The sequence below is a fragment of the Alteribacillus sp. YIM 98480 genome (assembly GCF_009765375.1).
Lineage (GTDB): Bacteria > Bacillota > Bacilli > Bacillales > Marinococcaceae > Alteribacillus.
Map to the genome: position 1 here is coordinate 346,029 of NZ_VTOK01000001.1, position 57,671 is coordinate 403,699.

General features: G+C 37.6%; 55 protein-coding genes and 2 pseudogenes (2 of these 57 cut by a window edge). 50 read left to right on the top strand and 7 right to left on the bottom strand.

Annotation, left to right across the window (positions count from 1 at the left end; translation table 11 throughout):
• The 6 genes and pseudogenes from FZF09_RS01500 to FZF09_RS01525 all read left to right on the top strand — a co-directional run.
• Positions 1-73, top strand: the 3' portion of a protein-coding gene (locus FZF09_RS01500; protein ID WP_199256740.1) for a hypothetical protein. 248 nt of this gene lie to the left of the window's left edge; the window shows 73 of its 321 coding nt (coding positions 249-321); its start codon lies off the left edge, out of view; its stop codon occupies positions 71-73.
• Between the two features lie 257 nt (positions 74-330).
• Positions 331-519: a hypothetical protein gene (locus tag FZF09_RS01505; RefSeq protein ID WP_158734788.1), complete on the top strand. Its 189-nt coding sequence runs from the start codon at positions 331-333 to the stop codon at positions 517-519.
• A 534-nt stretch (positions 520-1,053) separates the two neighbouring features.
• The gene (locus tag FZF09_RS01510) at positions 1,054-1,302 is read left to right on the top strand and encodes a hypothetical protein (RefSeq protein WP_158734789.1); all 249 of its coding nucleotides are present in this window, start codon (positions 1,054-1,056) and stop codon (positions 1,300-1,302) included.
• Positions 1,303-2,187: 885 nt separating this feature from the next.
• Positions 2,188-3,294: a carbohydrate kinase gene (locus FZF09_RS01515; protein ID WP_158734790.1), complete on the top strand. Its 1,107-nt coding sequence runs from the start codon at positions 2,188-2,190 to the stop codon at positions 3,292-3,294.
• Positions 3,291-4,214 carry a pseudouridine-5'-phosphate glycosidase gene (locus FZF09_RS01520; protein ID WP_158734791.1) on the top strand — a complete coding sequence of 308 codons (924 nt, stop codon included), beginning with the start codon at positions 3,291-3,293 and terminating at the stop codon, positions 4,212-4,214. The genes FZF09_RS01515 and FZF09_RS01520 overlap by 4 nt, the downstream gene beginning before the upstream one ends.
• Before the next feature lie 80 nt (positions 4,215-4,294).
• Positions 4,295-4,675 (top strand): annotated as a pseudogene (locus FZF09_RS01525) (IS3 family transposase); the annotation flags it as partial.
• Between the two features lie 441 nt (positions 4,676-5,116).
• On the opposite strand, the gene FZF09_RS22730 reads toward FZF09_RS01525, so the two are convergent.
• Positions 5,117-5,206 carry a helix-turn-helix domain-containing protein gene (locus FZF09_RS22730; RefSeq protein ID WP_158734792.1) on the bottom strand — a complete coding sequence of 30 codons (90 nt, stop codon included), beginning with the start codon at positions 5,204-5,206 and terminating at the stop codon, positions 5,117-5,119.
• A 479-nt stretch (positions 5,207-5,685) separates the two neighbouring features.
• Between FZF09_RS22730 and FZF09_RS01535 the strand changes: the two are divergent.
• From FZF09_RS01535 to FZF09_RS01630, 20 genes and pseudogenes are all read left to right on the top strand, one after another.
• Positions 5,686-7,042 (top strand): annotated as a pseudogene (locus FZF09_RS01535) (transposase).
• Positions 7,043-7,793: 751 nt separating this feature from the next.
• Positions 7,794-8,825, top strand: a complete 1,032-nt coding sequence (locus FZF09_RS01540; RefSeq protein ID WP_158734793.1) for a tripartite tricarboxylate transporter substrate binding protein — start codon at positions 7,794-7,796, stop codon at positions 8,823-8,825.
• Positions 8,826-8,827: 2 nt separating this feature from the next.
• Positions 8,828-9,301 carry a tripartite tricarboxylate transporter TctB family protein gene (locus tag FZF09_RS01545; RefSeq protein ID WP_158734794.1) on the top strand — a complete coding sequence of 158 codons (474 nt, stop codon included), beginning with the start codon at positions 8,828-8,830 and terminating at the stop codon, positions 9,299-9,301.
• 30 nt (positions 9,302-9,331) lie between these two features.
• Positions 9,332-10,828 (top strand): tripartite tricarboxylate transporter permease, encoded by a 1,497-nt coding sequence (locus tag FZF09_RS01550; RefSeq protein ID WP_158734795.1) that lies wholly within the window; start codon positions 9,332-9,334, stop codon positions 10,826-10,828.
• A gap of 188 nt (positions 10,829-11,016) precedes the next feature.
• Positions 11,017-11,973, top strand: coding sequence for a D-2-hydroxyacid dehydrogenase (locus FZF09_RS01555; RefSeq protein WP_158734796.1), 957 nt, complete (start codon positions 11,017-11,019; stop codon positions 11,971-11,973).
• 48 nt (positions 11,974-12,021) lie between these two features.
• On the top strand, positions 12,022-13,338 hold the full coding sequence (locus FZF09_RS01560; RefSeq protein WP_233269365.1) for an aminotransferase class V-fold PLP-dependent enzyme: 1,317 nt from the start codon (positions 12,022-12,024) through the stop codon (positions 13,336-13,338).
• 85 nt (positions 13,339-13,423) lie between these two features.
• On the top strand, positions 13,424-14,293 hold the full coding sequence (locus tag FZF09_RS01565; RefSeq protein ID WP_158734797.1) for a class II fructose-bisphosphate aldolase: 870 nt from the start codon (positions 13,424-13,426) through the stop codon (positions 14,291-14,293).
• A 58-nt stretch (positions 14,294-14,351) separates the two neighbouring features.
• Positions 14,352-15,452 carry a zinc-binding dehydrogenase gene (locus tag FZF09_RS01570; protein WP_158734798.1) on the top strand — a complete coding sequence of 367 codons (1,101 nt, stop codon included), beginning with the start codon at positions 14,352-14,354 and terminating at the stop codon, positions 15,450-15,452.
• A gap of 85 nt (positions 15,453-15,537) precedes the next feature.
• Positions 15,538-16,578 carry an NAD(P)-dependent alcohol dehydrogenase gene (locus FZF09_RS01575; RefSeq protein ID WP_158734799.1) on the top strand — a complete coding sequence of 347 codons (1,041 nt, stop codon included), beginning with the start codon at positions 15,538-15,540 and terminating at the stop codon, positions 16,576-16,578.
• 222 nt (positions 16,579-16,800) lie between these two features.
• Complete coding sequence (locus FZF09_RS01580) at positions 16,801-17,568, top strand: LamB/YcsF family protein (protein WP_158734800.1); 768 nt, start codon at positions 16,801-16,803, stop codon at positions 17,566-17,568.
• Positions 17,569-17,654: 86 nt separating this feature from the next.
• Positions 17,655-18,389 carry a 5-oxoprolinase subunit B family protein gene (locus FZF09_RS01585; protein ID WP_158734801.1) on the top strand — a complete coding sequence of 245 codons (735 nt, stop codon included), beginning with the start codon at positions 17,655-17,657 and terminating at the stop codon, positions 18,387-18,389.
• Positions 18,386-19,315 (top strand): 5-oxoprolinase subunit C family protein, encoded by a 930-nt coding sequence (locus FZF09_RS01590; RefSeq protein ID WP_158734802.1) that lies wholly within the window; start codon positions 18,386-18,388, stop codon positions 19,313-19,315. The genes FZF09_RS01585 and FZF09_RS01590 overlap by 4 nt, the downstream gene beginning before the upstream one ends.
• A gap of 11 nt (positions 19,316-19,326) precedes the next feature.
• Positions 19,327-20,682 (top strand): acetyl-CoA carboxylase biotin carboxylase subunit, encoded by a 1,356-nt coding sequence (locus FZF09_RS01595; RefSeq protein ID WP_158734803.1) that lies wholly within the window; start codon positions 19,327-19,329, stop codon positions 20,680-20,682.
• A 120-nt stretch (positions 20,683-20,802) separates the two neighbouring features.
• Positions 20,803-21,024: an acyl-CoA carboxylase biotin carboxyl carrier protein subunit gene (locus tag FZF09_RS01600; protein WP_158734804.1), complete on the top strand. Its 222-nt coding sequence runs from the start codon at positions 20,803-20,805 to the stop codon at positions 21,022-21,024.
• Between the two features lie 71 nt (positions 21,025-21,095).
• Entirely contained in the window at positions 21,096-21,317 is a 222-nt protein-coding gene (locus FZF09_RS01605; protein WP_158734805.1) for a biotin/lipoyl-containing protein, read from the top strand.
• A gap of 104 nt (positions 21,318-21,421) precedes the next feature.
• A complete protein-coding gene (locus FZF09_RS01610; protein WP_158734806.1) occupies positions 21,422-22,366 on the top strand; it encodes a carbohydrate kinase family protein in 945 nt (314 codons plus the stop codon).
• A gap of 98 nt (positions 22,367-22,464) precedes the next feature.
• The gene (locus FZF09_RS01615; RefSeq protein ID WP_233269382.1) at positions 22,465-23,448 is read left to right on the top strand and encodes an aldo/keto reductase; all 984 of its coding nucleotides are present in this window, start codon (positions 22,465-22,467) and stop codon (positions 23,446-23,448) included.
• A 433-nt stretch (positions 23,449-23,881) separates the two neighbouring features.
• Positions 23,882-24,550 (top strand): GntR family transcriptional regulator, encoded by a 669-nt coding sequence (locus FZF09_RS01620; RefSeq protein ID WP_158734808.1) that lies wholly within the window; start codon positions 23,882-23,884, stop codon positions 24,548-24,550.
• 311 nt (positions 24,551-24,861) lie between these two features.
• On the top strand, positions 24,862-26,001 hold the full coding sequence (locus tag FZF09_RS01625; protein WP_158734809.1) for a glycerate kinase: 1,140 nt from the start codon (positions 24,862-24,864) through the stop codon (positions 25,999-26,001).
• A gap of 316 nt (positions 26,002-26,317) precedes the next feature.
• Positions 26,318-26,878 carry a cupin domain-containing protein gene (locus FZF09_RS01630; RefSeq protein WP_158734810.1) on the top strand — a complete coding sequence of 187 codons (561 nt, stop codon included), beginning with the start codon at positions 26,318-26,320 and terminating at the stop codon, positions 26,876-26,878.
• A gap of 334 nt (positions 26,879-27,212) precedes the next feature.
• Here the strand turns inward: FZF09_RS01630 and FZF09_RS01635 are convergent, their stop codons facing one another.
• The gene (locus FZF09_RS01635) at positions 27,213-28,403 is read right to left on the bottom strand and encodes a chromate transporter (protein WP_158734811.1); all 1,191 of its coding nucleotides are present in this window, start codon (positions 28,401-28,403) and stop codon (positions 27,213-27,215) included.
• Between the two features lie 18 nt (positions 28,404-28,421).
• Positions 28,422-28,730 (bottom strand): PadR family transcriptional regulator, encoded by a 309-nt coding sequence (locus FZF09_RS01640; RefSeq protein WP_158734812.1) that lies wholly within the window; start codon positions 28,728-28,730, stop codon positions 28,422-28,424.
• Positions 28,731-29,050: 320 nt separating this feature from the next.
• Here FZF09_RS01640 and FZF09_RS01645 point away from each other — a divergent pair, with 320 nt between their 5' ends.
• Positions 29,051-29,818, top strand: a complete 768-nt coding sequence (locus FZF09_RS01645) for a YheC/YheD family protein (RefSeq protein ID WP_255450278.1) — start codon at positions 29,051-29,053, stop codon at positions 29,816-29,818.
• Positions 29,819-29,965: 147 nt separating this feature from the next.
• Here the strand turns inward: FZF09_RS01645 and FZF09_RS01650 are convergent, their stop codons facing one another.
• Together FZF09_RS01650 and FZF09_RS01655 are read right to left on the bottom strand one after the other, a co-directional pair.
• Complete coding sequence (locus FZF09_RS01650; RefSeq protein WP_158734814.1) at positions 29,966-30,511, bottom strand: DUF3231 family protein; 546 nt, start codon at positions 30,509-30,511, stop codon at positions 29,966-29,968.
• A gap of 212 nt (positions 30,512-30,723) precedes the next feature.
• On the bottom strand, positions 30,724-32,487 hold the full coding sequence (locus tag FZF09_RS01655; RefSeq protein ID WP_158734815.1) for an alkaline phosphatase D family protein: 1,764 nt from the start codon (positions 32,485-32,487) through the stop codon (positions 30,724-30,726).
• 484 nt (positions 32,488-32,971) lie between these two features.
• On the opposite strand from FZF09_RS01655, the gene FZF09_RS01660 reads away from it, so the two are divergent.
• From FZF09_RS01660 to FZF09_RS01670, 3 genes are all read left to right on the top strand, one after another.
• On the top strand, positions 32,972-34,060 hold the full coding sequence (locus FZF09_RS01660; RefSeq protein ID WP_158734816.1) for a YheC/YheD family protein: 1,089 nt from the start codon (positions 32,972-32,974) through the stop codon (positions 34,058-34,060).
• 33 nt (positions 34,061-34,093) lie between these two features.
• On the top strand, positions 34,094-35,179 hold the full coding sequence (locus tag FZF09_RS01665; RefSeq protein ID WP_158734817.1) for a YheC/YheD family protein: 1,086 nt from the start codon (positions 34,094-34,096) through the stop codon (positions 35,177-35,179).
• 215 nt (positions 35,180-35,394) lie between these two features.
• Complete coding sequence (locus FZF09_RS01670) at positions 35,395-36,657, top strand: L-lactate MFS transporter (protein ID WP_158734818.1); 1,263 nt, start codon at positions 35,395-35,397, stop codon at positions 36,655-36,657.
• 82 nt (positions 36,658-36,739) lie between these two features.
• Here the strand turns inward: FZF09_RS01670 and FZF09_RS01675 are convergent, their stop codons facing one another.
• Positions 36,740-37,402, bottom strand: coding sequence for a hypothetical protein (locus FZF09_RS01675; RefSeq protein ID WP_158734819.1), 663 nt, complete (start codon positions 37,400-37,402; stop codon positions 36,740-36,742).
• Between the two features lie 195 nt (positions 37,403-37,597).
• Between FZF09_RS01675 and FZF09_RS01680 the strand changes: the two genes are divergently transcribed.
• From FZF09_RS01680 to FZF09_RS01765, 18 genes are all read left to right on the top strand, one after another.
• Positions 37,598-39,019 carry an MDR family MFS transporter gene (locus tag FZF09_RS01680; RefSeq protein ID WP_158734820.1) on the top strand — a complete coding sequence of 474 codons (1,422 nt, stop codon included), beginning with the start codon at positions 37,598-37,600 and terminating at the stop codon, positions 39,017-39,019.
• Between the two features lie 122 nt (positions 39,020-39,141).
• Complete coding sequence (locus tag FZF09_RS01685) at positions 39,142-39,783, top strand: cysteine hydrolase family protein (protein WP_158734821.1); 642 nt, start codon at positions 39,142-39,144, stop codon at positions 39,781-39,783.
• Positions 39,784-40,296: 513 nt separating this feature from the next.
• Positions 40,297-41,772, top strand: a complete 1,476-nt coding sequence (hpaB, locus tag FZF09_RS01690) for a 4-hydroxyphenylacetate 3-monooxygenase, oxygenase component (protein ID WP_158734822.1) — start codon at positions 40,297-40,299, stop codon at positions 41,770-41,772.
• Between the two features lie 108 nt (positions 41,773-41,880).
• Positions 41,881-42,633, top strand: a complete 753-nt coding sequence (locus FZF09_RS01695; protein WP_158734823.1) for an IclR family transcriptional regulator — start codon at positions 41,881-41,883, stop codon at positions 42,631-42,633.
• Positions 42,634-42,652: 19 nt separating this feature from the next.
• Positions 42,653-43,207 carry a 3-hydroxyanthranilate 3,4-dioxygenase gene (locus tag FZF09_RS01700; RefSeq protein ID WP_158734824.1) on the top strand — a complete coding sequence of 185 codons (555 nt, stop codon included), beginning with the start codon at positions 42,653-42,655 and terminating at the stop codon, positions 43,205-43,207.
• Positions 43,204-44,259 carry an amidohydrolase family protein gene (locus FZF09_RS01705; RefSeq protein WP_158735024.1) on the top strand — a complete coding sequence of 352 codons (1,056 nt, stop codon included), beginning with the start codon at positions 43,204-43,206 and terminating at the stop codon, positions 44,257-44,259. The genes FZF09_RS01700 and FZF09_RS01705 overlap by 4 nt, the downstream gene beginning before the upstream one ends.
• Complete coding sequence (locus FZF09_RS01710) at positions 44,207-44,668, top strand: RidA family protein (RefSeq protein ID WP_158734825.1); 462 nt, start codon at positions 44,207-44,209, stop codon at positions 44,666-44,668. The genes FZF09_RS01705 and FZF09_RS01710 overlap by 53 nt, the downstream gene beginning before the upstream one ends.
• A gap of 42 nt (positions 44,669-44,710) precedes the next feature.
• Entirely contained in the window at positions 44,711-46,180 is a 1,470-nt protein-coding gene (locus FZF09_RS01715) for an aldehyde dehydrogenase (protein ID WP_158734826.1), read from the top strand.
• Positions 46,181-46,199: 19 nt separating this feature from the next.
• Positions 46,200-46,979: a 2-keto-4-pentenoate hydratase gene (locus FZF09_RS01720; RefSeq protein ID WP_158734827.1), complete on the top strand. Its 780-nt coding sequence runs from the start codon at positions 46,200-46,202 to the stop codon at positions 46,977-46,979.
• Between the two features lie 17 nt (positions 46,980-46,996).
• Complete coding sequence (locus tag FZF09_RS01725; RefSeq protein ID WP_158734828.1) at positions 46,997-47,884, top strand: acetaldehyde dehydrogenase (acetylating); 888 nt, start codon at positions 46,997-46,999, stop codon at positions 47,882-47,884.
• 40 nt (positions 47,885-47,924) lie between these two features.
• Positions 47,925-48,935 carry a 4-hydroxy-2-oxovalerate aldolase gene (gene dmpG, locus FZF09_RS01730; RefSeq protein WP_158735025.1) on the top strand — a complete coding sequence of 337 codons (1,011 nt, stop codon included), beginning with the start codon at positions 47,925-47,927 and terminating at the stop codon, positions 48,933-48,935.
• Positions 48,936-48,946: 11 nt separating this feature from the next.
• Positions 48,947-49,729, top strand: a complete 783-nt coding sequence (locus FZF09_RS01735; RefSeq protein WP_233269366.1) for a 2-keto-4-pentenoate hydratase — start codon at positions 48,947-48,949, stop codon at positions 49,727-49,729.
• Positions 49,730-49,745: 16 nt separating this feature from the next.
• Positions 49,746-49,943, top strand: coding sequence for a 2-hydroxymuconate tautomerase family protein (locus FZF09_RS01740; RefSeq protein ID WP_158734829.1), 198 nt, complete (start codon positions 49,746-49,748; stop codon positions 49,941-49,943).
• Between the two features lie 31 nt (positions 49,944-49,974).
• Positions 49,975-50,514 carry an FAD synthetase family protein gene (locus FZF09_RS01745; protein ID WP_158734830.1) on the top strand — a complete coding sequence of 180 codons (540 nt, stop codon included), beginning with the start codon at positions 49,975-49,977 and terminating at the stop codon, positions 50,512-50,514.
• Positions 50,514-51,578: a TRAP transporter substrate-binding protein gene (locus FZF09_RS01750; RefSeq protein WP_158734831.1), complete on the top strand. Its 1,065-nt coding sequence runs from the start codon at positions 50,514-50,516 to the stop codon at positions 51,576-51,578. The genes FZF09_RS01745 and FZF09_RS01750 overlap by 1 nt, the downstream gene beginning before the upstream one ends.
• Before the next feature lie 19 nt (positions 51,579-51,597).
• Positions 51,598-52,077 carry a TRAP transporter small permease gene (locus FZF09_RS01755; RefSeq protein WP_158734832.1) on the top strand — a complete coding sequence of 160 codons (480 nt, stop codon included), beginning with the start codon at positions 51,598-51,600 and terminating at the stop codon, positions 52,075-52,077.
• Entirely contained in the window at positions 52,074-53,354 is a 1,281-nt protein-coding gene (locus FZF09_RS01760) for a TRAP transporter large permease (RefSeq protein ID WP_158734833.1), read from the top strand. Before FZF09_RS01755 ends, FZF09_RS01760 begins: the two co-directional genes overlap by 4 nt.
• Positions 53,355-53,535: 181 nt before the next feature.
• A complete protein-coding gene (locus tag FZF09_RS01765; RefSeq protein ID WP_158734834.1) occupies positions 53,536-54,162 on the top strand; it encodes a Crp/Fnr family transcriptional regulator in 627 nt (208 codons plus the stop codon).
• A gap of 62 nt (positions 54,163-54,224) precedes the next feature.
• Here the strand turns inward: FZF09_RS01765 and FZF09_RS01770 are convergent, their stop codons facing one another.
• Positions 54,225-54,848: a Crp/Fnr family transcriptional regulator gene (locus FZF09_RS01770; RefSeq protein WP_158734835.1), complete on the bottom strand. Its 624-nt coding sequence runs from the start codon at positions 54,846-54,848 to the stop codon at positions 54,225-54,227.
• A 308-nt stretch (positions 54,849-55,156) separates the two neighbouring features.
• Here FZF09_RS01770 and FZF09_RS01775 point away from each other — a divergent pair, with 308 nt between their 5' ends.
• Positions 55,157-56,935, top strand: a complete 1,779-nt coding sequence (locus tag FZF09_RS01775) for a thiamine pyrophosphate-requiring protein (protein WP_158734836.1) — start codon at positions 55,157-55,159, stop codon at positions 56,933-56,935.
• Between the two features lie 28 nt (positions 56,936-56,963).
• Positions 56,964-57,671, top strand: partial view of a cyclase family protein gene (locus FZF09_RS01780; protein WP_158734837.1) — the 5' portion only. Its footprint extends 84 nt past the window's final position; 708 of the gene's 792 nt are visible here — the first part of the coding sequence; it begins with the start codon at positions 56,964-56,966; its stop codon lies beyond the right edge, outside the window.

A 57,671-nucleotide genomic window follows, 5' to 3' on the forward strand; every position in this document is an offset into this window, starting at 1 on the left:
TATCTTTCTAGTAAGTGTTATCCTTCCAATGATTGCTATGATATTGGCTGTTGTTCTTTACTCTGTATTTTAATTTTAAATAAGAAAGAGGGCAGGCTGTAAGAAGTGTTGATTTAAGGAAAGTGTGGGTTAGGGCGTTCTTCCTATTGGATAAATCTAAGACGTATGTAACAATTTATATAACTATTGTTTAAATTCCCTGTAAACAAGGGAAAAAGAAAAAAGGATATAAAGGGGAATTCTATCTTATGGGGAAATGAAAACGTGCTGCGAAAAACAAGTGAAGGGGGAGTCATTCACTAAGAATTTGGAAAGAAGGAGCGCATGTAAATGTCATCATCACTTCGAGAAGAACTCCACTCACTCATCGACAGCCTTCCCGAAGAAAGCCTGTTAGAAATCTATATCAGCTTATGGCAGTACAAAGAAGAAGAAGAAAAAGAATTGAACGAAGAAGCAAAAAAAGAAGTACAAGAGTCGAGATATGAGAGAAAAATACGTGCGGACAAAGGGGTGTGATCTCTTTGTCCTTTTTTATTTTTTAAGAGGGAAAAAAGGTTCATGAAATGGTAATTACACAGAGAGGTTTGGAAAGAAATATCTTAAAAAAAAACAGCTCCCGCCGGCAAATTTCTTTGTTATTTACCTAACTTATAACTAAAAAGGAGCCTTGCTTTTTTACTCCTGTCTATACTAAAAATTTACGTTTTGTGCATAAAAGACTCCACAGCTGCTGGAGTCTTTTTTTGAAAGGTAAGAAATTATAATGTTTAACTTAGTTAAAGGTTCAAAGTATAAGCTAATCTAGGGCTTCCGCCATAAGGAGTTGGCGGTATGTCTCTAATTTTACTAACGAAAAATATTCCTACAAATGATAAAGAGGCAACTAGAAGATTTGAGAGAAACACTTAACTTTTTGACCGTTATAACGGATCTGCAGTAGGTTATTTTTAATTTGTATTTAAAATCGAAAAATAGGTAAAAACGTTAAGATAATATCCCTTACCATATGAAACTATTAACATAATGTACTAAAGAAGGAGGTGATACTCTATGTCAAGTAAATATATTTTCATCTGCAAAAAGCACAAGAAGTTTAATAAAAAGAACAATGATATGAAAAAGAATAGGAAAAAGAAGAGGAAGAAAAATCATAAAAAGCCATGTTTTGTTAATTGCTGCAAAAAGCATAGGAAGTTTAATAAAAAGAAGAAAAAAAATAATAATATGAAGCATTTTAAGAAAAATAATTTCAAGAAAAGGAAGAAAAATAATAAAAAGAAAGTAGTTTGTTATATTTAGGAAAACCTTCTAACTGACAAGAGTGGCCACTCTTCAGTTCAATTGGTAAGTTTTTTGATGCCATCATAATTTAAATAAATGTTGAACAAGGGAATACTCTTCTATCTCCGTTTGATTGATAAGGGGGGTATTCCTTTAATATGTTTAAAACTTCGCTAAAACAGTTATTTTTATTCATGTAATCGATAACACGAAGATAGAGTAACACAGTCAGATCTATTACAGGCACCCATCAATTTCAATTAGAATATCCACATAAACTGATTGCCTAAAATCCATTTATTTAGAAAGACGAGGACCACTTGGGTAATCGTAGTAGGATAGAGCAGCAGTAATAGTGGAGATGCAAAATCTTATATGGTGTATAAACCAAAGTTAGTAATGATAAGACTCACTAATGCTAATATACCCAGGTGAAATAGGATACTTAAGAGTACGTGCTCGAAAATATTCAGAAACTGAAGCTGTGCAGGTTACTGTAGCTAATCCTGTTAACAGACAATAATCACTAAAATAATGGTTCCTGTTGATCCTAATAAAATAGTCGCTATATTTGTCATGTTTCTCCGATGTTTTCAGAAGTTAAAACCATAATCGATTTGTTTTTCAGTTTTTCTTCTAGTGAATAGCTGTGAATTACTTGCTATTTATTAATTAAATCCAAATAGTTTTTATATCAAGTTAAACATTTTCTGTTGTACTAAATACGAATAGGGCTGCCTAATGCCCTGGTTCTTAATTTTAGATACATAGCAAAAGGTATGAAAAAGTCCCTTTAATTTTTTTGGGAGCCTGGTATTACTAGTTAAAACAATTTGACTTATAATAGACAAGTGTTTATTATATAAACAAAAGTTAAATAACTATGTGTCGAGGCGATCCCTTATGAATAAAAAAGAACAATTAATATTAGAATGGATAAGAAAAAATCCATATATTTCTCAAAATGAACTAGCAGGTGCACTTCAACTGTCAAGGTCGGCCGTGGCAGGATACATCTCCTCCTTAATAAAGCAGGGAAAGATTATTGGAAGGGCTTATGTCCTGCCCGAAAGTGGTCGTATTACTTGTATTGGAGGGGCAAACGTTGATCGCAAGTCAATATTAAAGGGTTCTATACAATTTGGTACGTCGAATCCGGTGACTGTTTCTCAGACATGCGGCGGTGTCGCAAGGAATATCGCTGAAAACCTTGGGCGCCTTGATATTACTACTTCACTATTAACAGTTGTCGGTAACGATCAAGAAGGTGAATGGCTGCTTGAGACAACCAATCCGTATGTAAATATAAGTCAAACGATGAGAATACCACAAATGAATACCGGTACGTACACTGCGGTGCTGAACGACAAAGGAGAGATGCTCATCGCCCTATCGGATATGGAAATATGTGATGCAGTGGGTCACGAATTTATTAATAAAAGGTGGAACCATATAGCATCCTCATCCATTGTTTTACTTGATACAAATTTCCCTGATGAAGTACTGAAAACAGTGATTGAACAATGTCATCAGGAGAAAATCCCGCTTTGCATCGCTCCAGTTTCTTCACCTAAGATAAAAAAACTACCTGAAGATCTAAAAGGGGTCACCTGGTTTGTAGTCAATGTTGATGAGGCGATGGCGCTGACAGGGGCAGCATCAGATGATTTACAGGGAGCCAGTGACCGAATGATAGACTGTGGTGTCAAAAACGTAATTATTACCCGTGGGAAGAAAGGGATTTTTTATAAAACCGAACGAGGGGACCAAGGAATAATTTCAGCACCGAAAACGAATGTAGTCGATGTAACCGGAGCAGGCGATTCGTTTATTTCAGGATTTTTATTCGGTATGAACAAAGGTACGTCATTTAAAAAGGCGTGTAAGTTAGGTATGGCGTGCTCAATGATTACTTTGCAAACAAAAGAAACAGTTAACACAAAGCTTCATATGGATTTGTTGGATGAAACATATAATCGTATTTTTACCGAGGAGGAAACGGAAAAATGAATGTCAAAGATGATGTACTTGTATTCTCAAAAGAATTAAAGGACGCTATGCAAAATAATAAGCCTGTCGTAGCGCTTGAATCGACAATTATTTCACATGGTATGCCCTACCCGCAAAATGTTGAGACGGCATTAGAAGTAGAAGATCTTATTCGTGACAATGGTGCCATCCCTGCAACAATTGCAATAATAGATGGCAAAATAAAAATAGGGTTGACGAAGGATGAAGTTGAATTTTTAGGTCAAAGTAATGAAGTAGAAAAGGTGAGCCGAAGAGATTTACCGTATGTCATTGCAGTAAAAAAACATGGGGCAACAACGGTTGCAGGAACAATGATTTGTGCAAGCATGGCCGATATTAAAGTTTTCGCAACAGGAGGGATTGGCGGCGTTCATCGTGGTGCACAGATAACGATGGATATTTCTGCTGACCTAGAGGAGCTTGCGAAAACTGATGTAGCTGTAGTCTGTGCTGGTGTTAAGTCCATTTTAGATTTAGGCCTTACACTTGAATATCTTGAAACAAATGGTGTACCAGTAATTGGTCATAACACGGATATATTACCAGCTTTCTATACAAGAACGAGTCCTTTCAAGGTGGATTACCGTCTGGATTCACCGGAAGAAATCGCTAATGTTATTGATACGAAACAGGAAATCGGTTTAAGTGGCGGTATGGTAGTTGCCAATCCAATTCCGGAAAAAGATGCTCTGGATGAAACGTATATCAGCTCCATTATTGATCATGCAGTGAAGGAAGCTGAAGAAAAGAATATTTTAGGAAAAGAGGCCACACCGTTTATTTTAGACAAAGTCAAAACACTTACTGAAGGAAAAAGTCTTAAAGCTAACATCGGACTTGTAAAGCACAATGCAGTTGTTGGCGCTAAAATTGCTGCTAATTGCAAGCACGGCTTTTGAATTAACAAGAGAAGATGATATTCGAAAAAAGAGAAACTAAATTGGATGCTCAATGTATTTTTATCTAATAAATAATTGTAGAAATCATAGGCTACAGTGCTGGGCCTCGCAAAGACGAAGCTTTCGTTCAACGCGCCTGCATCTGTTAAATATAATCTTCATCAGCTGGAGTTATTCCACACGGGGAGAGAAAGCAAGTTTAAGAACCAACTCATTGATTAGGCATTTGAAACCTTTGGCATTGAGCGATCTTTGAGTGAGAAATGAACGCCATATGACAATACCGTCGCTGAAGATACCTTTAAGACCATTAAAATAGAATTTATCCACAACCGCAACTTCCCTAACCAGTATGGACTTTCCCTTAAACTTTTGATTACGTTCATTGGTTTAACAACATTCGCATTCATGAATCACTAGATTACTTAACGCCGGCTGAATACAAGCCTATGCACCTTTAAATATTTGTCCAGTTTAGTATTGACATACCATACTTGTAGAAAAAAAGAGAAGGCACTCTATCATAAATGTATGCTTTGCCGAGCAAATACATTTAGAAGAGAGACCTTCTCATGCAGTCTATTATTTATCTTCTTTTTTATGTAAATTAACCGTAAAGTTAGAAACTTTTATACCGGAAGGAGGAGATAAATGTGTGGAATAGAAATAGCATACATGACCTGGTGGAGGACTATCAACTGGTCCAAAACCTTATATGAGTAATATTTCACCTTGACTTGTTTTTGTTAAAGAACTTGAAAAACGTGGGTTAAATCAATATGCTGAAATAATAAGAAACATCATTTGAATTAACGAGATGAACGTAGATATCATAGCCGATGATTGCGTTGTTGATCATCAATAAAAAGTAATTGAAAAATAACATGGTGTTAATTTTATTTTCATTCTGCCAAATATCGATAAAATGTAGCTCCTCCAATCCCGGTGGCATCCAATATCTCCTGAATACTGTACTCTTTACTATGATACATCTTAAAGTCCAAATCCAGTTTGGATTGATCTTCTGTCTTTTCTTCTTCGAGCTCTTGCTGCGTCTAGCCCTGACTTTGTACGTTCTGAAACGATACTGCGTACCATTTTCTTCAGTTACCCTTCTATATTTCATAATTTTCATCTATTTCTTCTTCTGATAGTTTTTGAAGCTCCTACTGAATTGGCAGAAAAATGAACCTACTCCGATAACCCTGTTAAAATTTCTTAAAACTTTATCATCCTCTCCATTTATTAACAATCTTTTTCATTGTAACAACCACTAAATATATAGCTACAATTAGTATTTTAGTCTCTGTTATACTAAGACTTTCCAGAGTATTTCCTTATTGAGTAAATTTCATAAATCTCAGCCCTTGTTGTTCAAGGGTTCCAAGGCATAAAAAAGGAAGTACCTTCCCAAATCCAGTATAATGGTAGTCGACGAAAACATCCCAAAAAGACTGGAGGAGTACTTCCTATGACCATTATACGACAAATGAGTTTATTTAGCATGCAAGAATTATATGAGATGGAACCTTCCCAACGTTATGATGCGATTATTTCAGCTATCGATCTGCCTTCGATTGTCCACGAGGTGACGAAAACATCCCACCTTGGGGGGACCAGAAGCATTGAATTATCCAGCGATGGTCATCTCTATTTTGATCCGTCTTGTCGAAAGAATTCCGACGATAAAACACTTAAACAAGCGTCTAAACGAAGACTTAGCCTTTAAAAGAAACTGCGGTTTTCTTGTTTCCGATCCAGTTCCATCTGAAGCATCCTATTCTCGACTGCTAACGAAGCTAGAGAAATCCACCGTTTTAGTTAAAGCTCAAGAAAAAGTAGTTCTCCAAGCGATCGCTGAAGGATTTATTACCGATGATACGGTGGAGCCTTATACCACGCATTTTGAAGCGCGCCATCAGGCTCCACCCACGGAAGAGAAGTCAAAAGAGGAACCGAAAAAGCGTGGACGTAAATCAAAGAACATGAACAATGGCTCATCGAACAAGCGGAAAAAGAAGCGAATCTCCCGTTATTCGAAAAGAAAATCGAAGCACAGTTAGATGTCCCTTTGGCTCCATTACGTCAGGAGGTTCCCCAAAACCCAACATGGGGTGTGAAAAAAACAGCGAAGGAAAAAACGTGTTCTGGTATGGCTACAACGGCCATTTAGCCGTTGGAACGTCAAGCCAATACATTCTTCAATCGATTTTCTCATCAGGAAACTTAAACGATGGCAAAACCGCGATTCCTTTATTAAAAGGAATCCATGAACGACTATCTTTAGCCTCTCTTCGTTATCAAACGATGGATGCCGGTTATGATTTTGAACCGATTTATGAACAGGTCCATCGTATGGGGCAGCAGTCCGTCATTGCCTACAATAAGCGAAATGAAGGAGAAATCGTTGGCTTTGACGAGCATTTCGCACCAACCTGTGTCAGAGAACATTCTTATCGGTATGATAGTTTTGATTCCAAGCACGAAACATTAAAATATACACGACCAAAAGAGTGTCAAGACTGCCCTTTAGCCAATGATGGACTCTGTCAAAAGGTATATAAAGTCAAAACGACGACCGATCTTCGCAAGTACACAGCACCCACCCGCGAGAGGTTCAAATGCTTGGAAAGCCATTTTTAAACGTCGCACCGCAGTTGAACGAGTAAATGCTTATTTAAAAGAGTTTTTTTCAACTAAATAATGTTCGACATTGTTCAGGGAAACGAGCCAACATTCACTTTGATCTCGTCGCCTTCGTTTACAATGCTTCTAAACTCATCGTATTCGTGCTAGCCACAAGCAACAACAAGCTCATAAGTTTTTAGAAAAATGGATGTAAAAATTCTGTCCGTCTCTGAATTTTTAAATCAAGCAATTATGAAATTGATTCTATTAACAATTTTTAAAAAATATTTAAAATAGTAAATTTAATCGAAATGTTTTTATTAAGTTTTATTAGAAAGCTATAACGTATAGCTGGTGGCATATTTACGATATAATCTTTTTTAAACCAATAGTAATCTATACGGTTGATTGTACCAATGGTGGCTCATTAGTATGCCGTATATCATTGAATTTTACGCCATGTAATTTCCTTCTTTACAGGGTCTTTTGGAATTTTGCCGGTTTTGTTAAATGAAGGGAATGTACCTTTTTTAATCATGCAGTAATTAGTATTGACAAGTAAAAAAATGTATAGTAGTGTTATATACACTTACATGCAAGTTGAATTTAAAGTGAACTTCTCACTTATAGGAGGTGTTGCATTAAAGCGTATAAACATTGAAGGAGGGTGATTGCTATGAACATTCAAAGGTGAATTACTACTTGAAAGAACCATATTTTTTCATTTTAATTTTCTAAATAATCGAAATTGGTAAAAATATCGCTGGAGTTGCTCAGATTACATTGGTAATTAATATAACATTATGGTTTTATACTGTCTGAAAAACTGTCCAAATCAAACAAGAATTATCCATATCGTCGTTTTATTAGAAAAGTCTGTCTGTGATGGAAGTGTTATGTTGTGTTTTTGCATAGATAATTAATTTTTAATGAATATATGGGAGGGATAAAATGATAAAACAGTCTTCATCTCTACTTTTAAGAGTATGTTTATTAACATTTTTTGCATTTTTACTTACCGGTTGTGGTGGTCAAAATGCATCTGAAACAGCTAGTGATGAAGAAACAACGAATGCATCAGAAGGTGATCAAGAGTCCAATGAAAATTCTTCATACCCAGAAAAACCTATTACTATTTATTCACTATTTGGTTCTGGAGGAGCAGTTGATCAAAGTGTTCGATTGTTAGCAGATGAACTAGAAACAATATTGGATACAGAAGTGAATATAGAAATTTTGGAAGGTGCCGGTGGTTCGGTGGCAATAACGCAGTTAAGTAATGAGGAGCCAGACGGATATACATTATCAGCATTTGCTAATACGCCGTTTCTTGCAACCCAAACCGAAGATCTGGAATATAAAGTAGATGACTTTACTTTTGTTTCATCCTATGTTTACGCTTATCACCCTCTTATGGTGTCCTCGGACAGCCAGTGGGAAAATATTGATGAATTGATTGAATGGGCAAAAGACAATCCAGGAAAGCTTACCTGGTCTGGAGGATCACCTCAGAGTCCGACAACAATTACAACACAAATAATGTTTGATGAAGCTGGAGTTGAAGCAGAGTACGTACCATATGATGGAGGAAACGAGGCTATGACTGCTTTAATGGGTGGACATCTTGATGCTGCTATAGCTGCAGATTACGCAGGTCCACTTGAAGCTGGAGATGTCAGATTATTGGCTGAAGCAAGTGGTGAATCAGACCCTGATATGGATATACCGACGTATGGTGAACTTGGTTATTCAGAAGGCTTTTTACAGCAGTATGGCATAGTAGCACCAGAAGGTTTACCTTCAGAAATTACTCAAACACTGAATGATGCAATTGCAGAGGCAGTTCAGCAAGACGACTATGTTGAAGCTATTGAGAACATGGAATTGGAGCCTCTTCATATAGGATCAGAGGAACTAGGAACTCAAATAAGAAAAGAAGTTGAAACAGTAGGGGAATTCTTGGAAGATGAAGGAAATGAGTGAAAATGAGTAAACAAGTTGAATCATTGTTTTACCTGGCCATAGCTGTTACCTGTCTATTCTTAGTATTTATGGTATTTCCAGAAAATATCCCTCAAGGTACCGGGGATAGGCAAGGTGTGTCGTCCGGTTTTTTTCCTACTATGGCGGTAACTATCATATTTATTACATCAATTTTGGAAGCGATATCATTAACTAGGTCTAAAGATAAAAACGAAGTTAGAGCCATATGGTCGGAAGGAGATGTAAAACGCGCCGCAATAATTTTTGCGGCGTGTATAACCTACGTATTTATTGCTTTAGAAACTGTTGGTTTTTATATAGCCACCCCCGTTTTTTTGATAGGAGTTATATGGTTTTTGGGTGAGAAAAGTTGGTGGAAACTTATAACAGCAGCGGTTGTGGTTATATTAATTGTTCATTTTCTGTTGGCAGTACAGTTGGGAGTAACCCTTCCTCAGGGTTTCTTTTCTGATTAAAAATCTTATTTTAAACCCGGAGGTGAGATAATGTTAGATGCAGTTTTAGAAGCAGCTTCCTTAGTGGCTCAACCAGAAACTATTTTCTTTGTCTTCCTAGGTATTATAGTTGGTCAAATTCTTGGGGTTATTCCGGGACTAACTGCTACGATGGTTATGGCTTTGATCATGCCGATTACATTTGCTATGCCGATTTGGGTAGGGGTGCCAATGCTTCTAGGTATGTTGAAAGGAGCATTGTTTGGGGGATCTCTTGCCGCTATTTTTATAAAAACACCTGGGACGCCTGCAGCGATGGCAACAATTTTGGACGGACATCCGCTTGCTCAGCAAGGCAAAGGTAGAAAGGCAGCCAAATTAGCATTACTCTCCTCTACATTTGGTGATGTATTTGGTACTTTATGTCTTATATTTGCCACTGGTTTTCTAGCCACTATTGCGTTAAAGCTGGGACCCCCTGAACTATTGTTAATAGCACTTAGTGCTTTGATAGTATTAGGAACGGTATCGGGTAAGTCTCCTAGATTGGGATTGATGTCGGCGGGAGCAGGGTTGTTACTTGCATCCATTGGATTAGATCCGGTGACAGGCGTCAGCCGGCTCAATTTTGGTATAACACAGTTACTTTCTGGAATAGAACTTATTCCAATGTTAATTGGTTTATTAACTATTCCAGAAATAATTAGACGAATGGAGCAAAATCAAAATAATACGAGTAAAACTACAGTATCTTTTTCTGAAAAACCCGAGGATAATAAACTTCATTGGTGGGAGATTAAAAAAACAATTCGAACTTTGTTTAGGTCTTCTGCAATTGGGACTGCAATGGGAGCTATACCAGGTTTGGGAGCAAACATAGCAGCCTTCATTGGATATAATCAAGCTGCTACATCTTCCAAACACTCTCAAAATTTTGGGAAGGGGGAAATTGAAGGGGTCGCTGCTACAGAAAGTGCTAATAGTTCTGAGGGAGGAGCTAATATGATCCCCTTATTGGCTCTAGGCATTCCCGGTGATACAGCTGTAGCAGTTGTTGCAAGTGCATTCCTTCTTCACGGAATTACAGTGGGTCCAACAGTTTTTGTGGAAGCACCTGTTGAAATCTATGCAATATTTATAGCACTTTTTATAGCCGGAATATTTAACTTCATCGTTGGTCAAGGACTTATTCCAATTGCCACGAAAGTATTACAAATTAAACAAAGGCTTCTTTTTCCAAGTGTTTTTATAATGGCAGTAGCCGGAACATTTGGAATGCGTGCTAGTCTCTTCGATGTTGGCATTATGATGTTATTTGGATTTATAGGATATGTGATGGTCAAGCTAGATATTCCTTTAATTCCACTTCTTATTGCTTTTTTAATAGGTCCAATGGTAGAAAAAAACTTGCAGCGAACTTCAATTTTGATAGATGCGAATGATTCATTTTTATTTCTATTTCAGAGACCTGCGTTTCTCATTTTATTGGTCGTGTTCATATTAATGAGTTACCTAGTAATCAGATTTCAACGAAAGGTTTCAACGTAATCTGTCTCAATTATCCAGTGACAAGATAAAATAAAAGGAAATGTTAGATTGACAGATGAATGAAAAGAGAGTAGTATTTGTAACAAACCACTTACATGCAAGTTGAATTCAATTAAGTTTCCAAATAATGTGTTACTTAAGGAGCAAAAATAATAATTTTTAAACTTTAAGGAAAGGACAATGAGTACATGAAAATTTGCATTTTGGATGGATATACGCTCAATCCTGGTGATTTGAGCTGGGAAGAGTTATCGAGGTTTGGAAAAATCGATTTATATGATCGCACACCAGAGGACCTTGTTGTTGAAAGGGCCACTGATGCAGACATTATATTAACTAATAAAACACCGCTTCGCAAAACTGCACTTGAGAAATTGCCGAAACTAAAATATATCGGTGTGCTTGCAACAGGATTTGATGTTGTAGATATAGAGGCTGCGAGTGAGCGAAAAATAGTAGTTACTAACATTCCGACTTATGGAACCCTTTCCGTAGCCCAAATGGCATTTGCCTTACTACTAGAACATTGCCATCATGTTCAACGTCACAGTGACTCGGTGAAAAAAGGAGAGTGGAGTGAAAATCCAGACTGGTGCTACTGGAATTATCCTCTTGTAGAATTAGCGGGAAAAACGATGGGAATCGTAGGGCTTGGGCGTATAGGGCTTCAAACAGCTGAGATTGCTTCCGCTTTCGGGATGGCTGTTGTGGCTTACGACTATTATCCGCGAGATATTGATTTGCCAAATTTCAAATGGGTTGAACTACATGAATTGTTGAAAGAAGCGGATGTAATAAGTTTACACTGTCCATTAACTTCTGAAACGGAAGAACTAATAAACGAAAAAAATATATCAATGATGAAATCTTCCGCTTTTATTATAAATAACTCCAGAGGAAAGCTTGTTAATAACGACCATTTAGCAGAAGCACTTAATGCAGGTACAATTGCTGGTGCTGGACTAGATGTATTAGCAGTGGAACCGCCAGATGACACAAATCCATTATTACAAGCAAAAAATTGTATTATAACACCACATATATCTTGGGCTACGAAAGATTCCAGGAGCCGACTGCTAAATATGGCAATTGATAACATTGAAGCTTTTATAAACAACAATCCAAAAAATGTTGTAAATCCATAATTATCTAAAGGATTTAGAGAGATCACCTTACTAAAAGGGGGGATAAACGTGAACAATAATGCATTTACCAACCACCAACTGAATGATACAGAAGCGGGGGAGCTATTTTCTAATAAATTATTAAGTGAAATTCGTGAACGTTTTTACTATATCGATAATGATCCTCATGGTGGTGAAAGACTATTTTTCGATAACGCTGGAGGATCGTTCAGACTTAAAAAAGCATTAGAAGAATTTGCTAGATTGGATGCTATCCCAGATTGTCCAGAACGTCCTCATAACAAAGCGTTATATTTGCAGAAGAAACAAGAAAACGGGATTAACGACGTGAAAACTATTTTTAACGCCAAGGGCGGCAGTGTTGTTACATCACTAACTGCTTCTCAAGCAATGTTTGATATGGTAAGAGCTATTTCAGAAAATATTCCTGGCACAAACATGGTTACTACAATATTGGAACACCCTTCAGCTTATGATCCAATGGTGTATTATTCTGAAAAATTAAATAAAGAACTTAGAGTAGCTGCCAGTAATCCTGTTACTGGAGGAGTGGATGTGGATGAAGTAGTTAAATTAATAGATAAAGACACATGTCTCTTAAGCATCATGTATGCATCAAATATTACAGGAGCTATTATAGATGTTGGTAATGTTATAAAAAAAGCGCGTGAAATTAAACCAGATTTGTATATTGTGATTGATGCAGTTCAGCATGTGCCTCATGATGTAATAGACCTTCAAAAAACGCCAGTCGATGGTATTAATTTTGCTCCTTACAAATTTTTTGGTTGCAGGGGATCTGGCATTGCCTATCTATCAGATAGAGCGGCAAGGCTTCCACATCATAAGTTAATTGCTAAAGAACCTTATGTTTGGCAACTTGGCAGTCCTGCTCCAGCTCAATATGCGGTAGTTTCCGAAATAGTAAATTATGTATGCTGGATCGGCGGCAAATTTAAAAAAAGTGATGATAGACGAGAGTTATTTGAGTGCGGAATGAAGAAAATCCATTTGCAAGAAAGAGCTCTTATGTCCAGGATGCTCGACGGAACCGATGAAATTTCCGGACTTCGAAAGCTAGATGGAGTTAATGTACTTTTAGATTATGAAGATCTCACCAAAAGAGATTTTATCATTTCAATAGGTTTTAATAATATTGGATACACTCAAGCAATGAAGGAATATGAAAAAAGAGGAGTCATCGTTTTTGTTAGACTGCTTTCCAATCCGTATTCCAAAAGAATTCTTGAATCTTGCAATTTAAATGGTGCTATTAGAGTGTCCCCATTACATTGTAATTCAATCGAAGAAATAGATAGATTTTTAGAAATTACAAATGAAATATCTCAATTATCTCCATCCTAAAAGGAAAGAAGAAACGAATAAGTATATTGCAAATAATGAGATATTTTCTAAGATTCAATAAAATAGAAAGGATGAATTAAGTTATATGTTAGTTTCAATGGGTGAAATGTTACGAAAGGCACACAAAGAACATTATGCCGTCGCAAACTTTGATATCTGGAATTCAGAAATGCTGTTTGGGGTGATGAACGCTGTGGAAAAAACAGAATCACCCGTCATTCTGGCATTTGGCAGTGGGTTTACAGCGAATACTGACATCTACTATTACGCAAAAATGATGGTAGAAAGAGCAAAGAAATCAGATATGCCTGTAGCTGTTCATTGGGATCATGGAAAAAATATGGAGGTTATTAGTTATGCGCTTGACTGTGGATTTAATTCTATCATGATTGATGCTTCTGGTGAGGAGTTTGAAGAAAATGTACGAATTACAAAAGAGGTGGTCGATAAGTGTAAGATGCTTGGTGTACCGGTAGAAGCAGAATTGGGGCACATAGGACCTGAAACAAAATACGAAGATTTATTAAGCCAGTATAAATACACAGATCCTGATATGGCAGCAGAATTTGTAGAACGCACTGGGGTTGATATTTTAGCGACAGCAATTGGAAATGCACACGGAGTTTATACATCTGAACCTCAAATTAATTTAGACATCTTAAAAAAAGTCAGTGAAAAAGTGGAAGTTCCATTAGTATTACATGGTGCTTCAGGAATTAGTGATGATATTGTTAAAAAAAGTATTGATATGGGAGTGGCTAAAATAAATATTCATACTGATCTTTGTTTGGCGGCTATGGACGTTATTAACAACAATGATAAACCGTATTTAAAGCTTCAACAGGAAGTTACTGCAGCAATTGAAAAGAGAGCAGAAGAAAAAATAAAATTGTTTGGAAGTAATGGTAAAGGTAGAAACCCTTTTCAACCTGCTAGCGAAAACGCTTCCGTTTAAGATTGCATAATTAAATATTTTAATAGATATAAGTAAAAAATTATAGGGAGGGTATAAAATGCAAGGATTGGTAAGATATGGAACAGAAATTGGACATTTTAGGTTTGAAACGGGGCTGGCCGAGCCCACTATTGGGGAAGACGATATACTTGTTGAAGTGAAGGCTGCGGGGATATGTGGTGCAGATTTAAAACACTACGGCATTGAAAATGATGCTGCTGAAATTCCTGAAAATAGACGTATAGCAGGTCATGAGTTTGCTGGAGTTATAGTTGAAACCGGGAAAAATGTTACTGACTGGAAAGTTGGCGACAGAGTGGTATCTGAGAACACTGGAGATGTTTGTGGAAAATGCCACGCCTGTTCAAAGGGGAACTTCTTAGTTTGCCCAAAGAAAAAGTCATTAGGGTTGACTGTAGGATGGGACGGGGGCTTCACCAAATATGTGAGAATTCCCGGGAAAATATTAGAAGTTTATAAAAATGCTATTTTCCATATACCTGACAATGTTTCCTTTGAAGAAGCGGCAATTTTAGACCCAATGAGCAATGCTTACATGGCATTAGCGCAAAGATCGCAGCTTTTACCAGGAGAAAACGTAGTAATTTTCGGGGCGGGACCTCTAGGTCTATTCTCTGTGCAGATTGCTAAATTGATGGGAGCTGCCAATATTATTCTTGTAGCTTCAAAAAGGAATGAACATGTACGGTTTAAAGTCGGTGAGAAATTGGGCGTCACCCACTTTGTAGTCAATGATGAGGAAAACGTAGTAGAGAGTGTAAAAAACATTACAGGTGAAAATGGGGTTGGAGTTATTGTAGATTGTGCAGGTCCTCCTGAAGTTCTTAAACAATCTTTGGAGATAATAAGAACAAATGGACAAATTGTTAGAGTAGGTATGAGTTTTCAACCTGTAGACTTCTCCATAAATGATCTTTCCATGAACGCTATTACACTTACGGGACATATGGCATATGATACAACTTCTTTGAAAAACTGCTTGACTCTTTTAGAAAAAGGGATGATTGATGCTAAGTCAATGATCACACACCGCCTGCCGATCTCAAAATGGGAGGAAGGATTTGAACTCTTTGCAAACCGTGATGCTATAAAAGTCATTTTGAAATATGATGAGGAAGATGAATCTGGAAGAGCATAGTGTTTAATCAGCAGATGAGTTCTTCCTGGTAAGTTTTCATTAATATGAAATGATTATTGAGGAGTCGGAAAGGAAGGATAGGGCCTTGGAAAATAGTAAAGCTATTTTAATAGAAACAAAGAAATTTGAAATTCAGGATGTTGAAATTCCGGTTCCAGCCGAAGATGAAGTACTTTTAAAAGTTGAGTATGTTGGAATGTGCGGCTCTGATATTCATGGATTTGAACATGGACCATATATTCCGCCTAGTGATCCAAACACAAAAATTGGATTGGGGCATGAGTGTAGTGGTGAGGTTATCGAAATTGGAAGTAATGTAAATGATCTCAATATTGGTGATAAAGTTGCAATTGAACCTGGCGTACCTTGCAGGAAATGTAAGTTTTGTATGGAGGGGAAGTATAATATTTGCCCTAGTGTAGATTTTATGGCGACATCCCCCAATTATAAGGGTGCTCTTACACACTATTTAACACATCCGGCAGATTTGACTTTTAAGCTTCCGGATAATATGGACACAATGGAAGGTGCGCTTATTGAACCCCTTGCCGTAGGGTTTCATGCTGCCACTCAAGGCGGGGCTGGAGTTGGAGATAAAGTCGTAATACTTGGTGCGGGTTCTATTGGTTTAATGACATTGCAAGCCTGTAAAACAATGGGTGTATCAGAGATTGTAGTTATCGATTTATTTGATAATAAGCTTGAATTTGCAAAGAGTTTAGGTGCTACAGAAGTTATTAAAGCGAACATACCCGACATGCTTAACGAATGTAAAAAGCTACTTGGCCCATACGGAGCTGATATAGTTTTTGAAACAGCTGGTTCACAAGTGACAGCTTCCCAAACAACTTCTCTAATAAGTCGTGGGGGCACAATTATAATAGTAGGAACAATTCCTGGGGAAACCCCGATAAATTTTTTAAGCATTAACAGAGAAGTTACCATAAAAACGGTTTTTCGTTATGCAAATATGTTTCCATCTGCAATTGAAGCTGTTGCGGCAGGTAAAATTAATGTAAAAGGATCCGTTAATAAATTATTTGATTATAAAGATGTTCAGGAAGCTTTCGATTACTCCATTCGAAATAAACAGGAGTTAATTAAAGGGGTCATAAAGGTTTCATAATAAAAATCCCCGGAGCTGGCACGCGTCTTAAGGTCAGGAAAAAGCCATAGCGGGGTGTCCGAGGCATCATCCAGATTCGCCCCGCAGCCGCCCGGACCTTTGCCCGTCTGATCTTCGAGACCCGGAGCAGTCTTCTGCAGGCAGACGCTCTAAAAGCCGGGCGGCTAAGCGCTTGGCTCCTTTGTTTCTATAAAAGTTTATGACCTTTTTAGGAGGGTTTTAATGAATAAGGTAATTGACATCAATGCAGATATGGGTGAAGGATTTGGACGTTATACAATCGCGGATGACGAAAGATTACTAGATATTGTCACTTCTGCTAACGTGGCCTGTGGGTTTCATGCAGGAGATCCTAGAATCATGGGTTTAACAGTAGAGAAAGCTTTGAAAAACCATGTTGGCATTGGCGCCCATCCAGGTTTTCCAGACTTAATTGGATTTGGGAGAAGAGATATGAGTTTAACCCCATTAGAAATTAAAACGGATGTCCTTTATCAAATTGGGGCACTGAGTGCTTTTGTGAAAGCTTCAGGAGGGCATTTGCAGCACGTTTCTCCACATGGAAGACTTGGGAATCTTGCAGTAAAAAACCGTGAGTATGCTCAGGCCATTGTAGAAGCTGTCCTGTCCTTTGATTCTTCTCTTATTATAATAACTGAACCTGGAGAGTTGGCTGTGGAAGCTGAAAAGAGGGGCTTGAAGACAGCTGTTCAACTTTTTGCAGATCGAGCCTACAATGATGACCGGACCTTGGTCTCACGGAAAGAACCGGGGGCTGTTATCCATAATCAAGAAACCGTATTACAACGTTGTTTAAAAATGGTACTGGAAGGAACAGTAGAAACGGTATCAGGATCCGAAATAGAGGTTGATGGAAACACTTTGTGCGTACACGGCGACACAGCAGGATCAGTAGACTTAGCAAAGGAGATTAAAGCTACTTTAATAGAAGCTGGAGTCGAAGTTCGCAAGCTAGAAGAATGGCTCTAAAAGTATTGCAGTATTTTGGACATTCTTCCCTAACATAAATAACTTTAAAACAAATATTTATCCCCCTAAAAGAAAGGAGGAGCGTGGTGACGAAGTCAATAAGTAAAACAATGGAGTTAGTCGACTGTGGAGATTCAGGTATTTTAGTTGAGTTCTCTAAAGATTTTTCCAAAACAGCATGGCAAAAAGCTCATTATGTAGCGAACCTTATTAATGAAAGTAATGTAAAGGGAATTCTAGGTGCCATTCCAACTTACTGTTCCGTTTATATTCATTATAACTGTATTCAAATTAATAATAAGCAAATTAAAGATTTTGTGAAAAGAAGTATTCAAGAATTTGACTCAACAAGATGTTTTCATAAAAGTCCGCAACGCTTTCGTATTCCTGTTGTGTTTGGTGGAGAATATGGAGAAGATTTGGAAAATGTCGGTCTTCAATTAAGTATGTCCGCTGAACAGGTCATTGACTTATTTTGCTCCAAACATTATCAGATCGTATGTATAGGAAGTCCAGTCGGGGTGCCATTGTTAGACGCACCCCCATTTAATAAAAAAATCAAGAGATTAGAAACACCACGGACAAAAGTTCCTAATGGTTCCATCGGTTTAGGGGGTACGCAAGCAAACATTTATACCTTGGATAGTCCAGGGGGATGGCAGTTAATAGGAAAAACCCCCGTTCAGTTAATTAATTTAGAAGATAGTCCCCCTGCCCCTTATAAAGCAGGTGACTATTTAGAGTTTTTCCCCATAAAAGAGGGCGAATACGAAAAGTATAAAGGCCAATCAGTCGATGAATTGAAGGTGGAGACGGAATGAATGAATTCTTGAAAATAACGAATTCTAAGTTAGCTGCCATACAGGATTCTGGAAGATATGGATTTGAACATCATGGTATTAGTGTGAATGGGGCTGTGGACCAATTTGCCTATTTAGCTGGTAATCTGTTAGCCGGAAACGAATTCTCTCAGCCCGTAATTGAAGTGACTGCTTTTGACTTCAGCATGAAAAGCAGTGTTGACATTCCTGTCTGTATAACTGGAGCTCCGGCAGACGTATCAATAGATGACAAGCCTGTTAAAATGTGGGAAAATGCTATTCTTCCAGCTGATAAAGTGTTATCTATCAAAAAAATACGTCAAGGTTTAAAAGTTTATATTGCAGTCGGGGGAGAATTAGACGTGCCATCTATCTATGGCAGTTCTTCATTAGATGTTGTCGCTAATTTTGGAAAAAAATTATTTTCAGGTGAAATAATAAGGTTGAAAAATATTAACAGCATCGATGAGTTCACTAAAAATCCGCCATCAGTTAAGGGAATACCACAATATGGTTCACCGTGGAATATTCGCATTTGTGACGGTCCGGAATCAGAAGTTTTTACTGAAAATTTTGATTACTTTTATAATTCGTCTTATAAAGTATCAACAGATAGTAACCATATAGGCATACGTTTAAAAGGTCCAAGGCTTTCTGGTTATAGCCCGACAGAAGTTCTTTCCAAGGGTGTAAGTATAGGAGCAGTTGAAGTTATTCCTACAGGGCAGTTAATTATCCTTCATAGAGGGCGCAGTGTAACGGCTGGATATCCAGTTATTGGAGTTGTTGCTTCTGTTGATCTTGGTTTAATAGGTCAAGCTAGACCAAATGATGACGTCCATTTTACAAGAATTTCAGTAGATGAGGCAACAGAGTTGTATAAGAATCAATTTGAACAATTTAGTTATTTACAAAATCAGCTTTAGGAGTGGTGGTTATGTTTCATAAAGTAGTCGTTGCTAATAGAGGTGATGCAGCACGACGAGTGATACGAACACTACGGTCAATGGGTATTCGTTCTGTCGCTGTATACTCTAAGGCTGATATAGATACTCCGCACATTGAAGAGGCAGATGAAGCTTATTTCATTGGAGAGGCGCCTGCCTCAAAGAGTTATCTTAATCAGGAGGCTCTTTTAGAAGTAATAAAGCAGACAGGAGCAGATGGTTTACATCCAGTCTATGGATTTCTCTCTGAAAATGCAGAATTTGCGACTCGAGTTAAAGATTTAGGGGTGGGTTTTATTGGTCCGTCTCCTCAATGGATTCATTCCATGTCAAATAAAAATAATTCTAGACAGTTAATGAAAGAAAATGGGATGCACGTTGGTTTAGGATCAGGAATTTTAGGTACCAATGCAGAGAATATAATAAAAAAAGGTCGTGAAATAGGCTTGCCCGTCTTGGTTAAACCAGCAGAGGGGGGCGGAGGTATCGGAATGTTTCCGGTATTTGAAGAAGAAAAATTAGTTAAAACAGTGGAACGTGCTCGTTCTCAATCCCTTGCTTCTTTTTCTAGTGATAAAGTATATCTTGAAAAATATATGCCCCGCCCTCGTCACATTGAGTTTCAAATTCTTGCAGATCAAAATGGAGAAGTACGTCACTTTTTTGAACGAGACTGTTCACTGCAGCGTCGGCACCAAAAAATATTGGAGGAAGCACCTGCCCCTTTGATGAAACGCAGTGATATGGAGGAACTTGCTAACTCCATTACAAAGGTACTAAGTAAAATAGGTTATGATAATATCGGTACGATCGAGATGTTACGAGGGGCTGATGGTTCTTTCAGCTTTCTTGAAATGAACACTCGCTTACAAGTTGAGCATGCTGTCACAGAAGAAATTACAGGAATCGACCTTGTGGAATCTCAAATTCGATCTGCTGCAGGGGAAGCGTTAAAAGATTTTCTTCCAAAAGCAATAAAGCCAAGCGGTCATGCTATGGAAGTAAGAATTTACGCAGAGGATCCAGAATCCTTTCTGCCTTCTCCAGGTAAGTTAAATACTTTTAGACCACCAATCGATAAGGATATTCGTGTTGAAACAGGGTATGCAGAGGGTTTGATGGTAACACCTTACTATGATCCTTTGATTGCAAAAGTTATTGCACATAGTGAAACTCGAGAAAAAACAATAGAAAAATTAATAAATGCACTAAAGGAATTTGATATTTCTGGTGTGAAGACAAACATTCCATTACTTATAAATTGTCTTTATTCAGAGAAATTCAAATCGGGAAATGTAGATACTGATTTTGTCTCAAAAGCGCTAAACAAGAAAGAGAAAAAATAGTCCTGGGGAGTAAAGGGAGTGGGGTATAAGCTCTTAATGCAAACTTTCAAAGAACTACTATTGAACTAGAAATTCTTCTGATTTCTAGCTTTGAAGATATTTATAAGAGGAGAAATAAAAATGAGTGAAACAAAGATGGAAGCTGAAATTAGCGGTGTTGTTAGTAAAATTGAGAAAGAAATAGGGGAAAAAGTTGTTGAGGGCGATATATTATTATTCTGTGAGGCCATGAAAATGGAAATACCCTTGATAGCGTCACGGGATGGGATCATTAAAGAAATTAAAGTTAAAGAAGGCGAAGTAGTAGAAGAAGGTCAAACGTTAGTTATCTTATCTATTTAATCTCACAGTTCTTCCCTTGTTTAACTACTTCTGATTTCTAGCTTTGAAGATATTTATCGAGGAGAAATAAAATGAGTGATGTAAATGTAGAAGCTGGAATTACTGTGGTTGTATGGAAGATCGAGAAAGAAACAGGAAAAAAAGTTGTTGAGGGCGATGTCTTGTTAATCTTAGAGTCAATGAAAATGAAGATCCCTTTAATAGCTCCATTGGATGGAATCATTAAAGAAATTAAAGTTGAAGCTAAAGATGCGGTAGAAGAAGGTGAAACAATGGTCATTTTATCTGTTTGAGCTCACAGCTCTTCTGTTTTAAAAAAATCTAGGGCATTAAGGGAATGGCACTTGGCGGGTATGTAAGTTGTTTTTATGTCTGAACTGGAAAGGAATGTTTCTGTATGGGAACAAAGGAAGTCGATGTCATTTGTGTCGGTGCTGCAATTATCGACATTCCTCTTCAACCTTTTAGTAAAGAAGTATTTGACGTGGACTCATATCCAATAGACAAAATATCTGTAACAACAGGTGGGGATGCAATAAATGAATCCATAATTCTTTCGAAACTTGATAAAAAAGTGATATTAATGAGCCGTATAGGTAAAGATCTTATGGGAGAGTACATTTTGAAAGAATGCGAACGCCATAATGTTGATGCTGGCTCTATGGTTGTGGATGACAGTATTGATACATCAATTAATATCGGCCTGGTTAGGGAGGATGGAGAACGCACTTTTGTCACAAACCGAAATGGAAGTATGTGGCGCATGGATGTGCAAGATGTGAATTTTGAACGCTTTAAGGAAGCCAAGCTTCTTTCGATGGCTAGCATTTTTAATAACCCTCTCTTAGATAATAATGCACTATTAAAAATCTTTAAAAAGGCAAAAGATAGTAATTTAATTACATGTGCGGACATCATAAAAAGCAGGGATGGAAAAGGCTTACGTGACATAAAGGACGCTCTTGGTTATTTAGACTACTTTTTTCCTAACTATGATGAAGCAGTAGATCTGACAGGCAAAGAAGATTTGGATGAAATAGCTGATGTCCTGTTGGATTGTAAAATTAAGAATGTAGTTATAAAAATAGGGAAAGATGGCTGCTTTATAAAGAATATTAAGGAAAGATATATTATACCTACCTATAAAAAAGCAAATCGAATAGATACAACTGGAGCAGGTGATAATTTTGTTGCTGGATTTATTACAGCCCTCCTTGAGAATAAATCATTGGAATACTGTGGTAAATTTGCAAACGCTGTGGCTTCTGTTTCTGTTCAAAGCTTAGGGGCTACTACAGGCGTAGAAAATAGGAAGCAAGTCATGGACATGATGAAGGAATAAATTTTAAAAACAAAACAGTCAGAAAAGCGTTCTTATTCAGTAATTGAAAATGCGTTGAGATTGACTCAAATTATAGGAGGTAGCATGTAGTGGAGAATATGGAAATTGGGAAATCTAAAATTAGTGCATCGAGATTAGGTCTCGGAACTTGGGCAATAGGCGGCGGTGTAGCTTGGGGGGATAATGATGACAGCAAATCTGTTGAAACAATCAGAAATTGTGTTGATATGGGTGTAAACTTTATCGATACTGCACCTGCGTACAATTTTGGACATAGTGAAGAAGTTGTGGGGCAAGCTTTAAAAGGAATCAGGGAGAAAATTGTCCTCGCAACAAAATGTGGATTAGTTTGGCATACGGACGATGGCAGTTTTTTTGAAAAAAAAGAAGGGGAGACTATATTAAGAAACTTGTCGAAAACAGCAATAAAAGAAGAAGTTGAAATGAGCTTAAAACGTCTTAATACCGATTACATTGATATTTATATTACCCACTGGCAGTCAATTGATCCATTTTTCACACCAATCTCTGATACCATGGAAGCATTAAACGAGCTCAAGCAAGAAGGCAAAATTAAAGCAATTGGTGCCTCCAATGTGAATAGTGATCATATAAAAGAATATCTTAAACACGGTCAATTGGATTTAATTCAAGAAAAATACAGCATTATTGACAGAAAAGTTGAAGAAAATGGGATATTAGAACTTTGTAAGCGAAATAATATTACATTTCAAGCGTATTCTCCATTAGAGCAAGGACTCTTAACAGGAGCAATTAATAGAGATTATGTCCCTCCAGAAGGTTCTGCCCGCAAAGGAAAAAAGTGGTTTGAACGTAGTAATATGGTTAATGTAATTGATATGCTTGAAAAATGGGAAGACTTATCTGAGAAATATAACTGTACCAAAGCGAATTTAGCCATTGCATGGGTTGCTGCTCAGGGTGATTTTATAAATGTATTGTTCGGGGCAAGAAGTGTAGAAAATATGAAAGAAAATGCACAAGGTATTGATATTAAACTTTCCCCTGAAGATACTAGATTAATGAGAGATATGGCAGAAGAACTGGACTTAAACATATAAAATTCTCTCATCAAGCCACAAATAAAATGACTATATGTAAACCAAGTTGCTGATAATGACTATTTCCATAAAGTAAATAACTTACGTTGTACCAAAGTTTGTCTTTCTGTCTCAAGTTTGAGATCATACACGGTACCCTTTACACCTCTGGTATATCATATTCATTCATCCTGTTGGTAAGATTTCTATGAGAACCAGCCGAGTACCTTTAAATAAGGTTTCATATGAATTACTTCGATCCATTGACAAATTTTCGAAAATATATAATACTAATATGAGTAAATGATCAACTTGTATGCAAGTTGTGTTTTTAAATCCAATACTTGTTTAATTAAACAAAAGTATGCGACCAACAAAATCGGGTTAAAATATACAAATGCTGGGGTGTTATAATGGTGATTGATACCCAACCTTAATCAAAGGGAGAATCTAAATGAGTATGTATGAAAAGGGAGAAAATAATAACCTTAGTAGTTTGACCAATACAGCATATGAAATTATTAAAGAAAAAATAGTAATGGGGGAACTTAAACAAGGTGAAGTGATTAGTATTTCAGCAATGGCAAAAAAGTTAAATATTAGTAGAACTCCTATAACATATGCTTGTAAACAACTAGAAAATGATAAGTTTCTTACAATTGTTCCTAAACAAGGAGTATTAATTAATACGATAACCATTAATGATGCAAGAGAAATTTATGAATTAAGAGCTGCCATTGAATCCTATTCTGCAAAACGTGTGTTTTCTAATCTTACGAAAACCGACATCAACTTTTTAGAAAATTCATATGCTAAACAAATGGAAGCAGTGGAAAACAATGACGTGCATTCATTTATGTCTGAAGACCACAATTTTCATAAATATATATTAACAAGATATGAAAATACCCAGTTTTTTTCTATTATTGACAATCTCTATGATAGAGCATTCTTATTAGGAATTGAGTCAAGTAAAAACTCATCAAGACTCCAAGACAGTCTTAATGAACACAGAAAAATAATAGATTGTCTTATAAATGATGATAAAAATGGCTTCGTTGAAGAAATCGAAAAAAACATTTTAAATGGTTATACCAGTCTGACTGGTAATTATATATTTTAAATTCCCCTTTATTGAATTTCCTTACAATAGCATACACCTCACGCTTTGTAATTTTAATACATTCTGGTATCCTGAAGCATTTAGATACTAAGTTTTGTTGGTGCTTTTTAAGCAGCCTCCTACTTTTTTGTAGGGGGGATATTTTTTTTATGGCTCAACACTAAAATCTATGGTTCACTCATGTAATTATCATTACATTCAGTAAGGATTCATTGCTTATAGACATCTGGAGTTCTCGTAAAATAGTGGCATATTCTATCATATATAACAAATAATTTTAATAATAAATGGTTACAAGGAGTGTGAAGCATATGAAAATAGTTATTGCTCCAGATTCTTTTAAAGGAAGTCTATCAGCCATTCAAGCAGCAGAATCAATAAAACGAGGCATTAATAATGTTTCTCCAGACTTAGAAACAGTGCTAGTACCTTGCGCAGATGGTGGGGAAGGTACGATGGAAACAATTGTGAAAGCTTCAGGTGGTGAGATACAGAACATAACAGTCACAGGTCCATTAGGTGAGCCAGTTCGATCTGGGTACGGATTATTAGGTGATAAAAAGACGTGTGTTATTGAAATGGCAACGGCAGCTGGACTTGATCTCGTTGATCCTGAACAGCTTAATCCATTATCTTCGACAACTTACGGTGTCGGTGAATTGATAAAAGCAGCACTTGATGATGGTTATAGGAATTTTATAGTTACTCTCGGGGGTTCTGCGACTAATGACGGAGGAGCAGGTATGCTTCAGGCTCTTGGTGCCAGCCTTTTAAACAAAGATGGTAAAGAAATTGCCCCAGGAGGAGAAGGCTTAAAATACATATATAGGCTAGAAATGAGTAAATTTGATAAAAGAATCAAGGAATGTAATTTTACGGTTGCCTCTGATGTGCAAAATCCTTTTGTTGGTCCGGAAGGAGCTTCCCATGTGTTTGGTCCGCAAAAGGGAGCAACACCAACAATGGTAAGAAAATTAGATGAAAATATGACGAAGTGGGCTGATGTAATAGCTCAAGAAACAAATTTTCGGATTCATGATATGCCAGGTGCAGGAGCTGCAGGAGGAATGGGAGGAGCATTGCTCGCCTTTTTTCAGGCTGAAATACAGCAAGGAATTGAGGTTATTGTTAAGGCAGTAAACTTAGAACAGGCCTTAGTTGGTGCGGAAATGGTGATTACTGGTGAAGGTCAAGTTGACTTTCAAACCGCATTTGGAAAAACTCCAATGGGAGTGGCAAGAGTAGCTCAAAAACAAGGGATTCCGACCGTTGTTATTGCTGGATCAGTAGGAAATTGGGTTGATAATCTTTATGAACACGGTATTCATGCAGTGCACAGTATGGTTTCGGGACCAATGACATTAAATGAAGCCATGGACAATGCAGAAAAACTTATCGAAAGAAGTGCGGAACAAATAGTTCGAACGGTACTCACTCTATTAAAGGCATGAGATATTTTTTGTTTTACTAGAGGTACCGCCAACATTTTGAAAAATTCCTATGCTGAGAAAACCTAAAAAGCCTAATTTTTCAATGTTGTAAGAAATTAGGCTTTTACTTCGCAACCCCCGCCCCTATGATATTCAATACCACATTTAAAAGGTAATCAAGGCGCTTTTCCTGGAGTAAGGGACTGCGCTTTTTTAGCAGGCGCCTTTAATGGTATGAAATGGATGGATAATAACGTTTTCTCATACGAGGAACCAAGAACATTCCCTAGATACAAATCATAGGATGATTTATAACCTGGGAAGGGAATGAACTAAAATGTACTACTATATGTGTCCATATCAGTATTATGTTAATGTCCCAATGCCTCAGTATAGCAGACATCCTGTACAATGGACTATTCCACAGGATGTAGAATATGCAAACCGGTTTTGTCATAGGCAATCATCAAACGGAATCGTTGAACGAAAAGATTATGGATCAAAACCATATGTTGTGAACATTGAAGATGCTGCAAAGCAAAACAGTACATTTCGTACCGCCCTATGGACAGGAGATCATTTACAAGTTACTTTGATGAGTATCAATGTTGGAGAAGATATTGGCTTAGAAATTCACCCTGCAGTTGATCAATTTCTGCGTATTGAGGAAGGGCAAGGAATAGTTCAAATGGGGGATACGCAAGATAATTTAACTTTTGTAGAAAGAGTTTTTGATGATTATGCAATTATGGTCCCTGCTGGTAAATGGCACAACCTAACTAATACGGGGAATAAACCACTTAAACTTTATACTATCTATGCCCCGCCTGAGCATCCTTTTGATACGGTTCATCAAACGAAAGCAGAAGCAATGGCTGTTGAAGAAAACCATGGATAAAGCATTTACTGCTTCAAAAATCTTTTCCTCCACAAATGTTCGTTATGAGTTAATTAAAGCCTAATTTCTCAGCATATTACAGGAGAAATTAGGCTTTATTTGTATTGGTAACTCTTAAATTTCCTAATGCTGCTCCTTAGAGTAAACAATATATTTTGTTAATATCATCCATCATTTTACCCCTATGGTGACAGTTGCGTTAAAACTACCCTATTAAAGAGTAGCTCCTTACGGCAAATAGTCCTGAAAACAATACTATTTAAAACTTTATTCAAAAGAAGAAGTTGACTATATAAATGTTTTTGCTCGGAGAACACACATATTAAAGTGTAAACTACAACCAATGAATAAATATTCCACCAAGTGCTCCTGTTAACACAACAAGCCAAGGAGGCAGTTTCCAAAAAGCCAGCATGCTAAACAAAACGGCTGCAAACGCGAAGTCAAATGGTTCTAATATCGAGCTGGTCCATATTGGGTGATAAAAAGCCGAAATTAAAATACCGATCACCCCAGCATTTACCCCCATTAATGCGCCTTTTATTTTCGGCTGGCTGCGTAAAGCATCCCAAAAAGGTAAGGTACCCAGGATTAGCAGAAATGCGGGCAAAAAGATAGCAGCTGTAGCTAATAATCCACCTTGCCACCCATTAATGACAGCCCCTAAATAAGCAGCAAAAGTAAATAGCGGCCCCGGTATTGCTTGTGCAGCCCCGTAACCCGCAAGGAACGATTCTTCACTTAACCAGCCTGTAGGCACAAATTCACGTTCAAGCAAGGGTAAAACAACATGTCCGCCGCCAAACACGAGGGATCCAGAACGGTAAAAGCTATCGAACATAGCCACCCAGTTTAATGAAGTGATCTCACGAAGGAATGGAAGAATGATTAATAAACTAAAAAATATCACTAAACAAGTCGAGCCAAAACGTTTAGAAATCGGAAAGTTAAAATGTGTATTTTCATCGATTTCCTGATGTTTAAAAAGCACATAACCAATCAATGCTGATATTAAGATCACGCTAACTTGTGTAAAAGCTGTTTGCCATAATAAAGTGGCAATAAGTGCAAATAAAGCAATTGTTTTTCGCTGCACATCAGGGGTCAGCTTTTTTGCCATGCCAACAATGGCGTGAAAAACGACAGCAACAGCAACAATCTTTAATCCTTGAATCCAGCCGAGTGTACTGACATCTAGTCCGTGTAGTATGAGTGCAAAAATAATTAAAGCGATGACAGAGGGGAGTGTAAACCCGATAAAGGCTAAAATCCCACCTAAGACACCAGCACGCATCACTCCAATACCTATTCCAACTTGACTGCTTGCAGGCCCCGGAAGAAATTGACATAGAGCAACTAGATCAGCATAACTTTTCTCATCCATCCATTTACGTCTTCTTATGTATTCTTCATGAAAATAACCTAAATGCGCAATGGGGCCGCCAAATGAAGTTAGGCCAAGTCTAGTAGATATGATCAGGATTTCTAACAACGTTTGCAGTTTGTTATCTTTCTTTTCATTCATAGAATCACCCCACTGTTCTTAGTCTTTAATTTCTTTGAATAATTCATAGGCTTGCGCCCGGGCCTGCTTCAAAATATCTTCACCTTTCGTAGTTGCTGTGTAATATTTTCTTATTTTTCCTTCCACGTTTCGTTCTTCTTTTTGTAAAAGACCGTCTGACTCCATATTGTGAAGGATTGGATATAAAGTTCCTGCGCTAATTTCATATCCATGTTCTTTGAGTTCTTCATGCATCCATGCACCATAGATAGGGTGTTCTCTGGCATGGTGCAGAATATGTATTTGTATAAACCCTAAAAACAACTTTCGTAGAATTCTATCTTCCAATTTTAATCATCCCTCCTTTCTTTTATCGAAACCAATATAGAAAACCGATATTGGTTTTCGATATTTTAAGATTAACACATCTTATTTTGAAGACCAATTATTTCACTTGAATATTTACAAAACTTTAACATTTACGTAAAGAGAAGGGTATATGGAAAAGGATGCAAGTACTTAATGAGTGTTTTACTTGGCGTGTTTACAGGTAATCAAAAGCCGCCAAATGTGAATAAGTAGCAAAATTGTACATTATAACTCTATATAGTATAGAAGTATAATCTATCAAACTATGATTAACATATGATAGCTTTGAGGTGATCCCTATGGGAAAATATTATCAAAGCCCATTTCTTTTTGGCGGGAAACTAGGAATGTATAAAACGTTATATAAGGCACCAATTCTAAAAAAGTATCTTCCTATTACTAAAAAATTCACCTATAAAAACTTAATAGAAATGACCAAGAAATATTCAACTGTTTATATTAAACCTCAAAAAAGTTCAAAAGGAAGGGGCATTTATCGGATAAAACCATTAAAAAACAAGTATGAGTGTCGTTCAACGAAGCGGACAAAGACGTTTAAGAAGCTCCTTCATCTTTATCAATATATTGTAAACAAATCTAAAAAGAAGAAAAAGAGAATCATACAGCAAGGTATTGCACTAGATCAAGTAAAGGGCCGGCCTTACGATATTCGAGCACTTGTTCAAAAAAAGCCTAATGGTAAGTGGGTATTTACAGGAATGAACAGCAGAGTAGGGAAGAAGAATAAAATTGTTACCAATCTCAGTCGCGGCGGGCAGATCAATTTGGTGGGAGATCTGTTCAAAAAGTTGGGTATTCCAAGATCAGAACAAAGAAGACGATATAAAGAATTGAAAAGAACGGCATTAAACACTGCTAAGTTTTTAAGTTTCAAGAAACCAAACATCCATGTTTTGGGTATTGATTTCGCTTACGATAAAAAAGGTAATTTATGGATTTTAGAAATTAACTCTAGACCACAATATCGTATGTTAAAAAAAGTAGCTCCCTCCATGTATAAACGGATGCGTAAATACGCGAGAAATTATCGTAAAGTGCAAGAATAAAAAAATTATTATCCAGATCTAGCAGCAACACGAAATCTCGGTTCTTATTAAGTCAAAAAAACTAAAAGTAAAAGATATGATAAAGAATTCGGAATGTATGAATATCAAAATTATCTATAAAGGGAGTGTCCTGATTACAGGACGCCCCTATTTTGGCATGCCTGGAGGGTAGTAATATGGAGGAACTTTTAACCAGCCTCTTTTTCGCAGTAAAACTTTCGTATTAGTCCCAAAAACTAACATTTCTGTATATAGCTCTGTCCATATCATCCCTACATCTGTTCTAATGCTCTGACTATTAGCCAAGACGCACTCGGTTGCGGCGGTGGCAATTTTTAAAGATACCCCGTTTGCAATCTCTTCATCTGTTAGTTTCACACCTAAAGGAATGTCATTTGGATCTGATACTGGTTTTTTCTGTTCGCGGGGCGGCAAGGAAATCCCCTCTTTTTCCAAAAACTTTGATAATCTTTCCGATTGACTTTCACATAACTTTTTAGCATCTGTTAGTAAATCTTTTACGTCATTGTCTGAAGTGGTATTGAGCCCTAGTTCTTCATAATTTATCGCTTCATTAATAACGGTTAAATATGTCCACATGCTCATTACCTCTCCAACATGTAATGGAGCTTTAGGCTCTTGGTCAACTACAGTTTTCAACGTATTCCAAACCGCTTCAAAAGGATTAGGCATGTATTTCACCTCCTGCTTTCTAGTCATTACCAAAACACACATTAAAAAACGTGTATATTGAAAATAATGCTAGAAAACCTCGAATTACTACCAAGTCCTTATGGCAGAAGTCGAAGTTTTACTTATACTGTACTTTTTTTTTACAAAGTTAAAATTACTAAAGTATAAAAAAGGAGATCTCCTCTCTGCGGAGAACCTCCTATGCTGCTTTCTTAATGTGGCTGTTTCTCGTTCTTTTTCCGTTTTTGTTTTTCATGAGCTCTACGATGAGCTTTATGACGGTCTTCTTCCACTTCATCAGATTTTGATTTTCCTTGAGGTACTGCAGCGGTATCAATTTCTTTTAGGCCTTCTTGATTTTTCTCATAGATGAAAGAGGCTCTTGTAGAAATATCTGCTCCTTTATTGGAGACAAAGGGAAGGACACGGTAATCGGTTCTCCATTGATCTGGAGTAACATGACAGCGAACGTAGCCGCGGTAATCATTAAAGAATTTTATATGTTCGTTTTGTTCCAAAATTCGATCGGTATCTGCACGTTTATCGGCTCCATTGCCACCAGAGGTGATGGAAGTTCCAACAAATTCTGCTCCAAAAATGCGGGAATCTGGATCATCAAAGTCTGCAATCAGATTGGAGGCCCAGTTAGCATGCACATCGCCAGTTAAAACGATAAAATTATTAATATCCTTATTGTTTACGAAGTCAGTCAATCGATTACGGGCAGGCGTGTATCCGTCCCAGCTGTCCATGCTGAACAATGGCTCGTTTGCACTTGGTCCATAATTACGTTTTGCGAAAAATATTTGTTGAGCCAATACGTTCCAGTTTGAAGCAGTATTGTCAAGATGATCGAACAGCCACTCTTCCTGTTTATCTCCTAAGAGGGTGCGGGATGGATCCAGGGATTCCGATGATTGCGGTGAACTTGTATCTCCATTGGCCTGATCTGAACGGTACTGGCGGGTATCCAATACAAAAAAGTCAGCTAGATCTCCGTAAGAGAAGCTGCGGTATAACTGCATATCGCCTTCTTCCGGCATAGAGGATTTACGCAGCGGCATATGTTCATAATACGCTTGGTAAGCAGCAATACGTCGTTTTACAAATTCTTCAACAGACTGATCATTTTCAGGAATGTTATCTGCATAGTTGTTTTCTACTTCATGATCATCCCAGGTGACAACCCACGGAAATGCAGCATGTGCAGATTGCAAATCTGCATCGGATCGATACTGGGCGTGACGGTTGCGGTAATCGTCAAGCGTCATAATTTCTGGTCCGTTGTGGCTTCGAACATTACCCGTGCCAGCCACGTATTCATTTGGCCCATATTCATAAATGTAGTCTCCAAGATGGAAGACAAGATCGAGATCTTCTTTTGCCATATGTTTATACGCGGTATAGTAACCGTGTTCATATTGCTGGCAGGAAGCAAAAGCAAATGTAAGACTAGATACATGGGAACGGTTTTCAGGTAATGTTTTCGTTTTTCCAACTGGACTATATTCATTACCTGTTTTGAAACGGTAAAAATAAACAGTATCAGACGAAAGCCCTTCTACTTCCACATGAACAGAGTGAGCTAAAGCAGGGCTCGCTATTTCTGTTCCACGTTTTATGACATTGCGAAAGTTCTCATCTTTTGCTAATTCCCATTGAACAGGAATGTTTCGATCAGGAGCTCCACCACCGTTGAGAGGATCGGGGGCTACTCTAGTCCACAATACGATACTATCAGCAAGTGGGTCCCCGGAAGCTACTCCCAAAGAAAATGGATAGTCGTCAAAAGTTACATCAGCTTCGGCTTCAGCTTGAACATTCATTCCACCCATCGATTGGGCAATCACCATCGCTAACGAAACGCTAGCAATTTTTCCAGCTCCTTGAATGAATCCGCGCCGGTCCACATCTTCTTGCAAGGTTTTCTCATTGAGTCGTTGAATTAATTCTTCAATCGATCTTTCTTTTGACATGCTTCTTACTCCTTTCAGAAATGTAATGATCGGAACCGACTCTTAGTATAGGATGTATTTGTTAATAGGCTGTTAAGGAATGTAAAACGAAAAAAATGTTAGGAGGAAAGACGAAGGTTTTACATTAGGAAAATGGAGAGATGGAATGAATTTTATTAATGTAATAAAATGTCTTTTTTAGTCGAAAGGAACACCATGTATTTAAAATAATAGATTAATATGATTAGGCCAAATTTCTTTTTGGTTTTACATTTCCTAAACGAAAACAAAATATTTTTCTTCGTAGGCAGGTTTTCATAAACTGTCTATTTTTACATTTTAGGAAAAATTACTTTGTTAAAAGTATAAGAAAAACTAAAGTTTCCACATAAGGACTTGGCGAGAAGCCAAGTTTTACTAAATTTCACTTATAAATGCCGTGTTCTCAGAATGATTAGAACATATATTAACTATGATAAATCTACGAACGGAGAGGAGGACATACATGGTTAGTGAGTCAGATTCTAGCAGACCAATCATTGGAATATTGTGCAGACGCAGTGTCATAAATAAATTGAAACGCCAAAAAGCTTCCTTCCGCCCAAAACTTATCCATAAAGCCGGTTTGGAAGTTCACTCAGAGCTCTATTTCTTTGGGGCTAGAGATGTAAATAGGAAAGACAAACGAATTTTAGGGACGTATTTTCATGAAAAAGAAAAGAAATGGAAACAAAAATATTTCTCCCTGCCCCACGTTCTCTTGAGAATGGGAGGACAATTTCACCAAACTGCCGTTTCTGCTTTTTTTAAGAAACAGAACACAAAAGTACTGAATAAATTTAAAAGTTTCGATAAATGGGGGCATTTCAACGTGTTGAAAAATAATCCTCAACTCAGTGTCCATCTTCCAGATACTAAACATATTTCACTAAATAAGAAGAAGGAGCTCTTTACGTTTATCGATCGGCATGGAAGTGTCTACGTGAAAGCGGCATTTGGTTTTCAAAGCAAGCAAATTATGAAAATCAACAAAAGAAAAAATGGAAAATATAGTTATAAATATTACAGTTCTGCATTTAAAAAAGGGATTGTGAATAAAACCCAACTGCTGAAAAAAATGAAAAGATTTTTCAAAAACAAAACAATAATTATACAAAAAAGAATTCCATTATTAGAATACAATAACTATGATATTGATTTGAGAACGGAATTAAATAGAAATGAGCATGGAGAAATTAAAGTGGCTGGGTATTGCGTTAGAAAAAGTAAAAAGGGCAACTTTACGACAAGAGAATCTAGTAAGTATAAACTAGAAAAATACTTTCGCCGCACATTAAAATATTCCAAAAAGGAGCTCGACAGTTTATTAAGACAAATTAATCAATTAACGTTAAAAACGTACCGAACGATAGAATCAAAATACGGTCCCATAGGTGAAATAGGGATTGATTTAGGATTAGATAAAAATGGTGAATTGTGGGTAATTGAATGTAACCTATGCAGTGGAAAACGTTCGCTTTATAAAACATATGGGGCTGAACGTGTTAAACAATCTTATGTCGATATTTTTAAGTATGGGATTAGTTTATTGTAACGTTTCTTACAAGATTAAATAGAGAGGAAGGGGATGAAAATGAAAAATAGCAGAAGAATAGGAGTCATTCTTCCTAGTGAAAAGTATGAAAAGCTTTTAAAAAAATCTGATCCAGATACAAATAAAATGGTAGCGTTATATGAAAAAGCTGCTGTTAAGCATAATAGTTCCCTTTGCTTTTTTCGATTACAAGATTTAAAGCGAGGTAAAAAGGAAATAAAGGGCTTTGTAAAAGGAAATCACGGATATACATTACGAAAAATACCGATTCCGCCCGTTATCTACAAACGTATTGGCCATTCCCGTCATGATCTGCCGCTGCTTCAATCTCTTAGGGACGAAGGGAAAATATTGTTTAATTTTTATAAAAACAACTATAAATATAATATGTGGAAAATAGTCAATATAAATAAGTCCCTTGCAAAACATCAGCCCGATACTAAAATGGCTGAAAAAAGAACCATAAGAGAAATGTTAAAAAAATATAAAAGCCTAATGATAAAGCCTAATCGAGGCGAAGTAGGGCGAGGAATTATGAAAATACAACAGAAGGCCAACGGAAAGTGGTGCTTGCATTATAAAAACAACAATAAATGGAAAAAAAAGTATTTTACAAAGAATCTGCCAAAACTATTATTAAATAGAATAAAAAAACCTCATTTAGTTCAAGAAACCATAGATCTCGCTACCTACCAAGGAAAGCCATTTGATTTAAGGGTCTCTGTACAAAAGAATCAATTAAGGAAATGGCAGGTTTCTGCTATTTTTGTCAAAGTGGCAAAAGACGGTCAGTTTCTGACGAATATGGGACAGGGCGGAACTGCATATACTTTGCAGCAAATTTTAAAAAGTCATCCCTCGCTTACTCTTGAAAAAATAGAAAAAGAAGTAAAGACGTTTGCTATAAAGCTGGCCAAACACATTGCTTCCCATAAAAAGAACATGGCCGATTTTGGTTTTGATATCGGTATATCAAAGCAGGGGATTCCTTATTTAATTGAAGTGAACCATATCTCTGATTATCCTGCTTTCTCTATTCAAAATGGGAAACTTTTAAGTAGAGAGTGGAAGAAAGTATTTACAACACCTATTGATTATGCGTGTTCATTTTTATCGTAGTATTTATCTAAAGAAACCGGAAAACATGGTGATGTATTAATAGCAGGTGCATTGGTTATTTCGTATATAATAAAACAGAAAATTTATAACTTTATGAATATTATTACTTGTTTTTCTTTTTCTATTTGTTTGATTTGTGCAAGAATAAACTGTACTATAATACTATCAAATAAATTGTCGAAAAATACGTATAATTATGACAAGGAGGCAGCAGCATGAAAACAACGAAAAACAGATGGCTCATGGCGCTATCAGCTATTGCTATCCACCTTTCCATTGGGGCGGCATACGCTTACAGTGTGTATACGAATCCTATTCGTGATACGATGGGCTGGTCAACGGCAGAAATCACTTTAGCCTTCACAATTATGATGGCCCTTGCCGGTTTTTCAGCCGCATTCTTTGGGAATTTTGTAGAAAGAAACGGTCCTAGAAAATCTGCCATTTATGCAGCGGTTCTTTTTGGAGCCGGACAAGCAGGCGCCGGTGTAGCAGTAACGGTTGATTCTCCCATTCTTTTTCTGCTTACATACGGTTTAGCAAGCGGACTTGGTTTAGGCCTTGGTTACATATCTCCCGTCTCAACGTTAGTGAAGTGGTTTCCTGACCGCAGAGGATTAGCAACGGGTATGGCTGTCATGGGGTTTGGTGCTGGTTCTCTTATTACAGCTCCTGTGGCCGGTTATTTGATTGAGAGTCTTGGTGTAACCCCCACGTTCTATATTTTAGGTGCCAGTTATTTTGTGCTTATGATATTAGGTGCTTCCTACATTGCACCGCCTCCTAAAGGCTGGATGCCAGATGGTTTTAAAAAAGATATTGCTTCTGGAAAAAAAGTAGTGAAAAAAGATTTATCCCAATTATCCGCAAAAGAAGCTGTAAAGACAAGGCGATTCTGGATGCTGTGGACGATGATGCTTATTAATACAACGGCAGGCATTATGATGATTTCCATTGCCTCTCCGATGGCACAAGAGCTCGTTGGGCTGTCAGCGGCAGCGGCAGCGACTATGGTAGGTATTATGGGGCTCTTTAATGGAGGCGGAAGGCTCGGTTGGGCAGCTGTTTCAGACTATATTGGTCGTCCTGCTGTGTTTATGATTTTCTTTATTCTTCAAATCATAGCTTTCGTCTCGTTTCCAAATATAACGAATGTATTATTGTTTCAAGCATTTATTTTTATTGTGGTTAGTTGTTATGGCGGCGGTTTCTCCAATTTGCCGGCATTCATTGGTGACTTATTCGGAACAAAAGAACTTGGTGCTATTCACGGTTACCTTTTGACAACTTGGTCTTTAGGCGGAATCTTAGGGCCGCAAATCGTGTCTATCATTAGAGAAAGAACCGATAGTTACATTCCCGTATTCTATATTTTTACAGCCTTAATTGTAATCGCTTTCATAGTGTCTCTCTTGATCAGGTTAGACATTAATAAACTGGAAAAAGAGCATAAGCAACGAAATGAAGGTGCTGCATAACAGGGTATAAAAGATTAGGTGAAATAGTATAAACAGCTTATCCTGATAAAAAGCAATCTCATGGATAAGCTGTTTTATTTTTCTATAATTCTTCAAAAAAATGAATGATTTCCTCAGGATTATACCCTTTAAATAACAGCTCCTTATCATTAAAAACCATGATAACGGGAAATGTTTCAATGTCTAACTCTTCTTTGTAATCTACCACATGATTTTCTGGATAAGGCATTGATCTTCCAACGGTGTCGCCGCTTACTTCTGAAAAAATATCTTCTAAATCAAATGGAGGCGGCTCTTCTTTTTCATACATGATTACAATGTTTAGTTTGTCATCAAGATGGGACAAGATGCCGGCGTATTTTTCTTCATTAGACATATCTAATAAAATGATTTCTTCTGCTTCCCCTTTAAATCCTGCTCCTTCAGGCGGGTTTATTAATACCTTTTGTCCTTCTTTTATTTCACTCAATGACGCGCTGTTTCCGTTTTCATCTTCTATAACCGTTTTATCGGTGACTTGTGGAGAAATGCCGTAACCTTCATCGGTTGTAACGTCTCCCGCATCTCGTTTTACCCACTCTGAAATATCAACTGTTATTCTGTTTTCTTCCGGTTTAACAGTATTGACCGTTCCAATCATTTCATCATCTTTATACCCGTCGGCATGTTGTTTGTCATCCTTACCACAACCCACTGCTGTAAGGAAAAGTAATATCGTTACGACGAGAATCATAGGTTTTCGCATAACAATCCCCCTGATGGTATAGACGAATGGATATGGAAATAGTTACAAATTCATGGGAGATGTTCTGAGCCTTCTTTCCTTATTTTCAAATGTTTAATCTTCTTGTTTGTCACCACAGGCTGGAAAGCGTATAATTTTCTATTAGTTTCACGAATCGTTTTGAAAGATTTTTACATAGAAAGAGGCGGCCTGCCTATGGCACAAAGTTACAGTAAAGTATTAGTCGCAGCTTTATTGCTTTCTGGGTCTTTCGTGGCGGTACTGAATCAGACATTAATGATAACTGCGATTCCACCAATTATGGACGAAATGAATATTTCTGCTAATACTGGTCAGTGGCTGACAACGGTCTTTATGCTCGTAAACGGCATCATGGTACCTATTACAGCTTTTTTAATTGAGCGGTTTACGACAAGGCAGCTGTTTATTACAGCAATGAGTGTTTTTGCAGTTGGAACCTTGATCGGCGGAATTGCTACTAATTTTCCGGTGCTCATATTAGGCAGGATTATTCAGTCTGCTGGTGCAGGGGTTATGATCCCTTTAATGCAGACGGTTTTTTTGCTTATTTTTCCAGTTGAAAAACGTGGTACAGCGATGGGATACATCGGTCTGGTTATTTCATTTGCACCAGCGATTGGTCCAACGTTATCAGGCTGGGTAACCGAAACGTATGAATGGCGCTATTTGTTCTGGTTTATTTTACCTTTATCGTTTCTCATGATTATCATTGCTTATTTCATCATGAGAAACGTAACGGAGTTAAAACACCCGCAGGTCGATCCTCGATCCATTCTGTTATCTTCATTTGGTTTCGGAGGACTTCTTTATGGGTTTACAAGTGCCGGGAACAACGGCTGGGGGAGCCCGGTAACGATTAGCGTGCTTTTAATCGGCTCGGCTGCCATTGTCCTTTTTGTTAGACGTCAATTACGCATGCAGCATCCTATGCTTGAATTTCGCGTATTTAAACAGCGTATTTTTACAATGTCAACGATTATCGGGATGGTTGGTTTTATGGGGCTGATCGGCCTGGAGACATTAATCCCGCTATTTATGCAGAATATGCGCGGTTTCACGGCGATGGAGTCCGGCCTCGTGTTATTTCCGGGCGCGCTTTTAGCAGGGCTTATGGCTCCGATTACAGGCCGCATATTCGACAAAATCGGTGCTCGTTTTTTGGGTATTTCTGGGCTGATTATTATGTCCGTTTCTACGTTTGCTTTTGTCCTTGTCGATACTTCAACAAGCCTTGTTTATTTGATGGTAGCTTATGCGGTTCGGATGTTCGGTTTTTCGATGGTAATGATGCCGGTCAACACTGCCGGGCTGAATGAAATGCCGCCGAAGCTTATTCCGCACGGCGCTGCTATGACAAATACGATGCGACAATTGGCAGCCTCTGTCGGTACAGCAATACTTGTTACTACGATGACGACAACCGAGCAAGTCGCGAAATCGCACACCGGTGTCGAACATCCAGATATTTTAGGGGTGAAAATCGCATTTTTTCTCATTTTCATTTTATCTCTCGGCGCATTAGCCATATCCTTTTTTATTCGAAAAACGTCTCCACCTACCGATGAAGAATGGGACGCGAGACAAAAAAATAATTAAAAAGTTTACAAGTTTCAGCATCCAATACGATTGGGTGCTTTATTTTTTGTATCTAGTAAGACTAACTTTCTTCCTTTATAATAAAAAAACGATAACAAGATTGGGGAAGGGAGGCAGTTTCGATGAACAAGATTGAAAAGTGGGTAGAAAAAAGAGAGACGAAGCAGTATCCAGCAATGACATTACAAGATATTGAACCGGCAACAACCTCACTTATTGTTATTGACATGGTAAACGGGTTTGCAAAACAAGGAGCCTTGTATCATCAGAATATAGAGAATCTCATAGAGCCTATTCGCCAATCGATGAAGGGGGCTAAAGCGAAAGGTATTCCGATTATCGGATTTGGAGATGCCCATGAAAAGAATTCGGTAGAGTTTCATATTTTTCCTGAACATTGCGTGGAAAAGACAGAGGAGTCTGCATTTGTACCAGAACTGCAAGAAATAGGCACAGATGTGTGGATACCGAAAAAGTCCACGAATAGTTTTCTTGAAGAGCAGTTTCAGGAGTGGCTAAAAGAGAATAAGCAAATTGATACCTTCATCGTAGCAGGAGATTGCACAGATATTTGTATTCTGCAATTTGTGTTAAGCTTGACTGCATTTTTTACCAAAAACGGGCAAGAAAAACGTGTAATTGTTCCCGTGAACCTCGTCGATACGTTTTCTCATAATGATCATCCATCCGAAGCGGTCAACTTGTTTTCGTTCTATTTAATGGAACAAGCCGGAGCTGAGCTAGTTGAAATGAAAAACATATAAAAGGTGTCGTTTTATATTAAAAAGAAAAACAAAAGGGAGCCGCCCGAATATGGACGGTTTCCTTTGCTGTTATCCACCTTCAGAATAGTTCATTCATAACTGTGATGTATATTTCAACTAGGTTTTTTCGCAATATCCCAGGCGGAAAGGTTTTTACCAGGATATGCACGAACTTGGGTAGGTGCTGCTTTAAGGTTGAACTTTCTTTCTTATCTGTGATAATAGTTTTTTAACAGAAATACCTTCTCGTTTTAGTGTATAGACCAAAAAATACAGAGTCTTCATTTTAGGTAGAGAACTTTTTTAAAAAAATAATAAAAAAATCAGAATATTTCATATAGTGAAATTTTTGAATTGAGCATTAAAATTTTATCCAATATACTTTAGCTATACTTACTATTTAAAGGGGGAGAAATAAAAATTAATGCAATATGAATTTTTTGGGGGAATTTGTCACTGGTAGTAGAAATATTAAAAACAATGAACAAATGTAAAGTTAAAGGAGGAATTTAATTGGCAATTAGAACTGGTCAGGATTACATTAATGGATTAAAAACAAGACAGCCAGAAGTATGGTTGGAAGGCAGAAGAATTACTGATTTGGTGAATGAACCAAATTTCAAACAGCCGATTCAAGAAATTGCTAAGCTTTATGATATGCAGCATGATCCTAAATATAAAGATAAAATAACTGGAATTTGTGAAGACACAGGAGAAAGAGTTTCTAATGCTTTCATCGTTCCAAAAAGCTACGAAGATTTAATGAAACGAAGAGATTTGTATGAAACATGGGCAGAAGCAACCTTTGGACTGATGGGAAGGTCACCTGATTTTCTTAATGTGACAGTTACTTCAATGGCTAGTAACGCAAAATTTTTTGAAAAGTATAATCAAAGTTGGGCAGAAAATATTGTGAACTATTATAAACATGTCCGCGATAATGATTTATTTTTAACACATGCCCTTATCAATCCACAAAATGACCGAAGTAAGGCGGCTCATGAACAAAAAGATAAATTCACACATTTAGGGGCTGTCGAAGAAACATCAGAAGGAATTATCGTTCGTGGAGCGAAAATGCTGGCAACTTTTGCTCCAATAGCTGATGAGGTTATTATTTATCCATTCCCAGGCTTTAAGCCAGGAGATGAAAGGTATACTTTGTCATTTGCCGTTCCAATTGATACACCCGGACTTCGTATTGTATGCCGAGAACCGGCACAGAATGGCAAACGTCCAGTATTTGATCATCCATTAGCATCAAGATTTGAAGAAATGGATGCCGTTCTTATTTTCAATGATGTGCTTGTACCATGGAATCGTGTATTTGTCCACAATAATTTAGAAGCAGGGAATACAGTATATGCTCAAACGGGATTGAGCCAAAATACTCACCAAAACGGTGTAAGAGGACTAACAAAACTTAGATTTGCTCAGCAAGTTGCTTCTAGGATAGCAGATGCAATCGGTGTAGATGGTTTCTTAAACGTACAAACACAATTAGGCGAGTTGGTCCAGTCAGTGGAAACAATCAGAGCTTTACTGCGTACAGCGGAAAATGAATATAGCATTAACGAGAATGGGGAAGCGGTGCCATCCTTTACTTCATTAGAAACAATACGCGGCATTTTACCGAAAGCATATCCCCGTGCGGTCGAGATTATCCAAACGATTGGTGCTGGCGGTCTCCTTTTATCACCAACAGGCTGCGATTTAGAACATCCAGAACTTAGCGGAGATATTGCTAAGTACTATGGCGGGCGTGAAGGCGTTGAGGCATATGATAGAGTTCGTTTGTTTAAATTAGCTTGGGATTTATCAGGAGAAGCCTTCGGACAGCGTTTGGTTCAATACGAACGTTATTATTCCGGCGATCCTGTCAGAAAATTAGGAATGTTCTACAGTAATTACAAGAAAAAGGCTTCATTTACCATGGTAGACAGAGCTTTAGAGCAAAATGAAACAGAGAAGAATGTGTCCCTGAATTAAATGAACGTCTCTAGTTTGGATCAGTAAAAATATAAATCATGAACGATATCACAATGATCAGGTTGTTTCACTTATAACAGCTTATAAGGGACTAGGGGGTAAGGTGGTGTGATCTCATCCGTACGTAAAGTAGCACAAATACTCAATTGTTTTACGGAAGATGAACCGGCTTTAAGAAACCTGGAAATTGCTAAGAAACTAGATATGAGTACAAGTACAGTGTACCGGTTGGTTCAGTCCTTATGCAATGAAGGGATGTTAATCAAAGATAGTACCAACAGATATAGATTAGGGTGGAAGCTGCTTGAATTAGGCAATATGGTTATGTATCAGCAAGATATTTATAACGAAGCAGTTCCGAGGATTGAAGAACTGACAAGAAAATTTAAAGGCATCGTGCATATCGGCATGCTTGATGAAAATGGAGATTTTATCTTTGTTTTAAAAGTGGCCGCAAGAGATGCTCTTCAAGTTCCTACCTTTATTGGAGAAAGAAAACCGACCTATTGTTTTAGTACCGGAAAAATTTTATTGTCCTCTAATCCGTCATTGATGGAAAAGTTTACTACAAATGATTTGTTAAAACGAGGTCCAAACACGATTGAGACAGTGGAAGGGCTCCAAGTAGAACTTAACCAGGTTAGGAACAATGGATTTGCAGTAAGCAACAATGAAAATGAGTTTGGTGTTTATGGCATCGCAGCTCCGATCCAATCCTATAGCGGCAAAAATATTGCTGCACTCAACATGGTAGGGCCCATTTCTTATATTCAGGGCCACGAAAAGCAAAACATGATCAAACATGTAACAAAAGTGGCAGACAGTATTTCGAAAGACTTAGGCTATATTTTTGAAGAATAAAAGAAAAGGAGAGATTAAAATGGCTTTAAAATCTGAAAACAGTGGACTGAATGCTAGATCATTTAACTTAATGAAAACGATCGAGGAAAATAAGGATTTACTTAAACCACCTGTCAACAACAAAGTGATGTGGGAAGATTCTGAGTTTATTGCAATGATTTTGGGCGGCCCTAACAAAAGACGTGATTTCCACGTAGATCCTTCTGATGAATTCTTTTATCAAGTAAAAGGGAATTGTTATGTAGAATGCATTAACGAACAGGGAGAAAGAGAAGTCGTAACTGTAGGAGAAGGAGAGGTATTTATGCTTCCGTCCATGGTGCCTCACTCCCCTCATCGCCCGGCGAATACTTACGGAATCGTCCTTGAACGAAAAAGAGGAGAGGGGGAATTAGAAGATTTCGTTTGGTTCTGTGATGAGTGTGATCATGAAATGCACCGGGTAACTGTTCAACTTTCCAATATTGAAACGCAAGTGAAAGGTGCTATTGAACAATTTAATGGAAGTGAAGAATTAAGAACATGCAGTAATTGCGGCCATAAAATGCCTCCGGAAGCTGAGGAATGGAAATGAGAATAGACTTTCATACTCACATCATTCCTCAGGATATTCCAAATTTCACAGAAAAATATGGTCAAGACAGATGGCCTCTCCTCCATCAGACTTGTACATGCGGCGCGAACATTATGGTAGGAGGCAAAGTGTTCAGAGAAGTGACAGATCAAGTGTGGGATCCTATTAAGCGAATCAAAGACATGGATAGAGAGGGAGTAGACATGCAGGTGCTCTCCCCTATCCCCGTCACCTTTTCATATTGGGCTCCAGCCGCAGAAGCTTTAGAAATGGCCCGGCTGCAAAATGACTTTATCGCAGACACTGTAAACAATTATCCGAAACGCTTTTTGGGACTGGGAACGGTACCAATGCAGGATACGGATCTTGCGATTCAAGAAATGGACCGTTGTATTCATGAACTGAACTTATCTGGAATTGAAATAGGCACGAATGTCAACGGCAACAATTTAGATTCGAAAGAGTTTACTTCATTTTTTGAAATGGCAGAAAAGTGGGAAGTTCCATTATTTATTCACCCCTGGGAAACCATGGCACGGGATAGAACGCCACGCCATAATTTTATGTACACCGTAGGAATGCCAAGCGAGACTGCTTTGGCTGCTGCGAGTCTGATATGGAGCGGGGTTATTGAGAAGTATCCTAAATTAAAAATTTGTTTTTCTCACGGTGGAGGGTCATTTCCTTATATTATTCCGCGTTTGGATCAAGGATGGAAAGTATGGCCGCATTTACGGCTAACCAGTCATCCACCCAGTCATTATATAAATAATCTATATTTTGATTCCCTAAACTATGATCCTTTAAACCTGCAATTTCTAATTGATAGATTTGGGCACAACAGAATTATGTTGGGATCTGATTATCCCTTTTTATTAAGAGAAATACCTCCAGGAAAAATCATTGATGAAATGAGAAATTTAACAGCTGAACAACAGAGATTCATGTTAGGAGAGAATGCATTGCAATTCTTAAATGTAAAGGAGAAAAAGATAATCAATGAATCCACAAGTGACGTCTCCCGAGCAAAAACTTCAAGCCCTGGGAATTAAACTGAGCGATGTGCGGCCTTCAGCGGGCAACTATATCAGTCATCGTATAGTTGGTAATCTGATATTTACGTCAGGTCAAGGGGTGGACAATTATCACGGGAAACTTGGAAAAGATTTAACATTAGAAGATGGTTATCAAGCTTCTCGGCAATCCATGATTAATTTATTAAGTGTTTTAAAGGCAGAACTAAGAGAGCTTGATAAAGTAAAAAAGATAGTTAAAATACTAGGTTTTGTTAATAGTACAGAAGACTTTACCGGCCAGCCTAAAGTAATGAATGGTGCTTCTGATCTTTTAGTGGAAGTATTCGGTGAACGGGGGAAACATGCGCGTTCTGCTGTCGGTATGGCACAGCTGCCTAATAATACAGCAGTAGAAATCGAAATGATTGTGGAAATTGAAGAGTAAGGCTCAGGTTTAGCCTGGGCGTTGCACAAGGAGGCAAATATAGTGCACGTAGAAGAGATACCTAAAAAGAAAGTGGAGGCTGTTAATTGTCTTCATTTTATAGACGGAAACTTTGTTTCGTCTGATACAACCTTTAACAATATTAATCCGGCCACAGAAGATGTATTAGGAACCGTTGAGGAGGGGGGGAAGAAAGAAGTTGATTTAGCTGTGCAAGCAGCCAGAAAAGCATTAAACGGAGAATGGAAAACGATAACTACAAGGGAACGATCGAATATACTGCGGCGCATCGGTGATTTGATTACAGAGAGGATAGAAGAGCTGGCTGTGTTAGAATCACTGGACACAGGTAAACCATATGAAATCGCAATCGAAATGGATATTAAAAGAGCAGCTCATAACTTTTATTTTTTCGCGGACTTTTTAACCTCTATGGGTACAGAAGCATACCAGCAAGACCAGCAGGCGCTGCATTACTCGATCCGCCGTCCAGTAGGAGTCGTAGGTATGATCAATCCTTGGAACCTTCCGCTGCTCTTATTAACTTGGAAATTAGCTCCGTGTCTCGCTGCAGGGAATACAGCGGTAATGAAACCAGCAGAATGGACACCAATGACTGCAACTGTACTGGCTAAGATTTGTAAAGAAGCAGGAGTGCCTGATGGGGTAGTGAACCTAGTACATGGGTTTGGAGTAGACTCTGCAGGAGCTGCTATCACAGAACATCCCGATGTCGATGCGGTAACTTTCACAGGGGAAACAAAAACAGGTACGGCGATTATGAAGGCTGCTGCTCCAACGTTAAAAAAGCTTTCTTTTGAATTAGGCGGGAAAAATCCCAACATTATATTCGCTGACTCTGATATAGATGAAGTTATTGAAACAACATTAAAATCGAGCTTTATGAATCAAGGAGAAGTTTGTTTATGCGGATCTAGAATATATGTAGAAGAAAATCTGTTTGACGAATTTCTGGATAAATTCACAAAAGCGACGAAACAATTGAAGGTTGGAGATCCGTTTGAATCTGGTATCAAAGTGGGGGCTGTCGTAAGTAAAGAACACTACGAAAAAGTAATGAGCTATATTGAAATTGCCAAAGAGGAAGGAGGAGAAATTCTTACAGGCGGGGGCCGGCCGGCGCATATGGAAAAAGGATACTATATTAATCCAACCATTATTACTGGTTTAACAAAGGAATCCCGATGTATTAGAGAAGAAATTTTTGGTCCTGTTGTTACAGTGGTTCCTTTCAAGAAGGAAGAAGAAGTAATCCAGCAGGCAAATGATACCCATTACGGTTTAGGGGCTACTATTTGGACAAATAATTTAAGAAGAGCTCACCGTGTTGCACAACAAATTGAAGCTGGAATTATCTGGGTTAATACCTGGTATTTAAGAGATTTAAGAACACCTTTTGGCGGCATGAAGCAAAGCGGTATCGGAAGAGAAGGTGGAGCTCACAGCTTTGAATTTTACAGTGAACTGTCAAACGTTACGATAAAAATTTGATATTACGGAGGTCTCTAGAGTGAACGAAAAGGTCATATCACTATCTGAGCACTTAACGGAAGCGGAAGAAACCGGTCAAGGGGTCGAACCTTTAACTTCATTAAATCCCGAACTGGATATCAAACAAGCTTATCAAATTCAATTAAGTAACATTCATAATAAAGTAATAGCCGGCGACAAAATAGTAGGTAAAAAAATTGGTTTGACGTCAAAAGCAATGCAAGATCTTCTTGGAGTAAGCGAACCGGATTACGGTCATTTGCTAAACAGCATGCAAGTAGAAAATAAAGGATCAGTATCAAGAGATCAGGTTCTGCAGCCAAAAGTCGAAGGAGAGATTGCGTTCGTTTTAAAAAAAGAGTTGAGAGGACCTGACGTTACAACAGAAGATGTAATCAAAGCAACGGATTACATTGTTCCAGCGTTAGAAATAGTAGACAGCCGGATCAGTGATTGGAAAATTACACTAGCAGATACGATTGCTGATAACGCCTCATCCGGTTTGTTTGTTTTAGGTGACAAGGAAGTGAATATAAAAGATATAGATTTAAAAAATGAGGAAATGATATTGTACAAAAATAGGGTAGAAGTTAATAAAGGCAAAGGATCAGCAGCTCTTGAAGATCCTGCGTATTGTGTAGCTTGGCTTGCAAATAAACTTTATGAGTATGACATTACTTTAAAAGCAGGAGAAGTAATTCTTTCTGGAGCTTTATCAGCAGCCGTTGATGCATCATCAAGAGACACATTTAAGGCATCTTTTCCTTTATTGGGAGAAGTGGAAGTGAGTTTTAAATAAAGGAGTCGTTTTACACTATGAAAAAAGTAAAAGCAGGGATTATTGGTTCTGGGAATATAGGGACAGACCTTATGATGAAAATGGAAAGATCTCAGTTTTTAGAAATGTCAGCTATGATAGGGATAGATCCAGACTCAGACGGCCTGTGTCATGCAAAGGAACGCGGTCACTCTATTTTTGATAATGGGATTGATGGATTTTTAGAAAAGCCGGATTTGGCAGACATTCTTTTTGATGCTACATCTGCCAAAGCTCATCATTATCACGCACAATCTTTAGAGAAAATACAAAAACAAGTAATCGATTTAACTCCTGCTGCCATTGGTCCGTTTGTTGTACCTACCGTTAACCTTGAAGAGCACTTAGCTAAATCGAATATTAACATGATTACATGTGGAGGCCAAGCTACAATTCCTATCGTTCATGCTATTAATTCAGTTTGCCAAGTAGATTATGCAGAAATTGTTGCTACCATTGCAAGTGAAAGTGCGGGGCCGGGTACAAGAGCAAATATTGATGAGTTTACCTATACTACTGCCCAGGGGATCGAAAAAGTTGGCGGCGCGAAAAAAGGAAAAGCAATTATTATCCTTAACCCGGCAGATCCTCCCATAATTATGAGAGATACAATCCAATGCATGGCCCCAGGCGCAAGTGATCGTCAAGATGAATTAATCGAAGCTATTCAACAGCGAGTACGACAAGTTCAAAATTATGTCCCTGGCTATACCTTGAGAACAAACCCGATATTTGATGGCAATCAAATTACCGTGTTTATTGAGGTAAAAGGGGCTGCAGACTATCTCCCTTCTTTTGCTGGTAATTTGGATATTATGACGGCCTCGGCAGTAAAAGTAGGAGAAGAATTAGCAAAGCATCAATTAAGTGTTTCAGAAAATTCATAATAATATAATTTGTTAAAAAAGAGGAAGGAGTATTTCATTGATAAATAAAGAGATAGTAGTAACTGAAGTTGCTCTGCGGGATGGGAGTCATGCAATCAGCCACAGCTTTACTGTTGATCAAGTAACCCAGGTGGTTGGAGCTTTAGATAACGCTAATGTCCCTTTTATTGAAGTTTCTCATGGAGATGGATTAGGGGGATCGTCTATTCAATATGGGTTTTCTAAAACGGATGAGATGAAACTCATTGAAGCCGCAGTAAGTTCGACAAAAAATTCAGCTATATCTGTTCTGCTACTGCCGGGTATCGGAACAGTAAAAGAATTAAAAGAAGCACATCAACTGGGAGCTAAAATGGTCCGTGTAGCAACTCATGTAACAGAAGCAGATGTTAGTAAACAACACATTTCGTTAGGTAAAGAATTAGGTATGGAAACAGTCGGATTTCTCATGATGTCTCATATGGTTCCACCAGAAAAGCTTTTAGAACAGGCCCGGCTTATGGAAAGCTATGGAGCTGACACTGTTTATGTTGTAGATTCTGCAGGAGCGTTATTACCTCATGAAGTAAGAACAAGGATTAAACTACTAAAGGAAAATCTTACAGTAAATGTAGGATTTCACGCTCACAACAACTTATCTTTAGCAATGGCAAATACTTTAGCAGCAATAGAAGAAGGAGCCACGAGAATTGATGGCAGTGTCCGGTGTCTAGGAGCCGGTGCTGGAAATACACAAACAGAAGTACTAGTTTCCGTGCTAGAACGGATGAACATACAAACCGGGATTGATGTTTACAAAATGATGGACTTAGCCGAGGAGTTAGTAGCTCCAATTCTACCAGAGCCTCAAGAAATAACAAAAGGAAGTTTAGTGTTAGGATATGCAGGCGTTTATTCTAGTTTTCTGCTTCATGCTTATCGTGCTGCAGAAAAATATCATTTAGATCCAAGAGATATATTATTAGAATTAGGAAATAGAAAAGTAGTGGGCGGTCAAGAAGATATGATCATTGATGTTGCGAGTGAACTTGCAGGGTATAAAATTTCTTAATAAAAACAGAGGTGAAAGGGTTGGATGTAAAAGAAATTGCAGAAAAAATAGATTTTCATCAACAGAATGGTATAGAAATGGGGAAAATCACCAATGACTATCCCGAATTAACAGTAGAAGAAGCTTATGAAATCCAAAAACTTACTATTCAAAAATATATGGAAAGAAATGATCCTCTTATTGGGTGGAAAATGGGACTAACTAGTAAGGCAAAACAAATTTCGATGAATGTAGAAGAACCTATTTATGGAAGACTTACAGAATCAATGGAATTAAATGAACCTGTCCTGCATGTCAAGAACCTCATTCATCCCAAAGTAGAGCCGGAGTTTGCTTTTATCATAAATAAGGAACTCAAAGGAGGTAACGTAAAACCAAGAGATGTATGGGCCGCTGCGGAAGGAGTGTATCTTGCTTTAGAAGTGATTGACAGCCGCTATGAAAATTTCAAATTCACTTTGCCAGATGTGGTAGCAGACAATGCTTCTTCCACGAAATTTGTGTTAGGCAGTCAAGTCTTTTCTCCAGCATATACCTTATGGGATAAAGTAAAAGTTACTATGATTAAAAACGGGGAAAAAGTCCAATCTGGATATGGAAATGCTGTGTTAGATCATCCCGTGCATTCTGTAGTAGAACTGACGAAAATGCTTAATAGGGATAATTTAATCGTAAAACCTGGAATGGTGGTTCTTGTAGGCGGTATTACGGAAGCAGTGAGTGTAAGGGCAGGAGACATGTTAAAGGTGGATTATGAAGGGCTGGATTCACTAGATTTAGAGGTTAAGGAATAGAACAGGAGGCAGGGTTGTGCCGATAGCTCATATTCATATTTTAGAAGGTAGAGATAGTTGCCAAAAGAAGAAACTCATTGAAGAGGTAACAAAGGCTATTAGTTCTAGTCTTCATTCTGAAAGAGGAAAAATAAAGGTTTTATTACATGAAGTGTCGGAAGATAATTGGGCTACAGCTGGAGTGACGAAAAGAGAAGAAAAAATTGTTGACTGAAGCAGCAGAAAAAGGAAAGGAGACAGCAGACATGAAAGTACACGACAACAACACACCAGATTTGCATGGATCTGTTGTTGCTATAGGTGCTTTCGATGGAATGCATCTAGGTCATCAGGCTGTCATACGTGAGACTGTTAATCTCGGCGAAATCTACAATATTCCTAGTGTAGTCTACACTTTTGATCCGCCTCCCCGGTTTTACTTTCAAAATTCGACTATTTTAATGAATGTCAAAGAGAAACTGGAAGTGATTAAGAAACTTGGTGTTAAACAAGTGGTTATTGCAAATTTCAATAAAGATTATGTCCAAAAAAGTGCGGAAAGTTTTATTAAAGAATTAAATAAAATGGATCCTAAAGAGATTTTGGTAGGAAACGACTTTCGTTTCGGAAAGGGAAGAAGTGGAAATGTTCAATTTCTCAAGAAATATTTTAATGTAAGAATTATCGAGCCAATAAGGTGTAATAGAGGGGAGGTTATTTCCTCCACTAGAATCAGAAAATTAATTGCATCAGGAGATACCCAAGGGGTTGGGGCTCTACTAGGAGAAAAAGAGGGGGTTAATTGATGAATTTCTTAAAAGCGTATTGGAAGAGTATAAGCTTAACATTAGGTCTAATGGCACTGTTGACTGCTTGTGGGGGTGGTGACGAGACTACAGAATCAACTGCAGATCCCCAGTCTGCCGAAGGAGAAACAGAGGAAACGACAGAAGGCCAAGCAGATGCTGACCATGAATTTAAACTGGGGTTAATTACACCACCAGAACATATGTGGCACAAAGCGGCAGAGAAATTTAAGGAAGAGTTAGAAGCAAACTCTAATGGAAGAATGACATTGGAGATTTATCCTTCTGGACAAGTGGGCAATGAAAACGACATGCTTCAGCAAATTGAATCTGGCTCATTAGATTTTGGTTTTATAACTGCAGCAGAAATTAGTTCTCGCGAAGAAGCTTTTTCTGCTTGGTTTACCCCATATCTTTTTGAAACAATTAATGATGCTCATGAAGCACGGGAATCAGAAGTAGCTGAAGAAATGCTTGGGACACTTGAGCAATATGGTATGACTGGTTTAGATTATTTGTTTGCTGGACAGCGCGTCATGTTATTTAAAGATAAAGAAGTACAGCAGCCTGAGGATATGGAAGGATTGGTACTTCGTGTAACTCCGAGTCCGCCTATGCTGGAATTTTATAATTCAACTGGCACTTCTACGGAAGGAATTCCTTTGCCTGAAGTTTATTCCGCTGTTCAAACCGGAGTTATTGACGGAATGGATATGGACTTAGATGCTACGATTACAAACAAATTTTTCGAAGTAGTCGATTACGGGGCTGTTACAAATCATATGGTATGGCCATCTGTCGCTGTCGTTAATTCAAACACTTTTTCATCGTTGCCTGAAGAAGATCAACAGATCATAGAGGATGCTCTAGAAACAGCTGCTGATTATGCCGTAGAAACCAGATCAGCTCAAGAAGAAGAATTTAAACAAACACTTACTGATGAGGGCATGACCATTTATGAACTAGATGAAAGTGTCTTTGAAGAACAAATTGAGAGTTTTGATGAAAAATATAAAGAAAAAGATCCATTAATCGAAGAGTTCATTACTACATTCCGTGAATAGGACTGGGAGGGAGAAACTATTGAATACGATAAGTAACGGCTTAGCAATAATTGAAAAATATCTTGCCATAGTGTTAATGGTTACGATGACAGCAGTAATGGCTTTAGCAGTGTTGTTCCGTTACTTCTTAAACTCTCCATTGTCATGGGCCGGAGAAGCAGCAGTATTTCTATTAACTTGGATTAGTTTTATAGGTGGAAGTCTTGGGCTTAAATATAAAGCTCAAGCTTCTGTTACTTTTTTGTTAGATATGACTTCTTTGAAAACGAGGAAAATTCTTTTGTTTATTGGCTATCTAATAATCTTAATTTTTATGGGTATCGTGCTCTATTATAGTTATACTTGGGTGTTTTCATCAAGTTCTTTGTCGCAAAAATCAAATAATTTACAAATACCTATGTGGATACCTTATAGTGCTGTTCCTATTGGATTAAGTTTTGCTGCAGTGCATATTCTATCTAACTTGTCAGATTTATTTAGAAAGGAGGAGAGCAAATGACAACTTTAGTAATTGTTTTATTTTTTGTTTTTTTACTAATGGGAATTCCTATATCGTTAGTACTTGGAATGATGACTATATTATATTTTTTTACTTTAGGTAATACACAATTATTGACTTCTATGCCGCAGCAGCTTTTTTCTAGTTTAGATAACTATGGACTTCTTGCTATTCCTCTTTTTATGCTCGCAGGTGAATTAATGAATGGGGGCGGTATTACTTCAAAATTAGTAAAGTTTGCCAGGGTATTATTGGGACATTTTCGCGGAGGATTGGCGTATGTGACGGTCATTGCTAATATGTTCCTGGCTTCTATATTAGGATCTGCTAACGCACAGGCAGCTATGATGAGTAAAACAATGGTTCCCGAAATGGAAAAGGAGGGATATGAAAGAGAGTTTTCAGCGGCTCTAACCCTTTCTTCTTCTATTGTAGCACCTATAATCCCGCCAAGCATGATCTTTATTATCTATGGCACTTTATCAGGAGCTTCTATTGGCGGCCTTTTTATGGCGGGAATTATCCCCGGGCTTATCTATGGAATTGCTTTTGTTGCATTAATAGCGTTTATGGGATATAAATATCATTTCCCAAAAAGTGAACGAGAACCATTCAGGGAAGTAGTGAAGAGTACATTTTCTGTGTTTCCTGCTTTGCTCGTTCCATTTGTCATTATAGCAGGTATATTAAGTGGAGTATTTACCGCTACTGAATCCGCAGCTGTAGCCTGTGTTATTGCTTTTCTTGTAGGACGTTTTTTTTACAAAAAATTAAGTTTTAAAAGCCTCCCTTCTATATTTTTTAACACGGTGATAAGTACTGCCACCGTTACCTTTCTCATTGCTATGGCTGGAGCCTTCGGATGGATGATTGCTTTTGAGCAAATCCCGCAAACGATAGCGAACGGAATGCTTTCATTGTCAGAAAACCCACTTGTATTTTTGTTTTTAGTTAATATTTTCCTTTTGATACTAGGAGCAGTGCTGGATGGCATTGCAGCTTTAATCATTTTAGTTCCAGTTTTCATGCCGCTTTTGATGACTTATGGGGTGGACCCAGTTCACTTTGGGGTAATTATCTGTATAAACTTAACAATAGGTTTATTGACTCCTCCTATTGGTACAGGTCTATTCATCGTATCTTCTATCGCCGAAGTAAAATTTGAAAGTCTCATTAAGAGTGTTTTTCCTTTTTTAATCATGGGAATCCTTGTTCTTTTTGTTATCACATACTGGGAAGACGCTGTTTTGCTGATTCCCCGTCTAGTGGGACTTTAATCAATAGTATGTAAGGTGAATTTCAAACTTCTTATGTTATATTTTAAAAAATCAATACATCAAAATGGGAGAGAACCATATTTAAGGAAATTGTAAACAATATACCTTTCAATGAGATTGTCCACTTAAAGCTTTAGCCCTTACACGATAATACTTTAGAAAAGGCAGGTGTCTTACTAACATGAATAGAGAACCTAAGACCAAAAGCTGGGAGCAGTACTTAAAATATGGTCAACGTCATTTCTTTAAGAAGAAATCTATTATATTTGAAGCACATTCATTGGGAAAAGAAGGATTTTATTATCTAAAAGATGGGTTTGTAAAGGTCTCTACTAAAACACTTAGTGGGGAAGAAAGAACAATTGACATCATAGGTGAAGGCCGCCCTTTTGGAGAACAAACTGCTGATGGACAGCCATATTTTTCTACAGCAACAGCCCTTGAGAATTGTATTATTTACTTTTTTTGTTACGATGACATTAAATCGTTAATGGATAATGACCATACGTTTAGGATGTTAATGTATGATGGATTGACAGAAAAATTAAAACTTCTTACCAATCATATGACTGTTCGTTCTCTTCCCTCAGAACAGTTGTTAGCTCAATCTATCTTAGAGATTAAGCAGAAGTACAATGATCACAAAATACCCTTAACACAGCAGGAATTGTCCCGGTATACAGGTTTAACCAGAATCACTATTTATAAAATTTTTAAAAAATGGGGAGACGATATCGTCCATATCGAGAAAAAAAACATTGTTGTCAAACAGCCCCGTAGTTTAAGAAAAATAGTAGAAGCTTCATAATTGAAATATAAACATATATATTAGTGAATGCAGAAGGCATTGTAGGCCTTTGCCTTCTTTTTTTATAAAAACTGATTTATTTTTTGTTCCAATTGTTTTACATTTTTAATATAAATCGTTCGGTCATAAGTCTCGATTATGCCACCCTTTCTCCATTCTTTAAGAATTTTCCAAATCGTTACCCGCGATTTGCCTATGTAATTTGAGATGGATATTTGATCCAAAGTAATAGTGGGACTTCCAGTTTTTTTATATAGAAAGTGAAGGTGAAAAGCGAGTTGAGCTTCAGCTGGAGCATCAAATATAGATTTAGTTTTCACTAGCATACGTATTTTCGAAATCAGAGAATAACTAAATTCTTGAATGGTTTCTGGATAGTCCGAACATAATTTACGGAAATGGCTAATAGAAAAATAATACAGAATTGATTCTTTTGTAACATCGGCTGATGTGAAATAGGCACCTTGTGTAACCCCTTGTTCTCCGATTAATTCTCCAGGAGATACGTAATCAATTACTTGGACGTGACCATCTTCTCTAAGCATACTTATTTTTACTTCTCCCTCGTGAAGGTAATAAAAACCATTTCCTTGCTCTCCCTGTCGAAATAAAGTTGCATTTTTTGGTAGTCTGCGCATTTGTCCATACTCAATGTAATTTTCCCATAAGCCAGGTTTATTGCCCATTCTATTTCCCCTCAAATTTATTTACTCATATATTTAGATAGTCCAGATCATTTAAGAGTACTTCTTATTATACAATAAACACAAAAAATTCTAAATTCTTTAAAAATAAATGTTAAATATTTAACAGCATTTCTATTCTTTTAACATTAGTATAAAAACAAGAATAAATAGTTTAATTTTATAGTCCTTCGGAAGAGAGGTAGATAATCTAATAATCATGTGAAATGTCACAGCATCAAGATGGAAATAATAGAACTTTAGGATCGATTAATTGGAAATCTTAATAGTATGAAAGTAGGTAGATTAGATTGTACACGACTGGTACAGCATTCTTAGAAGCATTACATGAAGCTGGAGTTTCTTATATTTTTGCTAATTTAGGAAGCGATCACCCGGCAATTATTGAGAGCTTAGCCCGGGCTAAAAAAGAAAACAAAGAATTGCCAACTGTCATTACGTGTCCTCATGAATTTGTAGCTTTAAGTGCTGCTCATGGTTATGCTCAAGCGACAGGTGAACCTCAAGCAGTAATGGTTCATGTCGAATGCGGCACCCAAAATCTAGGAGGAGCCATCCACAATGCATCTAGAAGCCGAGTCCCAGTGTTAATTTTCGCCGGAGCTTCTCCATACACTCAAGAGGGTGAATTAACTGGCAGTCGAAATGAATTCATCCATTGGATTCAGGATGTACCTGATCAACGGGGAATCGTACGTGGTTATACAAAGTATGATAATGAGATTCGTACCGGTGCTAATGTAAAGCAGCTCGTGTATCGAGCTTTGCAAATAGCCAAAAGTGATCCTACAGGTCCGGTCTATTTAATGGGACCTCGTGAAGCGATGGAAGAGGAAGTCGAGCCAATGACTCTTAATAATGACCTTTGGGAACCTATTTCTCCGAGTGCGGTTGCTCCTTTGCAGCTAGAACAATTAAGTAATGATTTGGTGTCTGCTAACAATCCTCTTATTGTCACTTCTTATTTAGGAAGAAATAAGGAAGCTGTAGAGCAGTTAGTTCAGTTAAGCGAAAAATTAGCAATACCGGTCATTGAATCAATTCCGCATCAAATGAACTTTCCGGCAGATCATTCCATGCACTTAGGTTCCCAATGGAATACACCAGGTCAAAACGAACAACTTGAAGAAGCGGATCTCGTACTTGTAATAGACAGCGATGTACCGTGGATACAAATGAAAAACAAGCCATCTGATCATGCAACAGTATATTATCTCGATGTTGATCCACTGAAAGAAGAAATGCCTCTTTGGTATATACCTTCTAAACAATTTCTTAAAGCGGATTCTTGTATCGCCCTGAAGCAAATGAATCAGTATATTGATGATAATTGTCAACTCGATAAAGACGTGATATCAAAAAGGTGGAAGAAATTCTCTGACATTCATCATCATCAAATGAAAGAGAAACACCGTATTGAACAACGAAAGACAGGTGTGATCACACCAGAATACCTGACAGCTTGTATTAGAGAAGTAATTGATGAAGAAAATACAATTGTGTTGAATGAAGGAATTACAAACTATGGAGCTATTTCTAATCATATTGGTTTAAATACACCAGGATCTTATTATGCAAGCGGCGCCGGATCGCTAGGATGGAATGGTGGAGCAGCATTAGGAATGAAATTAGCAAAATCTAATAAAACTGTTGTTAGCCTGACAGGGGATGGCTCTTATTTATTTAGTGTTCCATCTACCGTTCATTGGATGGCTAATAGATATAAAATTCCATTTTTAACTGTTATTTATAATAATTCCGGCTGGAAAGCTCCAAAAATGTCTACGCTAGGTGTTCACCCGCGTGGAATTGCCAACGAAACGGAAGGATTCTGGGTAAACTTTGACCCAACAGCTAATTTAGCAAAAATAGCTGAAGCGGCTGGGAACGCACGTCCAATCACAGTAGAGGATTCCTCCGAGCTGAAAGGTGTGTTGGAAGAAGGGTTGAAAACGGTGAGTGAAGGACGTTCTGTTGTTATCAATGTCACTATTCCGCATGTGTATTCTAAGGAAATAACAGACACAGGTACGCAATCTGCCAATTTAGAAGCTGAACTGAAAAAATAAAGATCAAATGTACGAATGGAGGTAAAAAATGAGTGTGAAAACAAACCTATTAAGTAATGTGCTAAATAGTATTGTAGAGGAAAAAGTGGAAATAGTAGACTTGACCCAGACCTTGAATGAAGATACTCCGGTAATACAGCTCCCGCCACCTTTTAAAAATACTGGTGGATTTAAGTTTATGCCTTTATCGGAATACGATGAAAATGGACCAGTTTGTTATTGGAATGATTTTGTTGCCGGAGAGCATTGTGGCACCCATTTTGATGCCCCTATACATTGGATTTCTGGAAAAGATGGCGATTCGGTAGATACAATGCCGGTGAAAAACATGATTGGAGAAGCTTGTGTCATTGATATTACGAAAAAAGCAGAAGTTAATCCAGATTATTGCTTAACGGTTAGTGACATTAAAGAGTTTGAAGAAAAGCATGGGAAGATTTCAAGCCACTCTTTCGTTCTTGTGCATGCCGGATGGGATAAGTACAATGATGATCATGAAAAATACTTCAATGTTGGTGAAGACGGCCATCCCCATACCCCAGGGGTTTCTCAAGAAGCATCCATTTTTCTCATTGAAGAGAGGGATATTCTTGGAATTGGAGTGGAAACGGTAGGAACTGATGCTGGGATTGCTGGTACTTTTGACCCTCCTTTTCCAAATCACCATTACATGCATAAAGCAAATAAATATGGTATTGCTCAATTAGCAAATGTAGATAAATTGCCTGCTAGAGGC

Coding starts and splice junctions, on each gene's coding strand:
- FZF09_RS01505 (WP_158734788.1), top strand. CDS start 331: ATGTCATCATCACTTCGAGAAGAACTCCACTCACTCATCGACAGCCTT.
- FZF09_RS01510 (WP_158734789.1), top strand. CDS start 1,054: ATGTCAAGTAAATATATTTTCATCTGCAAAAAGCACAAGAAGTTTAAT.
- FZF09_RS01515 (WP_158734790.1), top strand. CDS start 2,188: ATGAATAAAAAAGAACAATTAATATTAGAATGGATAAGAAAAAATCCA.
- FZF09_RS01520 (WP_158734791.1), top strand. CDS start 3,291: ATGAATGTCAAAGATGATGTACTTGTATTCTCAAAAGAATTAAAGGAC.
- FZF09_RS22730 (WP_158734792.1), bottom strand. CDS start 5,206: ATGTATCATAGTAAAGAGTACAGTATTCAGGAGATATTGGATGCCACC.
- FZF09_RS01540 (WP_158734793.1), top strand. CDS start 7,794: ATGATAAAACAGTCTTCATCTCTACTTTTAAGAGTATGTTTATTAACA.
- FZF09_RS01545 (WP_158734794.1), top strand. CDS start 8,828: ATGAGTAAACAAGTTGAATCATTGTTTTACCTGGCCATAGCTGTTACC.
- FZF09_RS01550 (WP_158734795.1), top strand. CDS start 9,332: ATGTTAGATGCAGTTTTAGAAGCAGCTTCCTTAGTGGCTCAACCAGAA.
- FZF09_RS01555 (WP_158734796.1), top strand. CDS start 11,017: ATGAAAATTTGCATTTTGGATGGATATACGCTCAATCCTGGTGATTTG.
- FZF09_RS01565 (WP_158734797.1), top strand. CDS start 13,424: ATGTTAGTTTCAATGGGTGAAATGTTACGAAAGGCACACAAAGAACAT.
- FZF09_RS01570 (WP_158734798.1), top strand. CDS start 14,352: ATGCAAGGATTGGTAAGATATGGAACAGAAATTGGACATTTTAGGTTT.
- FZF09_RS01580 (WP_158734800.1), top strand. CDS start 16,801: ATGAATAAGGTAATTGACATCAATGCAGATATGGGTGAAGGATTTGGA.
- FZF09_RS01590 (WP_158734802.1), top strand. CDS start 18,386: ATGAATGAATTCTTGAAAATAACGAATTCTAAGTTAGCTGCCATACAG.
- FZF09_RS01595 (WP_158734803.1), top strand. CDS start 19,327: ATGTTTCATAAAGTAGTCGTTGCTAATAGAGGTGATGCAGCACGACGA.
- FZF09_RS01600 (WP_158734804.1), top strand. CDS start 20,803: ATGAGTGAAACAAAGATGGAAGCTGAAATTAGCGGTGTTGTTAGTAAA.
- FZF09_RS01605 (WP_158734805.1), top strand. CDS start 21,096: ATGAGTGATGTAAATGTAGAAGCTGGAATTACTGTGGTTGTATGGAAG.
- FZF09_RS01610 (WP_158734806.1), top strand. CDS start 21,422: ATGGGAACAAAGGAAGTCGATGTCATTTGTGTCGGTGCTGCAATTATC.
- FZF09_RS01615 (WP_233269382.1), top strand. CDS start 22,465: ATGGAAATTGGGAAATCTAAAATTAGTGCATCGAGATTAGGTCTCGGA.
- FZF09_RS01620 (WP_158734808.1), top strand. CDS start 23,882: ATGAGTATGTATGAAAAGGGAGAAAATAATAACCTTAGTAGTTTGACC.
- FZF09_RS01625 (WP_158734809.1), top strand. CDS start 24,862: ATGAAAATAGTTATTGCTCCAGATTCTTTTAAAGGAAGTCTATCAGCC.
- FZF09_RS01630 (WP_158734810.1), top strand. CDS start 26,318: ATGTACTACTATATGTGTCCATATCAGTATTATGTTAATGTCCCAATG.
- FZF09_RS01635 (WP_158734811.1), bottom strand. CDS start 28,403: ATGAATGAAAAGAAAGATAACAAACTGCAAACGTTGTTAGAAATCCTG.
- FZF09_RS01645 (WP_255450278.1), top strand. CDS start 29,051: ATGGGAAAATATTATCAAAGCCCATTTCTTTTTGGCGGGAAACTAGGA.
- FZF09_RS01650 (WP_158734814.1), bottom strand. CDS start 30,511: ATGCCTAATCCTTTTGAAGCGGTTTGGAATACGTTGAAAACTGTAGTT.
- FZF09_RS01655 (WP_158734815.1), bottom strand. CDS start 32,487: ATGTCAAAAGAAAGATCGATTGAAGAATTAATTCAACGACTCAATGAG.
- FZF09_RS01660 (WP_158734816.1), top strand. CDS start 32,972: ATGGTTAGTGAGTCAGATTCTAGCAGACCAATCATTGGAATATTGTGC.
- FZF09_RS01665 (WP_158734817.1), top strand. CDS start 34,094: ATGAAAATGAAAAATAGCAGAAGAATAGGAGTCATTCTTCCTAGTGAA.
- FZF09_RS01670 (WP_158734818.1), top strand. CDS start 35,395: ATGAAAACAACGAAAAACAGATGGCTCATGGCGCTATCAGCTATTGCT.
- FZF09_RS01675 (WP_158734819.1), bottom strand. CDS start 37,402: ATGCGAAAACCTATGATTCTCGTCGTAACGATATTACTTTTCCTTACA.
- FZF09_RS01680 (WP_158734820.1), top strand. CDS start 37,598: ATGGCACAAAGTTACAGTAAAGTATTAGTCGCAGCTTTATTGCTTTCT.
- FZF09_RS01685 (WP_158734821.1), top strand. CDS start 39,142: ATGAACAAGATTGAAAAGTGGGTAGAAAAAAGAGAGACGAAGCAGTAT.
- FZF09_RS01700 (WP_158734824.1), top strand. CDS start 42,653: ATGGCTTTAAAATCTGAAAACAGTGGACTGAATGCTAGATCATTTAAC.
- FZF09_RS01705 (WP_158735024.1), top strand. CDS start 43,204: ATGAGAATAGACTTTCATACTCACATCATTCCTCAGGATATTCCAAAT.
- FZF09_RS01710 (WP_158734825.1), top strand. CDS start 44,207: ATGAATCCACAAGTGACGTCTCCCGAGCAAAAACTTCAAGCCCTGGGA.
- FZF09_RS01725 (WP_158734828.1), top strand. CDS start 46,997: ATGAAAAAAGTAAAAGCAGGGATTATTGGTTCTGGGAATATAGGGACA.
- FZF09_RS01745 (WP_158734830.1), top strand. CDS start 49,975: ATGAAAGTACACGACAACAACACACCAGATTTGCATGGATCTGTTGTT.
- FZF09_RS01750 (WP_158734831.1), top strand. CDS start 50,514: ATGAATTTCTTAAAAGCGTATTGGAAGAGTATAAGCTTAACATTAGGT.
- FZF09_RS01760 (WP_158734833.1), top strand. CDS start 52,074: ATGACAACTTTAGTAATTGTTTTATTTTTTGTTTTTTTACTAATGGGA.
- FZF09_RS01765 (WP_158734834.1), top strand. CDS start 53,536: ATGAATAGAGAACCTAAGACCAAAAGCTGGGAGCAGTACTTAAAATAT.
- FZF09_RS01770 (WP_158734835.1), bottom strand. CDS start 54,848: ATGGGCAATAAACCTGGCTTATGGGAAAATTACATTGAGTATGGACAA.